This is a genomic window from Polyangium sp. 15x6 (genome assembly GCF_029960785.1).
Lineage (GTDB): Bacteria > Myxococcota_A > Polyangia > Polyangiales > Polyangiaceae > Polyangium.
Genome location: NZ_JASBQE010000036.1, coordinates 57672 through 110563, shown reverse-complemented (window position 1 = coordinate 110563; position 52892 = coordinate 57672). Strand labels below are relative to the sequence as shown.

The window sequence follows — 52892 nt, the reverse complement described above, 5'->3', positions numbered from 1 at the left end:
CGGCGTTCGTCCTGGCGCGCTCGGGCCGGCCGGACGAGGCGGCCGAGCGGGCGAGCGCGCTGCGCGAGCGGCTCGGGCCTTCGCCGACGCCGGCGGAAGGCGCGCTCGCGGCGATCGCGGCGTGCAACGAGGGCGCCGCGCTCGGGCTCGCGGGGCGCTACGACGACGCGCTCGCGGTGCTGGGCGCGCTCTCCGAGCGGCTCACGGGGACATGGCAGAGCCCGTTCCACGAGGTCGCGGCGGCGGCGGCCTACAACGAGGTGGCGGTGCTCGCGCGCGCGGGCAAGCCCGAAGCGGCGCTCGAACGGCTCGGGCGGGTGCGGGCCTCGCTCGGCGGGCTCGGCGCGATCGTGCACCGCGTGCGCTTCTCGGCCGCGCTGCTCGAAGGGCACCTGCTCTCCACGCTCGGCCGGAAGGACGAGGCGATCGCGCGGCTCGAAGCGCTGCAGGACACGCTGCGCTGGGTGGACGTTTGTCTCGATCACCCGGGCGAGGTGTACATGCGCGAGCGCCGCGCCGACGTCGCCTGGTACCTCACGCTGATGCGCGAGCAGACCCGCGGCGTGGACGAGCTGCCGGGGCTGCTCCAGGCGAGCGAGGAGGAGGGCGACGCGCGGCACGGGCGCGTGCACCTGCGCGCGGCCTTCGAGCTCGTGCGGCACGGGCGCAGGCTCGACGATCTCGGCGCCCACCGCGCGGCCGTCGCTTGCTACGAGGAGGCGATGTCGCGGCTCGAGCGCGCGGGCTCGCGTCCGCCGGGCGACGCGGCGATGCTCGCCTGCGCGGGCCTCGTGGCCCTGTCGCGCGGCGCGGCGCAGCGCGGCATCCCGCTCCTGCGCAAGGCCGCCGAGCAAGGCGGGACGGCCGCGCTGCAATGGTCCGTCGAGCGCATGCAGGGCGAAGGCCTCGACGTCGAGGCGCTGGTGTCGGCCGTGCGCGAGGCCTTCGACTGGGTCCCGCGCGACCGAACGGACGCGCTGCGCGCCGCCGATCCGCTCGGCGTGACGTTGATCCGCGCGCTCGTCTACCCGGGCCGCCCGCCCGAGCCGCTCCTGCCTCCCCTGCCCTTCCCGCCCGTGGCCGCGCGCTTCGCGGCCTCGGCCACGCCCGCGCTCGCGCAAGGCGCGCCGGGCTTGCCGCAGACGGCCGCGCTCACGCACGTGGGTCGGCTGCTCCTGCTCGATCCTCCCGACGGCACGGAGAACGACCTCGCCACGTTTGGCCCGCACTCGACCGAGCCCGTGAGCTCGACGCGGATCTCGCCGGTCTCGCTCGCGTCGCCGCTCACCTGGCCCGAGCGCGCCTCCGCGCCCGCGGGCGAGGAGCTCGGCAGCGCGCTCGACGCGATTTACCCGCGCTCTTCGCCCGTCGCGGCGCTCATCAAGAGCCAGGCGACGGGGCCTGACGGCGCGGTCGTCACGGCGCCGCCGGTCGCCGTCGAGGTGGAGGCGCGGGACGGCGCGACCTTCCGCCTCGCGGTGCTGAGCGACGTACACGGCCACGATCGGCTGATCTACGACGGCGTCACCTCCATCCAGTTCCGCGACGGCCAGGGCCCGTCGGCGCCGCGCCGCGTGGCCACGCCCTTGCTCGCCTTGTGGCGTGCGCTCGCGATGGGCCCGCAGGGCACGTTTTCGCTCTCGGTCGCGCAGGGATCGTCGTCGCCCACGACCGTCGTGCTCACGGGCGGGCCGCGCGAGCCCGGCACGGGGATCCTGCGCGTCGAGCTCCACGTCGATCGTGTGCTCGTGACGCGGGGCGATCCCGCGGCGCTCCGGCACGTCGTCGCCGAGGACGTCGACGGCGTCGTGTATCGGTTCGAGGTCGAAGCGACGGTCGGCAAGATCGAGCCTTCGCTCTTCGGAACCATCCCGGGCCTGTAGGCCGTGACAGCGCGGGAAGGGCGCGGCGCAGGTCGCGCCGATCCTGCGCAACCTGCGCAGCCCCCCCGAGAACACGCGACGTAAAACCACGCGTCAAAGCCGTGGCACGTGAGGTGCAAAGGACTCATCCGTCCGCATCACGTTTTCCTGCTCCGGCTGCACCATGAACCACGTCGCCCTGCAACCGATTCACGTCGCCGAGCGGCCCCGATGGGAGCTCGAAGCGTTTCATCGATCGCCGAGCTATCGGATGGACCTCGTGGCGCTCTTCACGATGCTCGAAGAATTGCCGTTCCGCTCGATGCTCGATGTCGGCAGCGGGACGGGGCTCGTGGTGCGCGAGGCGCGGGGGCGGCATCCTGGAAGGCGCATCGACGGGGTCGAGCGATTCGATTTCGGCGCGGCCGCGGCCAAGCGACGGCTGCGGAAGCGATACGACGTGATGACGGCGGTCCACGCGCTGAACCACGTGCCCCACCTGGATCGGGCCGCGGCGACCATGGCCGAGCATCTGACGGCGGGCGGGCACGTGGTGGTCGTCAATCCGAACCCGGCGTTCACGTGGATCGGCGTCGAATACCTGGACCCCCGGATCCTCGATCGCGTGATGGCGCCGCACGGGCTCCGGCGAATGCGGAGGCTCGAATACGGAAACGAGCTCCTGGTCTACCGGAAAAACTGAGCGTCAGCCCTCGCGGATGGCGGTCACCTCGAAGAGCCCGTGCTCGCCGGTTTTTCCTTTGACGGGCACACGCGCGGTTTTACCGATCACGACGCGCCCGGAGATCTCACGATGAATGGCCTCCGAGACGAGGAGGCGGGCGCCGACGTCCTTCGTCGCGGATTCGATGCGGCTCGCGAAATTCACGGAGTCGCCGATCGCGGTGATCGCCTTCCGATCGCTCGAGCCGACCGGGCCCACGACGGCCTCGCCGTAATGGATCCCGATCCCGATGTCGAAGGCGTGCCCGTACGTCGCGAGGAGGTACGGCGTCATTTTCGACTTCATCGCCGAGAGCATGCCGAGCGCGGCGCGCACCGCGCGCATCGGGGCGTCGGGTTTGCCGTCGACCCCGAAGAGCGCCATGAAGCCGTCGCCCATGTAATTGTTGATGAACCCGCCCTCGGTCGCGACGGCGCTGCCCATCGCCTCGAAATGGCGGTTCAGGACGTGGATCACGTCGTACGGCAAGAGGGCCTCGGTGAACGGGGTGAAGCCGCGGATGTCGGAGAAGAGGATGGCGACGCGGATCTCCTCGCCGACCGGGGTGAGGTCGACCTTCGATTTGCGCATGCGGTCGACGAGCGCGACGTCGTCGTCGTCGAGCACGAGCCTGCGCACGCGCACCGACCCGCGCACCGTGGCCTGGCAAGCGATGCGGACCTCGCGCGGCAAGCCGAGGCGCTCGGCGAGCGCGCGCTCGACCTCGTTCGGCGGCTCGATGTTGTCGAGCCCTTCGACCACGATCACGCGGCACGTCGAGCAACGCGCGTGACCGCCGCAAACGTGGGTGTGAGGGATGCCGGCGGAGAGCGCGGCATTCAAGAGGGTCTGTCTCTCCTCGACGTCGATGCGGATCTGATCGGGCGCGTAGAAGATGCTCGGCATCGCCGGGCATCGTAGGGCGCGGAGGCCCACGAAATCCACCCCGAAGGCTCAGGTCGCGAGGCGTGAGAGGCAGCGCTCGATCGCGGCGAGGATCGCGCCTTCGTCCTTCGCCTCCGCCCCGAGCGCCTCGAACGAAGCCGCGTCGATTTCCGCGGGGAGATGCGCCGCGGGCTCTGCGCGCATCTGCTCGTGAATCACTTGCGCCGCGTGCCCCGTGGCCGCGATCGGCAGAACCACGAGGCCCTGCGTTTTCGCGATCTCGAACTCCTCGAGCACCCCGGGCGCGGGCACGCCGCGCCGCAATCCTCCGATCACGATCATCACGCCCGCCTGCGCGATCAGGTCCTCGCGTGATTTTCGCTTCCACGCCTCCAGCGACGCGCCGGGCGGGACCACCTCGCGAACCGGGCGCACCACGAGCCGCCTCGAAATGGCCGCGGCCGTCCGACCGTCGAGCGCCTCGACGAGCCCCGTGACCGCGGCGCTGCCCACGACGCGCCCGAGCCCCGTCACGAGCCTGAGGCTTTTCGAACCCACGATGCGCCCCACGCCACGCGCGATCGTCGTGACGAACGCGCGCTCCTTTTCGTCGCCGTCCTCGGGAAAACTGCCCGACACGAACACGCTGCGCTGCGCCCGCCGCCGCTCCAGCTTGTGCAGGACGTCCGTGATCTCGGCATAGTCATTCACGACGAGCGCACGAATGCCATACCGGTTCAGATCCATGACGTGGAGATCGAACCGCTGCGCGTCGTACGGATCCGAGGGGCGCTTCAGGATCGCGTAATGCCGGCGCGCGCCGTCCTCGAACGATCGGCGCAGCACGGAAAGGACGTGTCCGAGGTTCGGATCCGTGAAGCTCAATCCGAGGAACAAGAAAGTGCGCGTCGTGAGGTCGGTCCCGAGGAGCTCCAAAAATCCCGGGCGCGCGCGGGGATACCGCTCGTAATCGTCTTTCGTCAGGACGATCTCGGACGGTTGCGAGGCCGTGCCGTGCATCTTGAAGAGCACGGCGTCGGCCTCGGGGTCCGAGGTCGTCAGGTCCCCGCTGCGGGATTTCACGTCGAAAGACTTGCCCGCCTGCCGCCACGCGCCTTCGAGGATCGTATCGTAATTCGTGGTCCAGACATGGCCGATGGGGAGCCTTGCCAGGATGCGATGGTTGTCCGGGATCCCCACCTCCCGATCGAACGTGCGTCGGACGAGGGATTCGAGGTAGGAACGGCTGCCGGCCTGGCGATTGACGTAAAACTGGGCGAGGAGGACGAGGTCGTGCTCTTTGCCCACGTCGAGCCCGAGCTCCCGCGCCATGCCGTCGAGCAGCTTGCCCCAGCCGGGCAAGCCCGCAGCCATCGACAAACCCGCGCCGACGAAGAGAGCCGCGCTCCCGCGTTCGAGGGCATCGATGTAATCTCGCAGGAAATCGGTGAGGCCCTGATCCATGCTCCGGCTCCTCCGCGCGCGGGTCCGCGCCGCGCGTTTGCTGAAGCGTACACCCGAGGCGCCGCGCCTGGTAGACTCCGCCTTCATGAGTGACGCCGCAGAGGGGCAGGAGATGTGGGTGCAGGTCGCGGGCACGGGTTCGCGAAAAGCGCCGTTGCCCAGGACGGAGGAGCTCACGGCGCAGGCGATCGGGCGAGCGCTGGCGCAGAGCGGCGCCGGGCTCGTGACGTGCGGCTGGAACGGCGTGGACAAGGCCGCGACGATGGCCTTCGCGGGTGAGCTGCAAGCCCTCGGGCTCCCGCTCTCCACGCGCCTCAAGCAAATCGTCCCGCGCCCCGACGAGCCCTCCTTTTTCGGCGGCGACGTGGTTTACGTGGAGAAAGGTGTCCCCGAATGGGTCGAGAGCGTGCGGCGCGCGCAAGCCGTGATCCTCATCGGCGGCATCAGCGGTACGTACAAGACCTACCAAACCGCGCGTAATGAGCAGGTGCCCGTCTTTCCGCTGCCGTCCACGGGCGGCGACGCGAAGAAGGCATTCGACGAGATCATGGCCGATTTCGAGGGCTCGGGCCTCTACCGGCGCGTGACGCGGGCGCAGCTCGCCGCGCTCGATACGCCCATCGCCACGCGCGAGGCGGCCGACGACGTCGCCGAGCGGCTGCTCGATCTCGTCACGGAGGAGCTCTCGGGCCGGAGGCCCGTCACCGCCACGGATCGGCCGAAGGGGCCGCGGGAGCGCAAGAGCGCGTCGAAAACGAAGCCCGAGCGGATCGATTTTTTGCTGGTGACGGCGCTGCCCGAGGAGCGCGACGCGCTCTTGCGACGCCTGCCCGGCTTCGAGCGGGTCGTGCCGCGCAAGGACGACGTGCACGTCTATTTCCGCGCTGCGTTGCCCGTCGCGGACGGCTCGGGCAGCTATCGAATCGTGGTGCTGCCGCTGCTCGGAATGGGCCGCGTGAATGCGGCGACGGCGACGAGCGAGGCGATCAAGCGCTGGCGGCCGCGGCACGTGGTGCTCGTGGGGATCGCGGGGGGCGTCGCGGCGAGGAGCGTCTCGCTCGGGGATCTTTTGATCTCGGAGCAGGTCGTCGATTACGAGCTGCAAAAGCTCACGGAGCAGGGGATCGAGGTGCGATGGTCGGTGCACAAAGCATCGCGGCGGCTCTACGCGGCGGCGCTGAACGTGCTCGGCGACGCGTGGACGACGAGCCTCACGGTGCCACGTCCGGGCGAGGGCGCGCCGCGGATCCACCTCGGGCCGATCGCGTCGGGCGACAAGGTCGTCGCGGTCGAGCGGGTGCTCACGGAGTATCGAAGCGTGTGGCCGACCATGATCGGCGTGGAGATGGAGGCCGCGGGCGTGGCGAGCGCGTGCTTCGCGGCGGCGCGCCAGCCGGAGTTCTTCATGGTGCGCGGCGTGTCGGACCTCGCCGACGAGCACAAGAACACGCCGCGCGTGCAAGAGTTTCGAGCGTATGCGTGTGACGTGGCCGCGAGTTACACGGTGGAGCTCTTGAAGAGCCACCCGATTCCGTTCTTGAAGAGCAAATAGCGCGGCCGAATCACTTCGGCTCGAGCTTCACGCCGTGCAGGACGTTGCGCTTCTTGTCGACCTCCTCCAGAAGATCGGAGTCGATGAGCAGGTGCGCCTGCATGCTGTCTTCTTCGCTGTTCCAGAGCTTGCCCGCGAACGAGATACGGCCCGCGCTGTCCGTGTCGAGCCAGTAATTGCCGCTCGCGTCATCGCTGGCCACCGCCCCGGAGCCGGCGAGCTCCGGATTGCCATCATTGCCCGGGAACGGGTTCGGGGGCTGCGCGAACTGCTGGCCGAGCAGGTTCGTCACGTTTCGCTCGAACGGCGACGCGGGCGAAGGATCGAGCGCGAGCGGGCGCAGGAAATTGCGATCATCCATTGCCAAGCGCGAGCCCTTCACGGTGAACACGAGCGAGGTGCCCGGCTCGAAGCTCACGGCGAGCGCGCGCGGGCCGACCTTCACGGCGACGCCCGGGGTCTTCGCCGGAATCACGACCTCCTCGATCTGCTTGCCCGAGATCAGGAGAAGCTTGTGCCCCGGCGTGATCTTGCGGCCGCCCGACTCGATCTCGCGGCGCAGCGTGATGCCGTGCGAGCTGTAGAACTGGAGGTTCTTGACCTCGTCGTCGGTGAGCCCGTGCTCGGTGCGGATCTCGTGGGTGAACGGGACGAGGCTCGCGCAGCCAGTGAGGCCCGCGAGGGCGACGGTAGCGAGGGACGCGAGGAGAGCAGGACGGGCGAGCATCGGGATCCTCCGAGGAGAGCGCAGCGAGGGGCGGCTTTCAAGGGCCGGCATGCCCCAAGAACGTCGAGAGTCCGGCAAGACTTACAGGCGCCCCGAAGGTGTTCGTTGACGGGGTGAAGGTCGGACGATATTCCGTGGACGTCCTCGCTACAAAGGTCGGGGAACGACGGCGGAGTAGCCTTGGAACACGACGCGCCGCGCATTTTCCGCATCGGCTCGGCCCATCGCGTGACCTTCGAGCCGCCCGACCTCGTCGTGGTGTCGTGGGACGGCCCGATCGAGGCGGACGACATGGTGGCGGTCTTCGACGTGCTCGAAGAGGTCTCCGGTGGACGGCAAGTCCTGCTCTTGTGCGACGTGTCGCGCACGCCCGGCCCGACCGTGCAGGCGCGGCATCTCGCCGCGAACGACCGGCGCATGATGCTGATGGGCCCCCTGGCGATGGTCGGGACGAACTTCCAGGTCCGTGTCGTCGTGTCCATGCTGGAGACGGCCGCGCGGCTCGTCCAGGGCAAGACGTCGCCCACGGCGTTCTTCGACGACGAGGCCTCCGCACGCGCCTGGCTCGCTGCGCAGCGCGCGTAGGTTGCGCTCGGTCTAGGCCGCTTCCCAGCCGAGGCGCGCGACCACGCCGCGGCGCTTCTCCATCCACTCGACGATGCGCTCGCGCGTCGTGCGGTAGGCGTACTCGAGGATGGCGCGGCGCGCGGCGAGGTTCGAAGGGTTGTGCAGGAAGAGCAGGACGTCCGTCGGCTCGGGTTCGAGCACGAGGACGTGCATGCCGGTCTTCTGCTGGATCTGCTCGACGTTCTGCGCGAGCCGCGCGTGCGTGCCGATGCGCATGGCCTGGTTCATCACCCAGAACAGGCCCTTGTCGCGCACGCTCTGCCGCACGCCGTGCCCCGTGGGGACGGCGCGATGCGCGACGGAGACGGGCACCATGGGGTTCACGACGACCGCGAACTCGACGCCCGCCTCGGCCGCGACGTCGAGGTGCGCGACGTCGCCGAGCCCGCCGTCGATGTAGTGCCGATCCCCGATGCGGATCGGCGAAAAGAAGGGCGGGAGAGCGAGCGTCGCGGCGCACGCGAGCGAGACCGGGATGTCCTCGTGCCCCTCGGCGCCGAAGAGGATGCGGTCGCCGCAGTCGACGTCGTACGTGGGGATGCGCAAGGGGCGCGGCATCGCGCGGAACGCGTTCGGGATGCCGCGGCGGAGGAAAAACTCGGCGAGAAAACGCTCGTAGCGATCGAGCGTGAAGAAGCCCGCGGGGAGGGAGTCGGCGAGGCGATCGATCTGCTCCCACAGGTAGAGGTGGCTCGGCGCGGTGGGCGAGACGGCGTCGCGGCGCGACGAGAGGCGCGCGACGGCGTGGCGAATCGCGACCCACGAGGTGGAGAGCGCGCGGCGCCACTCGTCGATGTCCATGCGGAAGACGTGGCTGCGTTCGAGCGGGAAGAAGTTGTCGACCGGATCGAGCAGCGCGCGGTAGAGGCGATCGACCGGGATGCCGCCGGCGAGCGCGGCCGCGACGCTCGCGCCGCTCGATTGTCCGAGGTAGAGGGAAAAACTCTGTCCGTCGACGCCTCGCACGCCGTCGGCGAGCGCGGCGAGCGCGCCGATCTGGTAGAGCGCGCCGGTGAGGCCTCCGCCGGGCAAGCAGAGGGCCGTCTTCGGAGGTTCGTGGGAGGATCTCGACGCGTCGCTCACGCTTCGTCCTTTCCTCGGGCCTCGCGCGCCACCTCGGACTTCTTTCCGAGGAGGTGGACGAGGAACAACAAGACGATGGTGACGGCGGATCCGCCGATCGTCACGGGGAGCGGGATCGGCGCGGAATCCGCGATTTCCGTGGGGGATCGCGAGTAGACGGATCCGAGGGTGATGCCGTTGAAGAGTCCGTGCATGACGAAGCTCGGCAAGAGCGAGCCACTCGCGCTGCGGAGCAAGCCGAGCGAGAAGCCGACGAGCCCGATGGGCAGGACGAGCTGCCACTCGAGGTGCGCGAACGCGAAGTACGTGCTCGTCGCGAGGACCGTGCCGAGGGCGTCGTAGCGGCGTCGCAACGGACGGAAGAGCGCGCCGCGGAAGAAGACTTCTTCGAGCAGCGGGCCGGCGAGCACGAGGATGACGAAGAAGAGGATGCGCTTCGGCACGCCGCCCGCGAGCTCCTCCTGCAGCATCTCCTCGCGCGGCTGCCCCGTGGGCCATCGCTTGACGATGAGGTCGTAGAGCGCGTTCGCCGGGATCTGCACGGCCACGCCGAGCATCGCCGCGAGCGGGAAGAAGCCGCGGTGCGTGGCGCGCACGCCGAGGAAGTCGCGGATCGATTTGTCCGGCGCGTGGAGCTGCAGGATCAGGAAGAGCGCGCTCAGCGTGGCGACGAGCTGGCAGCCGAAGCTCGTGACGAGGTCGGTGCGACCCTCGCCGCCGCGGATCGAACCGATGAACGCGAGGAAGAAGATGTAGACGAACGTCGTGCCGACCGCGAAGCCCGCGGCGGCGAGGTAACTCATCGGCCGCTCGCCGCCCTCGGGGCGCGGCAGGAGCGGGCTGCTCGGGCGTTCGTCGTCGTCCGGATCCATCAACGACCTCGAAGATGGGGCACGACGCCCCGCTTGACCACGATGTCCGCGGCGAACCTCTCGTTCGTCTGCGGATAATCGATCGTCGCGTGCAGACCGCGGCTCTCGTGGCGCGCGGCCGCGCAGCCGACGATGAGCTCGGCGACGGTGGCGATGTTGCGGAGCTCGAGGAGATCGCGCGTCACGAGGTGCCGCCAGTAATACTCGCGGATCTCGTCCTGCAAGAGGGCGATGCGGCGGGCGGCGCGGCGCAGGCGCGCGTTCGAGCGGACGATGCCGACGTAGTTCCACATGGTGCGGCGCAGCTCGTCCCAGTTGTGCGTCACGACGACCTCCTCGTCGCTCGGGACGGCGTCGCCGATCTGCCACTCGGGGACCTCGGGGAACGGGCTCTCTCCGAGCTCGCCGATCGTGCTCGCGAGGCGCACGGCGGCACGATGGCCGAAGACGAGGCCTTCGAGGAGCGAGTTCGAGGCGAGGCGGTTGGCGCCATGCAGGCCCGTGCACGCGCACTCGCCGACGGCCCAGAGGCCGGGGATCGTGGTTCGTCCGTGCAGGTCCGTGCTGATGCCGCCGCAGAGGTAGTGCGCCGCGGGGACGACGGGGATCGGCTGCGAGGTGATGTCGATCCCGAAGCGCAGGCACTCGGCGTAGATCGTGGGGAAGTGGTCGCAGACGAAGCTCGCGGGCTTGTGCGTGATGTCGAGCAGGACGAACTCGCTGCCCGTGCGCTTCATCTCGAAGTCGATGGCGCGGGCGACGATGTCGCGCGGGGCGAGCTCCTTGCGCGGATCGTGGTTCGCCATGAACGGCGTGCCGTCGGGCAAGCGCAGGATCGCGCCCTCGCCGCGCAGCGCCTCCGTGATGAGGAAGCTCTTCGCCTGGGGGTGATACAGGCAGGTCGGGTGGAACTGGTAGAACTCCATGTTCGCGATCTCGGCGCCCGCCCGGTACGCCATCGCGATGCCGTCGCCCGTCGCGACGTCGGGGTTCGAGGTGTAGAGGTAGACCTTGCCCGCCCCGCCCGAGGCGAGGATCGTGGCGCGCGCGAGGTACGTTTCGACGTGGTGGCTCTTCGCGTCGTCCTCGCCGTCCGAGCGCGTGGCCGTGTTGAGCACGTACGCGCCGACGCAGACGTCGGGGCCGCCGAAGCGCGACATGACGATGAGATCGATCGCCATGTGGTGCTCGAGGATGCGGATGTTCGGATGCGCGCGGCAGCGCTCGAGCAGGGCGCGCTCGACCTCGAATCCGGTCGCGTCCGCCACGTGCAGGACGCGGCGCGCGCTGTGCCCGCCCTCGCGGGCGAGGGCGATCGAGCCGTCTTTTTCGCGGTCGAAGCGCGCGCCGCGGTCCATGAGCTCGCGGATCCGATCGGGCCCCTCGCGCACGCAGATGTCGACGACGACCTCGTGGCAAAGGCCGGCGCCGGCGACGAGCGTGTCCTTGATGTGCGCCTCGAAGGTGTCCTCGGGCGAGATGACGGCGGCGATGCCGCCCTGCGCCCAGCGGGTATTCGACTCCTCGCTGCTGCGTTTGGTGACGACCACGACTTCACCGTGCTCGGCGATGTCGAGTGCGAAGGTCAGGCCAGCGATCCCGCTGCCGATGACGAGAAAATCGGTCGTGACGGCCACGGACGGCAGGGTAGCAGGCTCCTTGACGCACAACGACAACGCTGTCATGAGGCACGCGCCTGACGGGCGCGCGCGTCCTGTTGGGCCCGACCCTTGGCCGCCGAAAGGAGCCTCCCGAACCGTGAAGATCCTCGTTGCTCTCAAGCGCGTCGCCGACCCGGACAACGCCAACAAGGTGAAGATCCCTGCCTCGGGAGAGAAGATCGACACCACCGGGCTCGAGTGGAAGCCGAACCCATTCGACGAGTACGCCCTCGAGGCCGCCCTACGGCTCACGGAAAACGGCACGCAGCCGAAGGTGCGCGCCGGTGAGGTCGTCGTGGTGACGTTCGGCCCGAAGGAGACGGAGACGACGCTGCGCGCCGCACTGGCGACGGGCGCCGACAAGGCGATCCGCGTGGACGCGGCCGACGACAAACTCGACGGTGATCTCGTGGCGCGCGCGCTGAAGGCGCTCGTCGAGAAGGAGAAGCCGGACGTCGTGCTGATGGGCAAGCAGGCGGTCGACGGCGATTCGAACCAGGTGGGGCAGATCCTCGCGGAGCTGCTCGACTGGCCGATGGCGACGTTCGCCGCGACGATCCGCGAAGAGGCGGGCGCGCTGCTCGTCGGTCGCGAGGTCGACGGCGGCGTGTCGACGCTGCGCGTGAAGCTGCCGGCCGTGGTGACGGTCGACCTGCGCATCGTGGCGCCGACGAGCGTGTACTCGACGAAGACGCCGCAGACCCACAAGTACAACGACGGCGTGCGCTTCGCGGCGCTGCCGGCGATCATGGCGGCGAAGAAGAAGCCGCTCGTCGAGGTGAAGCTCGCGGACCTCGCGCCGGAGCAGGCGATGAAGGTTTCGTACCACGGCTTCGCGGCGCCCCCGGCGCGCAAGGCCGGCATCAAGGTCAAGGACGTGAGCGAGCTCGTCTCGAAGCTGAAGAACGAGGCGAAGGTCCTCTGAGGACTTCCCTAGGCACAAGACAAACCCCCATTTCGGAGAAGAGGAATCAGAATGGCTGACGTTCTCGTTGTGGCGGAGGTTGCCGAGGGCAAGCTCAAGAAGACCACGCACTCGGCGATCACGTTCGCGCAGAAGGCGGCGGCGACGATCGGCGGGACGTTCTCGATCCTGGTGATCGGCGACGGCGCCGGGAAGGCGGCGGCCGAGGCGCAGGGCTTTGGCGCGGCGAAGATCCTCGTGGTCGAGGACGCGTCGCTGAAGAACTACCTCGCCGAGCGCTACGCGCCGACGGTGGCGGCGATCGGCAAGAACTACGGCGTCGTCGTCGGCACGGCGAGCGCGTACGGCAAGGACCTCTTGCCGCGCGTCGCGGCGCGGCTCGGCGCGGGCTACGCGAGCGACATCACGGAGGTCACGCCGGAGAACGGCAACCTCCGGTACAAGCGGCCGATGTTCGCGGGCAACGCGTTCGGGATCTGCTCGATCTCGACGCCGATCCAGGTGGTGAGCGTGCGTCAGAGCGCGTTCGCCGCGGCCGAGCCCACGGGCGGTCAGTCGCCGGTGGAGACGGTCGCGTACGCGGGCCCGAGCAAGGCGGCCGAGCGCGTGGAGTTCGTCTCGTTCGACCAGGTGAAGAGCGCGCGTCCGGAGCTGACGGAGGCGCGTGTGGTCGTGTCGGGCGGCCGCGCGCTGAAGGAGAAGTTCAACCAGGTGCTCGACCCGCTCGCGGACGTGCTCGGCGCAGCCGTGGGCGCGAGCCGCGCGGCCTGCGACGCGGGCTACGCGCCGAGCGATCTGCAAGTCGGCCAGACGGGCAAGATCGTGGCGCCGCAGCTCTACTTCGCGATCGGCATCTCGGGCGCGATCCAGCACCTCGCGGGCATGAAGGGCTCGAAGGTGATCGTGGCGATCAACAAGGACGCCGACGCGCCGATCTTCCAGGTGGCGGACTACGGCCTCGTCGCGGACCTGTTCGCGACGGTGCCGGAGCTCGTGAAGGGGATCCAGGCGGCGAAAGGCTGAGCCGACCCGGAAGAACGCGCTTTCGAGCGTGAAACGCGGGCCCTCTCCTGCTCTGGCGGGAGGGGGCCTTCGTCTTTTGTGCAGAAGGCCGCACCGTCCGAACAAGCTCATCGACCGAATTTTTCGACAGGGGAAGAGCCCTCCGAGCGCTGTCTGGCCGGACGGTCGGGCCACTCGAAACGAAACGGAGCTCATCGATGACCCAGAATGACGATAGGAAAGTCCGGCCGAATGCAAGCGTGGAGGTGTGGGATACGCATCTGCGCACCGAGTTCGCGGAGAAGGACCCGGAGGCCACGCTGAGGACCATGACGGCGACGCCGCGCGTGAACTTGGTGCCGCTCATGGTGGGCGCCTCGAATCTCGACGAGATGAGAACGTTTTATTCGCGGCATTTCCTCAATCAGCTCCCCCCGGACCTCGAATCGATCCCGGTCTCGCGCACGGTCGGAGAGGACCGGGTGGTCGACGAGATGGTCCTCCGATTCACCCACTCCATTCAAATGGACTGGCTCCTGCCCGGGGTGCCGCCGACACATCGACGGATCGAGGTGCCGCTGGTGGCCATCATCCAGTTCGAGGACGGAAAGATCGCGCAGGAGACGATTTACTTCGACACGGGGACGGTGATGTTGCAGGTGGGGCTCATCGACGGCTCGTTGCCCGTGCGCGGCGCCGAGTGCGCCCGCCAGGTGCTCGACCCCGTCCAGCCCATGAACGAGCTGATCCGGCGCGCGCAGCGCTAGACGATCCCGCTCTCACAATCGCCTGAGCACGTCCCCCGCGTCGGCGCTGGGTTCCCCGCACAACCGGCTTGCAGGCTCGACGCGATGCCGCGGGAGGCCACGCATCATGCTCTCGTGGAACGAGGCCCTCTCTCGCGATGGCGGGAGGGGGCCTTCGTGTATCATCGGCCGGGACATGCCGACGGAACGAAGCGCGAACGAGATCGCCCGTGATGCGTTGATGCAGATCTTGCAGGCCGAGGCGCCCGCGGAGATACGCATCAACGGGCAGACGGTGCGCGTTTCGGCCGAGCCCACGGCGGGCCAGCGGCGCGTGGTTCAGTGCGATTGGCGGACGGGGCGGACGACGTTGCGGCTCTCGGTGAAGGACGGCGACGCCGCCGCGCTGAACGTCGATGCGGGCCGTGGTCAGGCGATTTACTCCAATTTCACCGCGTCCCTCGAGTGGGCGCTGAAGACGAAGCAGCCGCCTCGGCTCGTCGCTTACAATACATACCGGCGCAGCACGCAGAACGACGAGAACGCACGCGAATACAGCCGGCGCTCGATCTCGATCGCCGCGCGGAGTGGATTGCCGAACACCGCCTCCGTGGATCTGGGCACGTTCGATATCGGCAAGCTGACCTGGGGCGACCCAGAGGAGGCGCTGCGACGCACCCTCTGCCTCGCGATCATCAAGGCCCATTTCCTCGATCGGGGCAGCGGCGTGATGATCCACGACGCACCGCTCTTCTCGATCGAGCAGAACATCGAGCCGCCCGCGGGCGCGACCGAGCCCGGGGCCACGACCATCAAGCCCGAAGAGCGGCTCGCCGGCCTGAACAACGTACCGGGCGGCCCCGCCAAGCTCCTCGACAACCTCCGTGAATGGATCGATCACGCCGTCGAGGCCCAGCCCGCCGAGGCCACATTCGTCTCGTGGCTCTCGGCGCGACATAGCGTCGGTAGCATCCGCGCCGGTCAGATGTTGCGCCATTGCAAGAACCTCGACCTCCTCACCGTCCGGGGAGGGGTCGTCGCGCCGACGGATCTCGGCGCGGAGTTCCTCTCGCGGCCCGATCCCGTGCCTGTCTACCGAAAGCTCGTCGAGCGATATACGGCCTTCGAAGAGACGCTCGCGTTTTTCGCCAGGAATCCTGGTGCCGGCGTGGGCGCGCTCCGAAAACACCTGAATCAGGTGGCCGTCACGAAATGGGACACGGACGCGCAGCCGGGCACGCGCACGGGCTGGCTCACCGGCCTCGGGTTTCTCGCGAATGACGGCGGTCATTACACGGTCACGGATGCAGGCCGCGCGCTGCTGCCTGACGGGGCATCGAGCGCGCAGGTACCGGGCACGATCACGGATGTCGGTCCGGACGACGAGACCGTCGAAGCCCAGCCGTTCCGCGATATCGAGCGCATCAAGCTCGACCCCGCCGCCGTGAAGCTCGGCGACCTCGTCCTGCCCGACGGCCTCGTCGAGCGCTGCTGCGCCGCGCTGAACGCGGGCAAGCACCTCCTCCTCATTGGCCCGCCCGGCACCGCGAAGAGCACCCTCGCCAAGTGCATCGCCGATCACGCAAGCGAGGTCGACGGGCTCGCCGAGCCACTCATGGCCACGGCCTCCGCCGACTGGACCACGTACGACACGATCGGCGGCTGGGCGCAAAAACGCGAAGGCGGGCTCTTCTTCCGCGAAGGCGTCGTCACGCGCGCCCTGCGCGAGGGCCGCTGGCTCATCCTCGACGAGGTCAATCGCGCGGACGTGGACAAATGCTTCGGCGAGCTCTTCACGGTCCTCGCCGGAGGAACCGCGACCACGGCCTACACGAATGACCGCGACGAGCCCGTCGAGATCGGCCCCGACGCCGACGATTACCCTTTCGGCCCCTGGTTCCGCCTCATCGCCACGATGAACGTGCGCGACAAGGCGAGCCTCTTTCGCCTGTCGTATGCGTTCCTGCGCCGCTTCGCCGTCATCACCGTCCCTGCCCTCGAGGACGATTTGCTCCAGAAACTGTGCGAAGCCGAGGGCCGAGAGCGTTGCCCCGACGCCGAAAAGCGCGAGCTCGCGCTCCGCGTCTTCTCGAAGAAGAACGGCCTCGGTCGGTTCGTCGACCTCGGCCCCTCGATGCTCCTCGACGTGCTCGCTTATGCGAACGAACGGACGGCGAGCGCCGCGCGCGCCGTCGGCGAGGGGATCGAAATGCTGGTCTTCCCGCAGCTCGAAGGGCTCGGCGAGGGGGACGCGCGCGAGGCCGAGCAGCGGATCGGGTCGCTCTTCGCCGACGATCCGCCGTTCGCCCGCTCCCTGCAGAAGAGCTTCCGCGTGAGCTTCTCCCACGTGCCCTGGGCCGATGACTGAGCCTGCCTGGGAGAGCTTCCTCCGGGAGCGATTCCCTCGTTATCTTCTTCGTGACGCGGACGGCGAAGAGCGCGAGCTCCACGCCGTGGAAACGGCGCTCGCGCGCCTCACGGAGAGCCCGGGCGCGCTCACGCGGCTCGCGGAGCTCGGCTTCTTGCTGGATCCGAAGGCTGAAACGGCCACGTTCCTCCTGGAGACCTTGCCTGCATTCCTGCGCAGCATCTTCCCCACGACGCGGCGTGAAATCGTCGAACGTCGCGGCGGTGCCCGTGGGCGTATCGATTGGGCGCGCACGTTCGCGGCGCAGAGTCGAGCCCAGGACCCGACGCTATTCGTCAGCACGACGCCGCGGCGCACGTTCGAGCGGCCCGAGTTGATCCTCGTGCGGTGGCTCTTGGACCGCGTCCTCGCGGCCATCGACGACCTCCATCCGGCTCGTCTACCCGCGGACAATGGCTGGACGCGCAAGCTGCCCGAGTTCTACCGCGCCGCATCGGTCGCGGCCTCCCACGCGGCCCTGCGGGACCTGCCCGTCCGCCGACCTGCCGAACATGAACGCGCCTCGGCGGCGGCGAGCCCCCTGCATGCCATCAAGCAGGCCGTGCGGGTCCTCGATGGCCATGACGCTCTCCTGCACAAGCCCTCGGTTTCCAGGATCGCCCGAGCCGTGTCCCATTTCGCGCTCGTGCCGCTCACGGCCGATCGGAGGTTCGAGCTCTTCGTCTTGCTCGCGCTCGTCGAGCGAATCGACGAGCTCTACGCAGATGCGAAGCGCAAAGATGCCTTGATCGCGTCCGATCGGGAGCACGCATTCGAATGGTCCCGCGGGGACGACGCGCTGCACCTTTACTTCGACCAGAGCGCCGGCCACGGCCACCACGACGACGTGATGACCCATTACTTCGGGCGAAGCGCCAGCATTCGCCCCGACCTTCGTCTCGTCCACCGGACGCGCGGGACGAGCCGGACCCTCTACCTCGACGCCAAGAATAGCGAGGAGCTCAGCTACCTCGCCGCCTCCCACCTCAAAATGCACGGCTACATCGCGCACCGCCCGGACGCCTTCGCCGAGCGCGGCGCGCGCGTGGTGATCGTCTGCCCCGGCCGCGTCGCCGGGGCCGTCCGCGATATCGACCCCGTCGTCTTCGTCGGCGCGGATGGATGCATGAAGGCCGGCGGACTCGAGCAGGTCCTGCGCGCCTTCCTTTCCTGATTGCTCATTCACCCCCTGGCCGACTAGGATCGGCCCGATGCGCGGCGCAATCCTGGGCGTTTTGGGTATTTTGCTCGTCGGCTGCGGCGGGTCGCCGCTGCCTGGGGGCAGTGACGACGCTTGTCCCACGGACGAGCTCGGCGAGGCGGGGGCGCGGGTCTTCGTCCTGCAGCCGCGGGTCGATCCGGCGCATTTCGAGAGCTACGATAGCTACCGCGCCCACCTCGTCGGCCTCGTCCAGGCGCACGTCTCGCCGTGCCTCGCGATGGATCGGCCGAACGTCGTCGTTTTCCCCGAGAACACGGGCCTCTCAGCCGGATTCGTGGGCAGCCGCGGGGAGACGGCGCGCGTGTCGAGCGGCGCGCTCCCAGCGTTCCTCACGCTCGGCGGGCAATACAAGAAGCCGATCGATTTCTACAAATCGAAATGGCCGGAGGTGCCGCTGCCCACGCAGATCCTGCTCGGGCTCACGGATACGGCGTGGCGCGCATTTCACGAGACGAACCAGGCGATCGTGGAGGAGACGGGCGCGTGGCTGGTCTCGTCGACGAACGTGAGCGGCCTCGTCGAGCGGAGCGCGGATCCGGCGGAGATCGAGGCGCTCGCGGATCCCGATTTGCAGGACGTGTCGTACGTGTACGTGGCGCGCGACCCGGCCGTCTACAATGCGGCGTTCGTGTACGGGCCGGACGGGGAGATCGTCGCGAGCCGGAAAAAGCCTTATCCGATCCTCATGGAGGAGGTCGATCTCGCGCTCACGCCGGGGCCGCTCCGCGAGGTCATGCCGATGGACATAGGTCCGCTCGGCGTCGGCATCGTGACGAGCAAGGATGCGTGGATGCCGGACATGGTGGACCGGCTCTCGGCGCTCGGGGCCGATGTTTTCTTCCAGCCCGAGGCGTTCTCCGGCTGGACCATTCCCGAGAGCCCGGACGAGCCGAACGCGTGGGCGCCGGACATCCTGGGCCAGAGCACGATGGCCGCGGTGCAAAAGCACGGCGCGGTTCGTTATGGCGTCGTCCCGCATCTCACGGGCAACCTGTTCGATTTGCCGTTCGACGGACAATCGATCATCGTGGGCGACATGGTGCCCGGCGAGGCGCGGCGAGCATATGTCGGGCAAAACGAGATGGGCGGGGTGATCGAGGTCGCGCCGTGGGTGGTGCCGGATCCCGTGGAGAATGATTCTGCGGCGACGCTGGAATCACGCCGGACCTCGCTCCGCGTCGTGGGAGAGGAGCTGCTTCCGGCGGGCGTCCGGAAAAACCAATACGTGGAGACGGTGATCGCCGCGGACCTGGATCCGGCGCTCCCCTTCCCCTTGGCGTCCGCGGGCCCGCCGGGCGCGCTCGGTCCGAGCCAGGCATTGCAAGGCATGGGGGACGCGGAGCAGAGCCATCCGGCGCTCGCATGGAGCGGCGGAGGGCCGCTCGTGCTCGCGTTTCAGGAGGGCTCTCGCGGGGCGACGCGCGTGCTCGTGGCGACGTCGGAGGACGAAGGAAAAACGTTTGGCGTGCCGCACGCCGCGGCGTCGGGAGGAGAGGCGCAGATCACGCCGGCCGTGCTCGCGACGGGGGATCACGTGTACGTCGCGTACCAGGAGCGCAGCGCGGGAGGGGCGCGCGTGGCTTGCGTGCTGTCGACCGACCGCGGAAAGACGTTCGGCGCGCCGGTGTTCTTGCCGTCCGAAGGCACGACGCCGGATGCCTGGCTCCCGGCGCTCGCGAGCGCCAAGGGCCGGGTGTTCCTGGCCTATGTCGATGGTTCGTCGGGGAACGAGCGTGTCATGCTGGCACGTGCGCCGGAAGGGACGGTCGATTTCGAGGTCCAGCCGATCGAGGGCACGAAAAAGCATCCCGGATCGGACATCCGGAACAACCAGTGGGCGCCGGCGGTCGCGGCGCTCGGCGACGAGGTCGCGGTCTCCTGGGTCGATTTCCGCGGCTATAACTGGGACGTCTTCCTCGCGCGTTCGGTCGACGGCGGCATGAGCTTCGGGGCGCCCGTGCGTGTCGACGACGGGATGGACGCGCCCGAGCGCCTGCACGACGATCCCTCGCTGCTCTTCGTGCCCGGCGGGGGCGCCGTGACGGTCGCGCTCGGCTGGAGCGATATGCGGAAACGCGAGCCGAATGCGACGGCGCGTGTCTCGCTGGTCTCCGGCAACGTGATCGGTCAAGGCCGAAAGCTCGGCGAGGGGCCCGCCGAGGGGAGCGCCTTCCGGCCGAGGCTCGTGGCGCTCGGCGCCGGGAGCGTCGCGGCAGTTTGGCAGGACGATCGGACGGGTGGGAAAGACGTGTACCTGGCGACGAGCACCGACGGAGGCGCGAGCTTCGGGGCGGAGAAGCGGATCGACGACGGCGGGGACGGGCCGAGTTATCAGACCGGGCCGGCAGCCGCGGCGAACGGGATCGGGGGGATGGTGGCGGCGTGGGAGGATACGCGGTCGGGGCGGAGGCGGATCCGGTGGGTGGCGGGCAAGCCGTAGCGGGATAGGATTGCCGCGCCAAACGCGAGGGGCGTGGGCGCGGGTTCGTCCGGGAACGAGCGATTCCTTGACGTGTGTGGTTCCTCCTGGCACGGTGGGTCGCGTGCACAACCGGTACGATCAGGCCTGCAAGCAGATCCTCTGCGCCGCGCTCGAGCCGTCGGGCGTGTTCGGGCCCGAGATCGAGGTCAGCCCCGATCCGCAGCGTGTCGACGGGTTTTACGTGCCCGACCCCGCGCGTCCCTCTCCGATCGCGTCGACGCTGCTCGGCCGTATGGGTCGCTCGGCCTGCACGTTCGAGGTGTTCTCGGAGACGCCGGACGATGGCGAGCTCATCGCGTGCGTGCGCAAGCACCTCAACCTGCGGCACATCCTTCTGGGAAAGGACCCGCCCGTTCCGCTGCCGCGGCAATGGATTCTCTCGTCGGGTCGACCGCAGAGGGGGCTACGAGCGCTCGGCGCGCGACGCGAACGGGCGTGGCCGAGCGGCGTGTACGCCAGCCCGTCCGGCTTTGCCACGTCGGTCGTGGCGGCGAACGAGCTGCCCGAGGAGCGGTCGACCTTGCTCTTGCGGCTCATGGGCCGTGGACGAACGCTGCGGCGGGCCATCGCGGAGCTCCGGACGCTCGGCGACGACGACTTCGAGCGGTGCACGGCCCTGCCGATCCTGGTACGCTTCCGGATCGAGGCGGCGGCCGGTCCTGTCACACCTTCGGATGAGGAATTTCTGATGAGTACGCAGGATGTCCTGGAGATGTGGGAACGACGAGCCGAGGAGCGTGGTGCCCTGCGGGGACGGAAGGAGGGCCTCAAGGAGGGCCTCAAGGAAGGCCAGCGTTCGCTCCTGCTCCAGCTCCTCCGCCGCCGCTTCGGGGAGCTGCCCGCGGCCGTCGTGGCGCGCGTCGAGGCAGCCGATACGCAGGAGCTCGAGGCTTTCGCCGCGCGGCTCCTCGTCGCGAAGAGCGCGGACGAGGTCGTCGCGGACGAGTAAACGGTCTCGTCGAGGTCAAGGCCCCTCGAGCACCACGCCCGACGTGCGCGGGCGGGCCACGCAGGCCAGCACGTACCCCGATTGCTCCTCGTCGGGGCTCAACCCCTCGACGCACGATTGCTCGACCTCTCCTGAGAGGCATCGAAGCTTGCAGGTGCCGCAATCCCCCACGCGGCACGAGGTCTCGATGGATATGCCCGCCGCGGTCGCGGCTTCGAGGATCGTCGCGCCCGCCGAGACGGGCACCGAATGCTCCTTGCCGTCGAGCCGCAAGGTGACGAGCTGCGCCTGCGTGTCGCCCGTCGCGTCGGGACGAGCGAAAAACTCCTGGAAGATGCGCTCGGGGGATACGGAGAGCGCTCGCAGCGCCTCGCCCACGACCGCCATCAGGCCCTCGGGGCCGCATACGTAGAATTCGGCAGGTGTTCCCTGGGCGAGCTCGCCGAGCAATCGGGTCGCTCGCGCGACGTCGAGACGCCCCGGGAGCCCGCCCATGTCCGCGGCGCCTTGCTCCAGAACGTGTACGACGTCCAATCGCCCGCCGCTTTGCTCGATGAGGCGATCGAGCTCGGCGCGCAGGAGGATCTCCTCCGGCGCGACATTGCAATACAAGAGCGACACCGTGGTGTCCGGCTCGCCATGCAAGAGCTCGCGCGTCATGGCGTGAATCGGCGTGATCCCGCTGCCCCCGGCGACCAGGATCGCGTGTCGCCCCCCGGCGCGCGGCTCGACACAGAAACGTCCCTGCGGCCCGGAGACGGCCAACGTCGAGCCCGGTGCCGCGTGCGCGTACAGGTGATTGGACACGACGCCGCCGTGGACCCGCTTGACGATGATGGAGAGCGGGTCCGCGCGACCGGGGCTCCCCACGAGCGAATAAGCGCGCGGGTGAACGCGCCCGTCGACGGGGACGTGGAACGTCAGGTACTGGCCGGCGCGATAATGGACGGGCGCGGGCGGTGGGGCGAAGACGAGCTCGACCGACGAGGGCGTCGGCCTTCGCACGGATTCGACCGTCAGGTGGAATCGTTCGAGGTTCATGGTCTTCAGATCCGAACGGGGAGCTCGAGGCAGCCATGAATGAGGGGCGACGGGGTCGGCACCGCCGCGCGCTCCGGATCGACGCGGAGTTCGGGGAAACGACGATAAAGCGCGGGGACGGCGATCTTCGCTTCGAGGCGCGCCAGGGGCTCGCCGAGGCATTTGTGAATGCCACGGCCGAAGGAGAGGATGTTTTTGGGGTTGCGATCGGGGATGAAGCGCTCCGGATCGTCGAAGACGCGCGGGTCGCGGTTCGCGGAGAGGCTGAGAGGCCAGACGCGGCTGCCAGCGAGAATGGTCACGCCGTGGAGCTCGATGTCGCGGCGCGCGATACGCGGGGCGCCGGTGGCAGGGGCACGGCACCGCAGGACCTCCTCGAGGATCATCGGGGCACGGCCGAGATCGGCGAGGAGGAACGCCCTGGCCTCCGGGTTCTCGCTGAGGCAACGCACCGTATTGTTGAGCAGGTTCGTCGTGGTCTCGTGCCCGGCGAACAGGAAGAGTGGGCCCATGGCGACGAGCTCGCGATCGGAGAAATTCGCGCCGGCGCCCTGGCTGCGAAGGAAGTCGCTGGTCAGGTCATTGCCGAGGGCGCCCGTGCGCCGCTTTTCGGCCACGAGGACGGCATAATACTCGGCGAGCTCCCGGCTGGCCCGCTGCGCCTGCTCTTGCTTTCCCTTGGTGCCGATGTGGACGACATCGTCCGCGATGCGCTGGAACGTCCTGAAATCGGAGCGCGGGACGCCGAGGAGTTCGGCGATCACCATGGCCGGCAAGGGGCCCGTGAATGCGCGGACGAGATCGAAGGCCCCGCCCTTGTCCGCCATCTCGCTGAGCAGCTCGTCGCAGAGCTCCTTGATCCGCTGCTCGAGCATGGCCACACGCCGGGGCGTGAAGGCAGGCTGCGCGAATGCGCGGAGGCGCGCGTGGTTCGGGTCGTCCTGGAAGACCATGGACGCCGTCGAAAATGCATCGGGCGGCACCTTCAGCGGGTTTTCCGACGAGAATGCATCGGCGTCCTCCATTGCGCGCTTGACGTCCTCGTATCGGAACAAGAGCCAGGAATCCATGACCTCCGCCCAGAGGACGGGGGCCTTTTCCCGGAATTCTCGGTACATCGGGAAAGGGTCGAGCAAGATCTGGGTGTCGAGGAGCATGCGCCCATTGATGAATCGGCCGCCTCCGTGCGGCAATGACGGGATCCGGGCAAGAGATGACCAATCTCGGTCACACGCGTCCGCCGCTCGTGTATGTTCGCGGGCGATGCTCGATCTCGACGCCGTCGTCATGATCATGGCCATTGCGCGGGACGGATCCCTCGCGCACGCAAGCCGGACGCTCGGGCTTCCGCGCACGACGCTCACCCGTCGCGTGGCCCTGCTGGAGGAGGCGCTCGGCGTGCGGCTCGTCGAGCGAAGTCAGCGGCATCTTCGTCTCACCGAGGCGGGAAGGCTCCTCATCGAGCAAGGTGCTCCGCTCGTGGACGCCGCGCGGCAAGTCGAAGCCACGCTCCAGGCGAGCACGCACTTCCGCCTGCGCACCGCAGTGCCGCCCGGCGTGGGCATGGATCTGCTCGAGCCCCTTCTGAAGCCCGACGACGAGGCGCTCGCCGGTCTCGGGCTGGAAATCATCTACACGGACCGGGACATGCACCCCATTCGAGACGATTTCGATCTGGTGGTCGGCCTGGTGCCGCCCACCGACGGCACCCTCTACTGTCGCTCCTTCCTGCGATTTTCGTGGCGATGCTACGCGGCGCCGGCCTATCTCGCCGCGCGAGGCACGCCCACGCGCGCCGCGGACCTCGCCGCGCATTCCTGCATCGCGTTACGCATTCCCGGCGGCGTCTCTCCTTTTTTCTGGCCGTTCCGGGCCGGCAGGGGCTTGCGGGTGAGTCCGTGGTTCGTGTCCAACAGTATGCACGCCGCGCTCCAGATGGTGGTCGCGGGCAGGGGCATCGGGCTCTTGCCGGACATACCTTCCACGGCCACGAGCGAGTTCGTCCCGGTGCTGCAAGACGAGATCGGCGCCGAAGGGGAGTTCTTTTTGTCGATGGGGCAACGCCTCAACGATTCGAAGCGCGGACGTCGAATACGGGTCCTCATCGAAAAAGCGCTGCGCCACCTGCGCCAGGCCGGCGGCGCGCGAACCAGGTAATCGCGGGGCCGCTCAGCGCTCGGAGAGCACCTCGACCACGATCTCGCACATATCATCGCCCCGCAGCGGCGAGCGCGTCTCCTCCACGTGGAAGCGCACGCCCCCTCCGCCGAAGAGCGCCGCGTACGACGCCGCGCTGATCGGGTTCGGCGCCGCGAAATCCACCCGGTGGAGGAGCTGCATCACGGAAAGGACCGCGCCCTGCTGGAAGAAGAGGCGGTTTCGCACGGACGCACCATAACGCGTCCCGTAATAGATGCTCTCCTGCGTGGTCGGGCTGCGCACGACCAGCGATTGGCCCGGGAAAAACTCGACCGAATACCACCGGCCCCAGCCGAGCACGCGGGCGATCGACAAGAACTTTTCCAGCCGGTGCTCGACCGGCCCCGTCGCCTTCGAGGAGATCGCCCAGTCCGGCGACGAGAGCACCCCGCCGAGCAGATGAAAGGCCCCCGCCTGCGCTGCCTCGCGCACGAGCGCCGCAAACACGGGCACGAGCTCCGGCGTGCGGCTCTCCAGAAGGTGCATGGTGTCGAACGTGATCTGATTGACGTACCCGACTGGCACGATCGCGAGGCGCACGCCGAACGCCCGCACGACGCCCTCCTCGGTCGCCGCGAGGTTCCGGATGACCCGCATCGCCGAGGGAATCGCGTGCGGATACTGCGAGGCGGGCGCGTCGAGCGGCGGCGCCTTGAGCGGGAGGCTCGCGACGACCTGCCGCGTGACCGCCACGCCGAGCCGGGGCCGCTCCGGGCGGCGCGACAGCGTGAAGGCGCAGCCACCGTCGCCCCGACCCACGCACGAGACCTCCTCGGCCTCGAAATGCCCCCAGTCCGAGGGGAACGCGAGGCTCGCCGCCGCCGCCGAGAAGCCCGCCGCGAACGAGTCGACCGGCTGCTTGTGCCGGATGACCTTGCCGTACTTCTCGGCGAAGCTCGACCCGTAGAAGAGCGCCTCGCCGCGCACCATGCCGCCCTCGGCCGTGACGTCGAAGACGAGCTTGCCGTGGCCCATCGACGAGAAGAGCGCGGACGCCGCTTCGAGCCGATCCTTCGCGCCCTCGACGCTCTGCGCCTTGAAGACCGCTTCGAGCAGCGCATGCGAGCTCTCGAAGGCCGATTGCTTGCGCACGGCCCAGCCCTCGCCGCCGAGCGCGTCGGAGACCGTCTGGTCGAGGAAGATCCCGTGGTGGTGGCTCTGGACGTAGACGAGCTGGTCGTTCAGCGTGAGGAGCGAGTGCGGCTGCAGGTCGCGGACGAGCTCGCCGAGCGATTTCATATCTTGCTCCGGAGCTCGGCGCGGTCGATGCCGAGGATGTCCTCCGCCGCCGTCTCGAGCAGGACCATCGCGTCGGCGCCGAGCGACTCGGGGTGGTCGAGCGCGAGGGGCTTGATCCCCGCGCGCAGCGATACGCGGAGCCGCACGACGTGCGGATCGGGCGCGTGGGCGTCGAGGTACGCGAGGAGCTTCGTCGCTCGATCGATCTCCGCCTTCGTGCCCCGCGGCGGCGGGCGCGACGAACGCACGACGACCGCGCCGCCCGCCGGGAACGCAAGCGTGCGCGCCGGCTCCTCGTGATCGGCTTCGTCCGGCGCGGGCTTCGAGACGACGTTCACCGTCGGCGGCGGCGCCGAGACCGCAGGTACACCCGAGGGCGGCGTGATCGACTCCTGCGGCAGCTCCGGCCGGAGCGTCATGGCGATCCGCGCCGCGTGGTAGCGGACGAAGCCGAGCGGCACCGTGCCGTCGAAGGAGACCGCCACGACGTGGCCGTGCACGCGCCGGATCACGATCACGCGGCCCGGCATCTCCAGCGTGATCAGCGGATCGGAGAGGTCGGCCGAGCCCTGATCGAGCGTCGGCGTGGGCGAGAGGAAATCGAGCCTTCGCGCGTGGACCTGGCTCGTCTTGTAGACCTCGCGCAGGCTCTGCGTGACGGCGCCCGCCGTGTAGCCGGATCCCGGGCGGATCCAGGCTGCGTGAATCTTCCCGTCGGCGATGTGGAACGCGACGATCGCCTCGACGCCGTCGGCGCTCCGGGCGAGCTGCTCGACGAGGGACGCGCCGACGGGAGGAGCTCCTTTCGGCCGAGCAGGCCTCGCCGTCATGGTCCTCCGGTGCGCAGCGTGTCGCCGAGGGCGTGCCGGCAAGCCAGACGAATGCCATGCGCCTGCGTGGGCGTGAGCGGGCGCGTGCGGTTCAGGCCGACGAAGAAGAGCATCGCGCCGACCTGGAAGCCGACGAGCTGGAAGCACGGCCCCTCGCCGATGTGCATCTCGAACGTCGCGCCGAGGTTGCCAGGCACGGCGGACGCGAGCGAGGCGATCGACGAGGCGACGAGGCCCGAGCCCGCGAGCTTCGCCTCGGTGTCACTCACGGCGCCCGCGAGCGGCAAACCTGCGGCGTCGGCGAGGAACACGTCGATCGCGCCCGTGACTTCGCCGATCCACTGCACGATCTTCTCGCAGCGCTGCACGGGGCTCGTGATGCCCGAGAGGTCCGGCAGCTTCGGCAGGTTCCGCGGCGAATCGCCCGAGTTCGCTTCCGCGTCGTGTGCGGCGGAGGCCGAGCCGTGCCCGCCGCGCGGCGACGCCTCTGGGAGGGGCGGCGGCGAGGCCTCGGTCGCCGGCGCGGTCGCTCCGGGATCGAAGGAGACGAGGTCGGGCGGCAGCGGCTCGACGGCCGGCGCCTTCTTCTTGCCCTTCTCTTCCCCCGAGAGCGAGGTCGCGGCCGCGATCGCGTTCGTGAGGTCAAACGAGGAGCGGGATCGGGCCATCGTCCTCCTCCGTGGCGGCGCCGCCCTGGGCGTCGAGGCGATCGAGCACGTCGTTCGCGAGCTGATCGAAGACGCGCGCGAGGGGCGGCGGTCGCTTTTGCATGAGCAAGAGCGGCGAGCCGCGCAGCGATGCTTCGAGGAACACCTCGTCGCGGGGGATCACGCTGTCGAGGATGATGCCGCCCGGGAAACGCGTCCACAGCGTCTCGGCGACCTCGAGCGAGGCCGGCGTTTGCCGATCGAACATCGACAGCACGATGCCGATCAGGGTGAGGCGTGGGTTCTTCTCGGCGCGGATGCGGTCGACGAGCGCGAGGAGCTGGCCGACCGAGCGGAGCGCGAGCGGCTCGGCCTGGAGCGGGGAGAGCACGTGCGTCGCGGCCTCGAGCGCGCGGCTCGTCACCTTGCCGAGGCCCGCGGGGCAGTCGAGGAGCACGATGTCGAACTCGCTCTCGAGCTTGCTGAGCATGCCGGTGAGCATGCCGGTGCGCGTGAGGGCCTCTTCGAAACCTGCGACGGTCGTGGGATCGACACGACCCACGCTGAGGACGTGGAGCTGCGGATCACGCGTCCGGAGCAGGACGTTGCCGATGTGCTCGGCGCCCGTGAGCACCTCCGCGATGCCTGGCCGCGCGCGGTCGGGGAGCCCGAGCGACAGGCAGAGGCTGCCTTGCGCGTCGAGCTCCATGAGCAGCGTGCGGTTGCCGGCCCGGGCGAGGGCGAGACCCAGATTGAGAGAGATCGTGGTCTTACCGACGCCTCCCTTTTGGCTGGCCACGCAGATGACGTGCATGCTTCTCGCGCCATCGTAGCAGGACCCCACGCGAAAAGGTGGCCCTGCGCGGCGACGAACTAGATCAGGCTGATCCGCTTCATCAGCGAACCGCAGAGATCCGACTGCGGATTTCTTTGACGCTCGATATTGAGCCCGGCCCGGAAGACCGCGCTCGCGCTCTCGATGTTGCCGAGCACGACGTGACACATGCCGAGCATCTCGTGATCTGCCGGATCGCCGTGCGTCGTCACGAGGTTCGTGAGGGGTTCCACAGCGGCTCGATGCGCCTCGACCATCGCGTCCGTGGGCCGCTCGGGGTTCGGCGCGCCCTTCGCCATGATCATGAGCTTGAACGCGCTCCTCTGATCCTCCGGCCGATGCTCCGCGAAGTCAGGCCTCGAGAAGAGGTCGCGGTAGCCCGCGTATGCCTCGTCGAGCTGGCCGTCCCGCCAGTGCTTCACGATGACCTTGACCGTCTGGACCAGTTCCTCCTTGTTCGCCATTCTGAGAACCATACACAAGTGCACGCGCGGAGGGGAGCCGCGAGCGCATGCCAGGCGAGAGCGGCGTCCGGAACGGGGGGCGGAGGACGCGGAAGAGGCTAAGCTCTGCCCAGGATGTTCCTCGATTTCCTGTACGAGCTCAGGGGCAGGCAGGTGCCGGTCGGCACGCAAGAGGCCGTGGCGCTCGGCCGCGCCCTCGCCGCTGGTCTGCACGACTCGTCGCTGGAAGGTTTTTACCACGTGGCGCGGGCCCTGTGCGTGCACTCCGAGGCCCACCTCGACGACTTCGACCTCGCCTTCGCCAAGCACTTTCGCGGCGTGCACGTGGAGGCGAAGAAGATCGCCGAGGAGCTCCAGGCGTGGCTCCAGGATCCGAAGCAGCTCCGACAGCTCAGCGAGGAAGAGAAGGCGATGATCGAGGCGCTCGACCTCGAAGAAGTGCTGCGTCAATTCGAGGAGCGGCTGCGCGAGCAGAAGGAGCGCCACGACGGGGGGAACAGGTGGATCGGGACGGGCGGGACCTCGCCGTTCGGTCGCGCGGGCTTCCATCCGTCGGGGATCAGCGTGGGCGGGGGCTCGGGGGGGAAAAGCGCGATCCATACGGCGGACGCGCGCAAGTACCGCTCGTACCGCAGCGACATCACGCTCGACGTGCGCACGATCGAGGTCGCGTTGCGCAAGCTCCGCGGCTTCGAGCGCGAGGGCGCCCACGAGGAGCTCGACGTCGAGGGGACGATCGACGCGACGGCGCGGAACGCGGGCGAGCTCGAGGTCGTGACGCGGCCGCCGCGCCGGCCGAACACGCGCGTCCTCCTGCTGATGGACGTCGGCGGCTCGATGGATCCGTACGCGCACGCCGTGTCGCAGCTCTTCAGCGCGGCCAAACGCGCGACGCACTGGAAGGAGCTACGCACGTATTACTTCCACAACTGCGTCTACGGGAAGGTCTACAAGACCGAGGGGTTTCAGGACCCCGTGAACGTGCGGGACCTCATCCACGAGTGCGGCAAGCACTACAAGCTGGTGATGGTCGGCGACGCGTCGATGGCGCCCTACGAGCTGCTCGGCGCGGCGGGCTGGGGCGACGACGCGGGCACGCCGGGCGTCGCGTGGCTCGCGATGCTGCGCGAGCACTTCGAACGGTCCGTCTGGCTGAACCCGGATCCGCCGAGCGGCTGGTCGCACGGCACGGTGCAGATCGTCAGGGACGTGTTCCCGATGTACCAGCTCACGCTCGAAGGGCTCGGCGAGGCCGTGGCGCAGCTCGTCCGCGGCGGGAAAACGCGGCGCTAGGAGTCCGCCTTCGCGGGCAACGTGAGCCGGAAGAGCGCGCCTCCCGAGGGCGCGGCGAGCGCCTCGATCGTGCCGCCGTGCGCACGCGCGATGGTGCGGCACAAGGCAAGGCCGAGCCCCGTGCCCGTCGGCTTGCTGGTCACGGCGGGTTCGAAGATGCAAGGCGCGAGCGCCGGATCGACGCCCGGCCCGTCGTCCTCGACCTCCAGCACGACGGCCTCGTCGGCCGCGCATGCTCGCACGACGATCCTCCCCGACGCGCGGCCTTCGAACGCGTCACGCGCGTTCAGGAGCAGGTTCACGATCACCCGCTCGATCAGGATCCGATCACACGCGACCTCGAGATCCGGCGGCGTCACGCGCACCTCGAGCGTCGCGTTCAGGTCGAAGAGCTCTCGCTCCGCGGACGCCACGATCTCCGCGACGGACGCAGTCTCCACGTCGAGCGGTTCGCCGCGCGCGAGACCGAGCACGCGGTCGATCACCTCTTGCCCCTTGCGCACCTCGTTCTCCGCGCGGGCGAGGTGCTCCCCGAGGCGCGTGCGATCCTCTGCGTGGCGCTTGGCGAGGTAGAGCGCCGATTCGATCGCGGCGAGCGTGTTCCGGAGCTCGTGCGCCACGCCTGCGCCGAGGGCGCCAGCGATCGCGAGCGCCGCCGCGCGCGCGTCTCGATCGTCCGGATCGGATGACGTCGTCACGGCGCGCGAGTCTAGCGCGAAGGCGCGTGAAGCAAGGTCCCCCGGCGACGGCGTGGTCCTCGTCGACTCGCTGCCATCGCACGCCGACGCCGGGGAACCGATCCAAGCGAAGCAAAGGAAAGAGCGCTCGCGCGCTGCGACGAGGACATCGAGCAAGAGCCGGGCCGCGCCCGCCCGGCCGGGATTCCAGCGTCCTCCGAGGGCGTGCGAAGGCGCCTGCTCTGACAACGCTGTCGCATCGGTGGGTCCTGCCGTGCGCAGGGCTCCCCCGCCGCGCGAACGCCCCGAGCGGAGAAATTCAGGCGCCTGCGAGGATCTGGTAGGCGAGCCGCGCCGCGAGCGCGAGCGAGACGAGCAGGACGACCGATCGAATGAGCTGCTCGCCGCCCTTCACGGCCGCGCGCGCGCCGAGGACGCCGCCCACCGCTTGCGCCACGGCCATCGGCAACGCGAGGTGGAAGTCGATCCGTCCGGCGAGCGCGAAGCTCACCATCGCGGCGAGGTTCGAGGCGAAGTTCGCGACCTTCGCGTTGGCCGTCGCGCGCGTGAGGTCGTCGCCGAACACCGTGGTGTAGAGCAGGATCAAGAACGTCCCCGTGCCCGGCCCGAAGAAGCCGTCGTACGCGCCGATCACGAGCGCGATGACCACGGCCGTCGCGAGCGGACGACGCTCGGCGATCGCCCACGGCTTCGGCGCGGGCGGCGGGGCATCGGGCTTCGGTGGCTCCTTCGGCCGTCGCCTTCCGCGTGATGCGAAGAAGATCGCGACGCCGATCAGGAGCACGAGCACGATCGGGCGCAGCACCTCGGGGCGCGCCGCGAGCAGCGCGCGCGCGCCCGCCGCGGAGCCGAGGCCGGCAGCGAGGAAGGTCGGCCAGAAGCGCTTCTTGTCGACGCGGCCCGCGCGCACGAACGAGAGCAGCGACGCGCCCGAGCCGAAGACGGCCTGCCCCTTGTTCGTGCCGAGCGCGAGGCGCGGATCGGCGATCGCCACGAGCAACGCGGGCACCGTGAGCAGACCGCCGCCGCCGGCGATCGCATCGATCAGGCCGGCGGCGAGGGCGACCGCGCAGAGGAGCGGGAGGACGAGCACGAACGCTCGGCGTTCCTATCCAAAAGCGACCGCGCTGTCACTCGGCGTCGGCCGACGCGAGCACGGGCGCGGGAGCGGCAGAGGCGGCCGCACGTTCCCGCCCGAGCGCGCTCTTCACCGCGGCGAGATCGAGCGGCGAGAAGCGCGCGTTCGCGGAGCCGCCGAAGAGCTCCAGCCGGATCGCGCGATGCGCCGGAGCGACGCCGCCTTCGCCCGAGATCACGGCAGCGATCTCCGACGACTTCGCCGCGCCCGAGCCCGTGATCTCCACGAAGACGTCGAGCGTCACGAGGTCGCCCAGGAGCCCTGCACGCTCGAGCGCCGCGCGCGCCTCCGCGCCGCCCACCTCGGCCGAGAGCAGGTACTTGCGCACGTCGACCACCTTGCCGATCCCCTCGATCTCACGCCGGATAGGCAGCGACGGCGCGGCCATCGCCGCGCGGCACGCGGAAGCGAGCATCTCCTCGGCGGTTTGCCCCGGCGGCACCACGAGCGCCGAGCGCGCGAACGCGAGCACGTACCGCGCGCCGCGGATCACGCGCGAGATCGCCGCGTCCTCGGGCCCGAGCAGCGCGGCTCCGCGGAATCGAAGTCCCGAGGGGCTCGCCGTGTTCATCCGCTCGACGAGCGACGCGACCTCCGCGGGTTCGAGCGCGCGTTCGAGCCGCACGTCCGCGTACTCGTCGAGGCTCGCCACGCCGAGCGAGAGCGCCGGCGAGAAGACCATGTCGGGCTTCGGATGGAAGCCCTTCGTGTAGACCATCCGCTCGCCGACGCGCCGGAACACGCGCGGCAGCTCGCGCACCACGTCGAGGTGCCCGAGCAGCGCCATCGCGCCCGTCTTCTCGAACCGGATGCGATACAAGAAGCCGCCGCGCCCCTTCATCGGCGGCGCCTTCTTCACCGGCGCGGGCGCTTGCTCGATCGCCTCGTCGGCCTCGCCGTCCACGGGCGCCTCGACGGCCGGCGCCGCCATCGGCGCATCCGTGATCAGCGGCAGCCGCTTGTTCGCGCCGAGCCTGCGGAGGAAGTCGACTCGCTCGCTCCGCATCTGCGTCATGTCGCAGGCGACGCCGCAGTCGTAACAGACGAGCCTGCGTTGATCGGCGACCGCGTCCTCCACGTTCGTGTGGTGCACGAACGTCCCCGCGACCTTCCCGCACGGCGGGCTCAACCGATTCTGCAGCGCCTTCCTGTATTCGCGCGCCAAAAATCCTTCTTCGAGGCCGACGTCGATGTGGTCCCAGGGCAGGCGCGCGGTCACGGGGATCGTGTTCAGGAAGCGCGATCGATCCGTCCCGAAGTGCGCGAACGCCTCCTCCCACACGTCGAGCCGCAGCCGATCGTCCCACGAGTCGAAGCGCGCGCCGTTCCGGTACGCACGCTCCAGCACGTCGCACAGACTTCGGTCTCCGCGCGCAAAAATTCCTTCGAGCACGCTCGCCTCGGCGCCGTGCGTCTTGAGCTTCACGTTGCGGTAGTTCCGCACCGTCTGCCGCAGGAGGTCCTGCTTGCGCGCGACCTCGCCGAGCGTGTTCATCGCAGCCCACTGGAACGGCGTGTGGGGCTTCGGCACGTGCGTCGACACGCTCACCGTCACCTCCACGTTCTTCTTGCCGATCTTGCGACCCACGCCGGCCGTGCGCGCGCCCATCTCCACGATGCCGGCGACGTCCGCGTCCTCCTCGGTCGGCAGGCCGATCATCGAGTAGAGCTTCATCCGGTCCCAGCCGCGCGAGAAGATGCGCTCGGCCGTCTCGAGCAGCTGCTCCTCGGTGACGTTCTTGTTCACCACGTCGCGCATCCGCTGCGTGCCCGCCTCCGGCGCGAACGTCAGGCCCGTCGCGCGCACGCGCTTGAGCTCGTCGAGCAGATCGGGCTCGAGGCCGTAGGCGCGCAGCGACGAGACGCTCATGCTCACGCGCTCCTTCGCGAGTTTGTCCGCGACCTTCTTGATGAGCGGCGAGATGCACGAGACGTCCGCCGTGCTGAGCGCCGTCAGCGACACCTCGTCGTTGCCCGACGCGCGCACCGCTTCGAGCACCGTGTTCACCACCTGCTCGGGGTCACGCTCGCGCACGGGCCTGTAGATCATGCCCGCCTGGCAGAAGCGGCACCCTTCCGTGCAGCCGCGCGCGATCTCGATCGACACACGATCGAAGATCGCCTCCGGCCCGCCCGTCGGGCTCACCGCGGGGAATGGGTACTTGTCGAGGTCGACGAGCGCGCGCTCGATCGGCAAGGGCAACCCCTTCTCGATCGGCGCCTTCACGAGCTGGAAACCCGTCTCCGGATCGACCTCCGTTCGGTAGAGCGAGGGCACGTAGACCGCGCCGAGCTTCGCGAGCGTTGCGAGCCGCTCGCGCCGCGGCACGCCGGCCTTCTTCAGCCGCGTCCACGTCAGCGCCACCTCGGTCGCCTTCTCCTCGCCGTCGCCGATCACCACTGCGTCGATGAACGCGCTCACCGGCTCCGGGTGCGTCGCCACCGGCCCGCCGGCGATGACCAGCGGATCGTCTTCCCCGCGATCGGACGAGCGCAGCGGCACGCCGCCGAGGTCGAGCATGAGCAGGATGTTCGTGTAGGTCAGCTCGAACTGGAGCGAGAAGCCGACCACGTCGAAGTCCCGCAACTTTCGTTTGCTTTCCAAGGAAACGAGCGGAATGTTCCGTTCTCGAAGCTCTGCCTCGACGTCCTTCCACGGCGCGTAGCAGCGCTCGGCGAGCGTGCGTGGATCGTCGTTCAGGAGCTTGTAGAGAATCTTGAATCCGAGGTGACTCATCCCGATGTCGTAGACGTCGGGGAACGCGAGGCAGACCGTCGCCTCCACGCTTCCCCAGTCTTTGACGACCGAGCCAACCTCGCCGCCCGTATAGCGCGCGGGCTTCTCCACCCGGTCGAGAAAAGCGGCGTACGGGTGGCCATCGAGAACTGCGGGGGCTTCTGCCATGGGAAAACCTCGGGCGAAGTTCTTCGGGTAGCACGCGAAAACCGTAGGGAGAAGGTTCGCGTGCACCGAACGCACGCATGGGCGCGCTGGGTTGCGCAGGCTCCACTTGGCGACTAGGTTGCCCGCCCTCGTGTCAAGGCGTTTCGAGCTCGTCTCAGACTTCACCCCGCGTGGCGACCAACCTCGTGCGATCGAGGAAATCAGCGGGGCCTTCGGCCGATCCGAGACCTTCCAGTGCCTGCTCGGCGTCACGGGCAGCGGCAAGACGTTCACGGCGGCCAAGGTCATCGAGCACCTCCAGCGCCCGACGCTCGTCCTCGCGCCCAACAAGACGCTGGCGGCCCAGCTCTACGGCGAGATGCGCGAGCTCTTCCCGAACAACGCCGTCCACTACTTCGTCAGCTACTACGACTACTACCAGCCCGAGGCGTACGTCCCTGCGAGCGACACCTTCATCGAGAAGGACGCGATCATCAACGACGCCATCGACCGGATGCGCCACGCCGCCACGCACGCGCTCCTGTCCCGGCCGGACGTGCTCATCGTCGCCTCCGTGAGCTGCATCTACGGCATCGGCTCGGCCGAGAGCTACCACGGCCTGCTCATCAAGATGGAGCGCGGTGAGGAGCTGCGCCGCGACGAGCTCCTCCGCCGCCTCGTCGACATCCAGTACGACAGAAACGACATCGACTTCCACCGCGGCACCTTCCGCGTGCGCGGCGACGTCGTGGAGATCTTCCCGGCGTACGAGGAGAACATCGCGATCCGCGTCGAGTTCTTCGGTGACGAGATCGAGGCCATCAAGGAGGTCGATCCCGTCCGCGGCAAGGTGCTCGGCACGCTCGACCGCATCGCGATCTACCCCGGCTCGCACTACGTCACCGAGCAGCAGCAGCTCCGCAACGCCATCGCCTCGATCCGCGAGGAGCTGCGCGACCGGCTCGACTTCTACGACAAGGCCGGCCGCTTCTTGGAGAAGCAGCGCATCGAGCAGCGCACGATGTACGACCTCGAGATGCTCGAGCAGATGGGCTTCTGCAACGGCATCGAGAACTACTCGCGCCACCTCTCGGGCCGCAAGCCCGGCGAGCCGCCGCCCACGCTCATCGACTACTTCCCCAAGGATTTTCTCCTCATCATCGACGAGTCGCACCAGACGATCCCGCAGGTCGCGGCGATGTACCGCGGCGACCGCGCGCGCAAGGAGACCCTCGTCGAGTACGGCTTCCGCTTGCCGAGCGCGCTCGACAACCGGCCCCTCAAGTTCGAGGAGTTCGAGTCGCACTACGACCGCGTCCTGCTCGTCAGCGCCACGCCCGGCGACTACGAGATCGAGAAGACCGGCGGCGTCGTCGTCGAGCAGATCATCCGCCCGACGGGCCTCACCGATCCCCAGATCGTCGTCCGCCCCGTCGCCGGTCAGGTCGACGATCTGCTCGAGCGCATCCGCGAGCGCGTCTCGCAGAACGAGCGTGTCCTCGTCACCACCTTGACCAAGCGCATGGCCGAGGATCTGACCGAGTACTACACGGAGCTCGGCGTCCGTGTCCGCTACCTGCACTCGGACATCGACACGCTCGAACGCGTGGAGATCCTCCGCGATCTCAGGCGCGGCGAGTTCGACGTCCTCGTCGGCATCAACCTCCTGCGCGAGGGCCTCGATCTGCCCGAGGTCTCGCTCGTGGCGATCCTCGACGCCGACAAGGAAGGCTTCCTCCGCAGCCCGCGCTCGCTCATCCAGACGATCGGCCGCGCCGCGCGCAACGTCCGCGGCCAGGTCATCATGTACGGGGATCGCGAGACGGACGCGATGCGGTACGCGATCCAGGAGACGAACCGCCGCCGCGAGCTGCAGACCGCGTACAACGTCGCGCACAACATCACGCCCGCGACGGTCACGAAGGCGATCCTCGACCTCTCGCCGACCTCCGGCGCGCGCGACTACTACGCCGTCCCCAAGGGCGGCGGACGCGGCGCTGCGCCTTCTGGCAAGGAAGCCGCGCCGACGGGCGCCGATCTCGCCGAGCGCATCGAGGCGCTGCGCCTCGAGATGTTCGCCGCCGCGGAGAACCTCGAGTTCGAGAAGGCGGCGCGCCTGCGTGATCAGCTCCGCGCGCTCAAGGGGGAGCTCGAAGATTCGGGCGCGGAGGTCCCGCCTCCGGCGACCAAGGCCAAGCCTCGCGCGAAGGCCAAGGCGAGCGGCGCGCAGCCGTCGGGCGGCGCGAAGAAGTCGAGCTCGCGCGGCGGCGGGGGCGGCAGCACGAGCCGGGGCCGCTACCGCTGAGCGGCGGCGGCCTCGCGGGCTCGATTCGACCTCACGCGCTGCGGCGGATCGCGGGGATGTAGCGGGCCTCGATCGGCCCCTCGGCGCCCGTCGCTTCGAGCGCCTCGATGTCGGCGTGCACGCGCGACACCTCGTCGACGACGGCCTTCACGTCGAGGCCCGACGTCCCTTCGGGCGCGTCGCGCAGTTTGTCGAGGGCGAGCTCCAGGAGTTGCGCTGCGCCGCTCGGGCTCTTGGCGCGATGCAGTTTGTGCATCGCCGTCGCCACGAGGATCAGCCCCTTGACGAACTCGCGCGACGGATCCGATTCCGGCCGCGTGCGCCGGTAGTCCTCCCAGATCTCGTGCGCGTCGTAGAACCGCTCTGCGGCGTATGCGTCGAGGCCGTTCTGGAAGAGCGTCTCCGGATCCTTCGAAGGCGGAGAAACGCGCGGCTCCAGCACGGGGCCCGAGCCCACGCTCTTCAGCGGCGGAATGAACGAGTCTTCCAGGTTCTTCTGCGCGACGGACAAGAGGCGCTTGATCTCGGCCAGACAGATGCGCGTCGCATCGCGGAACGTGGCGAGATCGATGCCGCCGTGGACGTCGGGCAGCGCGTCGAGCTTGAGCAGCGCGCGTTCGAGCAGGTGCACCGATCCGCGCAGCTCGGCGTTGTGACGAACCTTGTGCATCGCGTTCGTCACTTGAATGATCGCCTGCAAAAACCGGCGATTCGTCTCGTTTTGCTCGTCCTGGTAGACCTGCGTCCAGATGTCGTAGGCATCGAAATGGCAACCGGCGCGGTACGCCTCGAGGCCTCGATTGAATGCAGCTTCACGATCTTGGTTCGCGTCGTCGGCCATGGCGGCGTGGGAGACGATACACGACCAGGTAGGGGTTTGAAAGGGCGCGCGCGTCCTCCTTGTCGATCCTCGCATCGACCGGACGGGCTCGTGGCCGCGCCCATGCGCCAACCGATCGACACCTCGGGTCTGTCCGGGGACGTGTGCAGCGCCTAGCCGATCCATCTCACAGTTTGAAGGCACAAAACCGACGCGCGGATCCTCTCGATCTGCGCCGTCGCTTTTACCGCTCGCCTTTCGCCCGTGTCCCGCATCGTGGATCCATCCGCCCTCCGACGCTCTCGCGGGCGCCTCCGGATCGGACGACAACAATCTTCGGGAGACCTTCATGATCGGAACGACACGAACGAGCCTGGTCCTTCTCCTTTCGGCTGCGGCGCTCCTGGGCGCGGCCGGCTGCAGCGACGCAGATCCGCTCTCGTTCGGCACCTCGAGCTCGAGCGGCAGCGGTGGAATGGGCGGGGCCGGCGGCACGGGCGGCACGGGCGGCTCCGGTGGAACGGGCGGCTCCGGCGGCTCCGGCGGCGCGGGCGGATCCGGCGGCTTCGGCGGCGCGGGCGGCATGTCGGACGTCTGCGGCGACGGCGTGGTCCAGGAAGAGGCCTGCGATGACGGCAATACGATGGCGGGTGACGGCTGCGACACCACGTGCGCCATCGAAAGCGGCTTCGAATGCACCGGCGCGCCCTCCGTGTGCACGACCCTCTGCGGCGATGGCCTGGTGAAGGGCGCCGAGCTCTGCGACGACGGCAACACGATGCCCGGCGACGGCTGTGACGCGGCCTGCGTGACCGAGGCTGGCTACCAGTGTACCGGCGAGCCGAGCGCCTGCTGCGCTCCGCAGGCCGAGGTTTGCGACGGAATGGACAACGATTGCAATGGCGTCCCGGACGAGGGCTGCGATTGCATCGACGGCGCCACGCAGGCCTGTTACATGGGCCCGCCGGGCACCCAAAACGTAGGCATCTGCGTGGGCGGCACCCAGACCTGCGCGGGCGGGCAATGGGGCCCCTGCGTCGGCGAGGTCGTCCCCACGATGGAGATCTGCGACGGCATCGACCAGGATTGCGACGGCACGCCGGACGACAGCGTCGGCTGCATCTGCATGCCCGGCGCCACGCAGACCTGCTACACGGGCCCCATGAACACGCAGGGCGTCGGCCAATGCGTGGCCGGCCTCGAGACCTGCGCGGCCGACGGCAAATCGTACGGCCCCTGCGTCGGCCAGGTCCTCCCCTCGCCGGAGAACTGCGCCACCCCGGTCGACGATGATTGCAATGGCATGGCGCCCGCTTGCACCGGGGCGCACGTGGTCAGCAAATCCTATGGCGACGTCTCGGCCCAGCAGGGCCTCGCGATCGCCATCGATTCCATGGGCAACGTCCTCGTCGCGGGCAATTTCACCGGCACGATCGATTTCGGCGGCGGCGCGCTCACGAGCGCGGGCGGCGTCGACGTGTTCGTCGCGAAATTCACTCCGCAGGGCAACCACGTCTGGTCCAAGGCCTACGGCGGCACCGGCGATCAGAGCGCCACGGGCCTCGCCGTCGATGCCCAGGGCAATACGTTCGTCACCGGCAACTTCTCCACGACCATCACGATCGGCGCCACCACCCTCACGAGCGGAGGCGGCGACGATTTCTTCGTGGCGAAACTCGACGCCGCGGGGACCGAGGTCTTCGCCAAGGGATTCGGCGCCAACTTCACGCAAACCTCGTCGGGCGTCGCCGTCGATGGCGCGGGTAACGTCCTCGTCACCGGCGCGTTCTCCGGCACGTTCTCCTGGGGCATGACGATGCTCACGGGCGCCGGCAACCTCGACGTCTACGTGGCGAAGATGGACAACGCGGGGAGCGCGCTCTGGGCCAAGGGATTCGGCTCCGCGCAGAATCAGCAAGGGTTCGACGTCGCGGCCGACGCCGCCGGCAACGTCATCATCGTCGGCGGCATGGAGAACGTCGCTGATTTCGGCGGCGGCCCGTTCGTGGCCACGGGCGGCGAGGACGTCTTCATCGCGAAATTCGGCCCCACGGGCAATCACCTCTTCAGCAAGCGCTTCGGCGACGCCTCGGATCAACGCGCCCTCGCGGTCGCCGCGGATCCGAGCGGCAACATCGCCGTCACGGGCCAGTATGCGGGCACGATCGATTTCGGCGGCGGCGCGACCACCAGCGTCGGCGGCGACGACGGGTTCGTCTTGAAGCTCGATCCGAACGGCAATCACGCCTGGAGCAAGAGCTTCGGCGCCGTGAGCGCGCAGCGCGGCAAGGACATCACGACCGACGCCTTCGGCAACATCCTCCTCACGGGCGAATTCTTCAGCGTCGTCGGGCTCGGCGGCAATACGATTCCCTCGATCGGCATGGCCGACATCTTCGTCGCCAAGCTGAGCCCCACGGGCACCCAGGTCTGGCTCCGCGGCTTCGGCAGCCCGCAAAACGACCGCGGCGAGGCTCTCGCCGTCGACGCCGCGGGCGCCCCCTGGTTCACCGGCTCGTTCGTCGGAAACGTCGATTTCGGCGGCGGCACCCTCGCGGGCGGCGCGGCCGACAACGTCTTCCTCCTCGGCCTCGCGCCGTGAACCGGGCCCACCCTCGCTGCGCGTGAACCCGCTGCGGGGGCGAGCGAAACGGCGCGCTCGCCCTCGCGGCGCCCGCGATGTGTGTGGACCCGCGAGCCTTTCGGGGCTACACCTCCCAGGTGACGAAGGATCAAGGGAAACGCGGGGGGCGGGGTCGTAAAAAGGGCAAGGGGGCACCCGCGAAGGGATCGTGGGGCAGCCTCGCCGCGGCGTTCGGCGCCGTCGCGATGCTCGGCGCCCTGCTCTACGGCTCCTTCAAGGCGGAAGATCCCACGGCCGCGGTGAGCCCCGAGCCCGCTTCCGCCGTCACGACCACGCCGCCCGCCGTCACGACGGCGCCTGCCCCCGCGCCTCCGCCTGGAAAATCGGCGAATGGCGAGAACTGGAACGACGCGCAGATCGCGTGGCAGGGCTACGAGGCCGGCATGGCCCGCGCGAAGGCCGAGAACAAGCCGGTTTGTCTCGTCTTCTACACCGCCTGGTGCCCCCATTGCCGCAATTACGCGAACGTCTTTCAGGATCCGCGCATCGTCACGCGCGCGAAGGATTTCGTGATGATTCGCGTGAACCCGGATGACGAGGCCGCGATCGGCGACCGCTACGCCCCCGACGGCTCGTACGTCCCGCGCACGTTCTTCCTCGCCCCGGACGGAGCGCTCATGGCCGACGTCCACGCGCCGCGCCCCAAGTTCCAGCATTTCTACGACGAGAGCAACCCGGCCTCGCTGCTCGGCGGCATGGACGCGGCCCTGCGCAAGCTCGCGCGGCCGATGTGAGCCTATGGCTCCGGATCCAGATCCGGACGGCGCTCCCCCATTCCGATCCCCCACCCCATCGAATACCGCGCGTTGATCTCGCAGCGCGGATTGAACTGCAAATTCCCCGTCTCGTCCCGCCAGCGGAACGCGTCCACCCCGAACGGCCCGAAATAACCCGCGGACGCGAGCGCGGCGCCCGCTTGCTCGGCGGCCCGCGCGAAGAGCTCCGTCTCCTCTCGGCCGAGATCGAAGGGCTTCGCGGGCCGCGTCGCGAGCCACGTCCCGTCCGGCGCCGTCTCCTGCCACGTCGGATCGCCGAGTAAAATGAGCCCCTCGCGCGACACGAACCCGTGCCACCCGAAATCGGCCACGCGATCGACCCACGGCTCGACCACGAGCGCGCCGAACGAACGCAAGGACGCCTCAATCCAGCTCCGCGCCGCGCCGAGCACCTCGTCTTCCCGCGCCCGGCGCCGCCCGCGCCCCGCGAATCCGTGCGGCCTACGCAAAAGCCAGTTTCCCCCCGGCGACGGCGCCGCGAGCGCCTCGCGCACCTCGTCCAGCGTCGTCACGGTCCGCTGTCCCGGCAGCGTCGCCCCGAGTGCGAGCGAGAATCGCCGATCGTTCGCCCGGCGCAGCACCTCGTAGGCGGGCGCTGCGGGCACGCGCGCGCCCGCGTGCGCGAGCGCCTCGAGCGCGCGCGGCGTCGGGAGCCACGCCTTTCCCACCGCCCCTTCAGCGCGCCTCGCCTCGTCCGGTGCACCAAATAACAATATATCGGTCGGACGCACCAATGCCCCGAGCCGCCCCGCGAGCTCCGGCAGCCGCGCCCGCGCCTCCGCCCCGAGCGTCCGTCGCGCATCTTCCAGCTCGACTTCAGCGCCGAGGTTCAGGAGCCACGCGGTTCGGGGGTTTGGGGGCGTAGCTCGGCTCGTCCGAGCGGAGCCCCCAAGCGTCAACGAGGCGCCCATTTGTCGAGCTCCTGCAGGAATTCCTCGGGAAAACCTGCCCGGATCCGATCCTCTCGATTGAGCGGCGATCCTCGCATCACCATCGGCGAAAGCGGCTCCGGCAGATGCGCGCGCCACGCCTCGAAATCGAGCCCCTCGGTAAAACGCCGAAACCAGTGCACCCCGAAGCGCACGTGCGGCACCTCCTCGGCGCAGACGACCTCCTGGATGCGCGCCCCTTCCTCGTCCCCGATCGCGCGAAATCGCCCTGCGAACCGCGCCGTATGGTCGAGGTTCCCCCCTTCGAGCCCCATGCCCATCACGGCCGCGAAATGCGCCGGCGACTTCGAGCGCGGCACCCGCTCCCAGAACCAATCCCGCACCGGAAACTCTCCGAATGCGTGACCGAGCCCCTCCATGTACCGCGCGTACATCGCCATGTGACGGATCTCGTCCCCGGCGATCTGCAAGAGCCCCTTCTTGAACGCCCTCGGCGCCTCCGGAAACGCGAGCAGCGCCCAGGCCATCAGCTCGGCGGCCTGCAATTCGTGATGCAGGAACGTGTGCACGAGCTGCGCCCGCCGCGCCGGATCCCGGATCGCATCCGGCCCCGGCGACTTGTGCGCGCGTTTCGCGATCTCGAGCGTGCTCGGCCTCCCAGGCCGCTCGATCCGCCGCGCGGGCGCATCCTCTTCCCACCCCGCGGGCACGGGCGGCGGGGCGAGCTTGTGCTCGAGCTCCTCGCTCGTCACGTAATCGTATGCCCAGCGCTCCGCCGTCCCTTCCGGCGGGATCGGGATCTCCATCACGACCTTGCTCGTCAGTTCTTCGGCTCGTTCTTCAGCTCGACGCCGCGCCCGGGCGGGAGCGGATCCCATCGTAACGAATCTCCGACGAGTGTCGAGATCCGCTTCGGCCGCCCGCCGTCGAGCCGCATCACGTAGAGCCCTGGCCCCTCGCCCGACGTCCGCGTCGAGAAAAACGCCACGAGTCGCCCGTCGGGGCTGCACGCAGGATATCCATTGCGCCCTTGCCCCTGCGTCAGCCGCACCATTCCGCGCCCGCGTTCGTCCGTCGACACGAGGTCCGTATCTTTGCCGACCCCCACCGCGAACACCGCCCGCACCCCATCCGGGTGATTGCAGAACGTCGGCGCCGACGCGAAGAGGCCATCCGGCGAAATCGGTTTGTCCTCCACATAGATTCGTTGCCCGAACCGCCCCTCGCCGGAATACGCGAGCTTTCCGCTCGGCGTGAACGTCGGCCGGAGGGCCATGCCCACCTCGCTCGCGGGCGAAAGGCTCGCGAAATCCGGGCCCGCGAACATCTTGATCGTACCCCCGTCCGCGATCGAGACGGCGACGCGCGATTTGTCGCGCGAGAACGCGAGACCGTACACCGAGCCCTTGACGGACAGATCCACCGCCCGCCCGTTCGCCGTCCGGATCCGGTATTCTCCGTTTTGCGCGCTGGCCGCCCAGTAGAGCTCATCGCCTTTCCCGAACGCCGGCGCGACCGCGATCTCCTCCGTCGGTGAAACCGGCTTCGGATCGTGCCCATCCGCATCCACCGTGAACACGCGCCGGAGCTTGCCCACGCCCGCGACGAACGTCATCCGGCTGGCGAACCCGCCATTTTGCCCCGTCAGCGCTCCGATCACGAGATCCGAGATCCGGTGCGCCTCCTCCCGCAGATCCGACGCCGGAATCAAAAACCGTTTGTCGAGAACAGCCGCCGCCCCGTTGCGCACGAAATACACCCGGGCCCGCAGTTCCACCTTGTCCTGCCCCGGCACGGGCCGCGCGCGCGCCTCCACGAGCGCCTCGACCTTCTTTTTCGCCCAGATCGAGACATCGAGCGTCTCCGCGCCCCACGCCTCCTCCGGCGCGTCGTCGTCCGTGAGCACCTCGAATTCGCCCGAGAGCTCGAGATCACGCCGCGCCACGCTCCGCATGATCACGTCCTCCTCGTCCCAGCTCGACGAGGGCAGGACCGCGATCCGCGGCAGAGGCCGCGTCGCCCCGGCGACGACAACGATATTGCCGAGCAGATCCTCCGGCGACGGCGGCGTGTCCGCGGGCTCCTCCGCGAACGCGGCGACCGAGACGGACGAGACGGCGGCGAGGGCGAGCAGGGTCTTCTTCAATCGCATCGCTCCGGCGTGCAGGTGAAGGTGAGCGAAATCTGGCTCTGGACGATGTCCGGGTAATTCTCGGGCGGCGGCGGCAATTCTTCGCCCTTGGCGCCCTCCAGCGCGGCGCGCGCCGCCGCATCGAACGCGGCCTGGCCGCTCGATACGATCGCGAAGCTCGCGACCGATCGACCGCCCGAAAGCGTCACCGTCGCGGCCACGCGGAACTTCGTGATCTCCTCGGGCGACAAACCCGACCCCGAGACGCGGAACCTGCGGCTGAACCAGCTCCGGATCTTCTCCCGGTAGATGTCCACCGCGCGCGCCTTCAAGGGATCCATCTCGGTCCCGCCCTTCACGCCGTCCTCGTGGCCTTTTTCGTCCACGTTCGGCGGGGGCTCGGCTTTCGCGGGCTCCTCGATCGGCGTCTCGACCACCTTCGCGACTTCGGCCTCGGGCGGCGGCACCGGCGTCTTCGCCTCGGCCACCTCGATCTCTTTCGGCGGAATGGCCTCCTCGGTCTTCTCCGCCTTCGTCGAGACGAACGCTTTTTCCTCGACGCGGCGCTTCGCCCGTGGCTTCAGCCATCGATCCGGCAGCTTCGCTGGATCCCGCTTTCCGCCGAGCTTCAAGGCCGGCGCCGCGTCGAGATCGAGCACGGGCACCACCTTCACGGGCACGCTCGGCCCCTTGTCGATCTCCGGCGCCATGGCCGGCCGATCGAGATTCGCCGCGCGCAGGAGCAATAACGCCCCGCCCTGGAGCCCGACCGCGCAGATCACGGCCAGCGCGATCTCGTGGACTCGAAAATCGCTTTTCGTGGACGGCGCCGCGTCCGCGCTCACCGGACCGCCTCCCGCGCCTCGTCGGGCTCCGGCTCGACCAGCAAATTGAGCCCCAGCACGCCCGCCGAGCGCGCCGCCGCGACCACGCGCGCGACCGCCGCATACCGCGCGTCCTTGTCCGCGCGGATGTACAGCTCTTTCTCTTTTTGCACCCGCGGGTTCGTCGCGAGCACATCCTCGACGCTCGTCGTCACGTCATCTTCCCCGAAGAGGATTTTTTCCTCCTTGGTCACCGTCACGACGAGCTTCGTGTCCTTGACGGGCGCCTCCGTCGCCTCGACCTGCGGCAATTCGACCCGCAGGCCCGACGCGAGCAGCGGCGCCGTCACCATGAACACCACGAGCAGGACCAGCATCACGTCGACGAGCGGCGTGACGTTGATATCGCCGAACCCTTTTCCCCTGCCCCGCCTCGATCCGCCGGTCGACATGCCCATGGCGCGTCCTTTTCCTCAGGAGCCCTGCGTGCTCGGCAACGGCCGCGTCGCCGGCACCTCGGAGACGAGCGCCACCCAGCCCTCGCTCGCCGCCTCGATCGCCGACAAAAGCGCGTCGATCCGCTTGTTCAGCGCGTTGTAGGCCACGACCGCCGGAATGGCCGCCGCGAGCCCGATCGCCGTCGCGATCAGCGCCTCGCCGATCGCAGGCGCCACGACCGGCAGGCTCGCGCTCTTCGCCTGCCCGATCCGCAAGAACGCGTCCATGATCCCGTACACCGTGCCAAACAGCCCGACGAACGGCGCGGCCGCGGCAATCGTGGACAGCGAGGCCATGAGCGACCCGGCTCGCTGCTCCTGATCGACGAGCGCGCGCTTGGCCACGGAATCGAGCAATTTCGGGCTCCCCGCGCGTTTTCCGAGCTCGAGCACGACCACGGCGCCCGGGGCGTCCGCATACCGGCTCGCCGCGGCGAACAGCGCGTCGGCCGAAAGCGCATGCTTCGCCTCTTGCTCGAAGCGCCGCTCCGCCCGGCTCAGTCGGCCGAGCTGGAGCGCCTTCAAGAGGGCGATGACCCAGACCATCACCGCCGCGGCCACGAGCAGCCAGACCACGACGAACACGGGCCCGGACGAATGCAAGACGAGCGACACCGGATCCAGACGGATCGGCGCCGCGGCAGAGTCGATCGGCGTATCGATCATGGCTTTTCGTCCTCAGTCGGCGAGATACACGTCGACCTTGCGATCGTGGGCCCAGCCTTCCTCGTCCACCCCGGTTGCCTCGATTTCCCCGCGCGACGACGTTTCCACGCGCGACTTCTCGAGCCCCTTCTTCCCCAGGAAGTCCGCCACGTTGCCGGCGCGCTTCTGGCCCAGGCCGAAGTTGTATTCGGTCTCTCCGCGTGAATCGGCGTGTCCGACGAGCTTCATTCCCTTGCCGGCGAGCGGACCCGTCGTGAAGCAGCGGGCGAGCGCTTCGAGCGCCTTCGTCGCCTCCGGCTCGATGTCGGACGAGTCGAACGCGAAGCGCGCGCGCGGAATGTCACCGCACGCCTTCACGATGCGATCCTCGATGTGCACCGAGCCGGCGGTCGGGGTGGTCTTGTCCTTCCTCACGGGCGCGGCGAGCGTGTTCGCGACCTCGGGCGCTTTCGCGGCTGCGGGGTTCGGCGCGGCCGCCGCGGCGGCCGTGCTCGGCGCGGCCACGGGATCCGAACCACAACCGATCGAGAGCGCGGCGAGCGTGGTGCTGAGGAGGGTGATGACCTTGAGACGCGACATGATTCCTCCGGCGGGACGCCCCCCGGCGTCCATCGAGTCGCGCTTACCACGTCGCTCGTGTTCGGGCACAAATTTGGCGAAACCCGAGCACTTGGTATAGAGGCCATGATCGCAGCCCTCTTGACGTGAGGCGCCTCTAGGGCCTACGACGTTTGGACGCTTCCCCGGAGGACCCCGACCATGCCGATTCCCAAGAGCCTCGAAGGCCGCCTCACGCTCCCCGTGATCGGCGCGCCCATGTTCATCGTCTCGGGCCCCGAGCTCGTCATTGCCCAGTGCAAGGCGGGCGTGGTCGGGTCCTTCCCGGCGCTCAACGCGCGCCCGAAGGAGCAGCTAGAGGTCTGGATCACGCGGATCAAGACCGAGCTCGATGAATACCGCGCGCAAAACCCCGGCGCGCGCGTGGCGCCGTTCGCGGTCAATCAGATCGCGCACCGCTCGAATGATCGGCTCGAGCACGACATGGAGGTCTGCGTCCGGCATCAGGTGCCCATCATCATCACGAGCCTGCGCCCGCCGGCCGAGGTGGTGAAGGCCGTGCATTCGTACGGCGGCATCGTGCTCCACGACGTCATCAACGTGCGGCACGCCGAGAAAGCGATCGAGGAGGGCGTCGACGGCCTCATCCTCGTCTGCGCGGGCGCGGGCGGCCACGCTGGCACGCTCTCGCCGTTCGCGCTCGTCGCCGAGGTCCGCAAGTTCTATCAGGGCACGGTTTGCCTCGCCGGCGCGATCTCCACGGGCCGCGACGTCCTCAGCGCGCAATCGATCGGCGCCGACCTCGCCTATGTCGGCACGCGCTTCATCGCCACCGAGGAGGCGAACGCGATGCCCGCCTACAAGCAAATGCTCGTCGACACGACGGCGAAGGACATCGTCTATTCGTCCCTCTTCACGGGCGTTCACGGCAATTACCTCAAGCCCGCCATCGCGGCGGCCGGATTCGACCCGGACAACCTCCCCTCGGCCGACAAATCCACCATGAACTTCGGCTCCGGCGGCAACACCGCCGCGAAGGCGTGGCGCGACATCTGGAGCGCGGGACAGGGCGTCGGCAGCATCACGGACGCGCCCAGCGTGGAGACGCTCGTCCGCCGCATGCGCGCCGAATACGACGCGGCGTGCGGGGACCTCCTCAACCGTTCGAGCACCTTCCGCGGATAGGTTTTTCTCGAAAACCTCTCAGGCGCGCCGCTTCGCCACGACCGCGCGCTCGCCCTTCGCCAGGCCCTCGCGCGGGATCCCGAGCCGCTCACGCAGATCCCCGAGCGGCATGTCGAGCATCTCCTCGACCTTCATCCCCTGCCGGTAGAGCGCCTTCGCCTGTTTGGCGTCCCTGTACGCTTGCAGCATGCGGCGCGGCGACAGCACGAATCCCAGCGTCGCGGCCGAGGCGTTCAGCAGATACACGATCCACGTCTCGCAGCCGCCCATGAGCTCCCAGAGCGCAATCTCGCCCTCGCCGATCAGGTTGGCGCCATACCCCGTCGCCACGTGATGCAAATCGTGCATTGCGATCGCCCAGCGCCGCGGCGGCGGGTTCGGCAGCGTCACCTTGGCCCGCCCGCCGAAGATCATCAACGAGAACGTCTCGGCCGTATATTCGTCCGTCGTGAAGCCGTTCTCCGCGAGGTACGCGTCCCGCGCCTGGCGCACGGTCAGCGTGGGAGGGAGCGGGCGATCACGCGGGAACAGCGGGGCCTCTGCGACATCGTGAAGCGCGCCTACCGTGGTCGTGGTCATCGTGATCTCCCGGCCAGCGAGCGCCGGCCACGAGGAGACTATGGGGGCGCCCGCTCCCGATTTCCACTCGCATCCGAAACTGAATGATTTCGAAACCTTGAACCTCGACCCCCGACGGCCCCTCAAGATTTCGCGCCGGCCGCGCGCGCCGCGGTCCGGTCGAGGAGCCCGAGGGCCAGGTCGGCCATGTAGTCGAGAAAACTCTCATTTTCGAGCAGCTCGGGGCGCTCGCGGGCCACGGCTTCCAGCGCGCCTCGCACGGCGCCCACGACGATCAGCGCCATCGCGTCGAGGTCCGCCGGGGGCAGAGCCCCCTTGTGAATCTCCAGAAACCGCCGCGTCTCCCGCGCGCTCTCGCGCACGGCCCGCTGCGACGCCGGCAAGAGCCCGAGCTCGGGCAAATACCGGATCATCCACGCATAAAGCCGCGGCCGCTTCATGGGCAGGTCGAGCACACGCGAGAGCACGAGCCGCGCGCCCTCCACGAACGAAAGGGCGCTCGACGCGTCCACGGCCTTTCGAATGGCTTCGAGGTCGTCGTCGATCGCGCGCTCGATGAGCGCGCCGAACAGCGCCTCCTTGCCCGGAAAGTATTGATAGAGCGAACCGATACTCACGCCGGCGAGGTGCGCGATCTGCTGCGTTGTCGCGTTCGCCGGCCCTTCCGCGCCGATGACTCGCGCGCTCGCCTCCAGGATGGCCTCGACCGTCGAGCGCGAGCGCTCCTGCCGAGGCGTCTTCCGGAAACGTTTGTCCTCGCTCATCCCAGGAAAAGCCGCGCCGAGGTGCAGGACCGCGTGTGCGGATCGAATTCGAGCAGCCCCATGCCGCTCCGGCGCGCGCCGTGGGCCGTCAGCGTGCAACGGAATCCCGTGAAAAACCCCGCGGAAATCGGAGCTTCGACCTCGAGCGATGCTCCCGGTCCGAGCGCATCGAACACGCCGCGCGGCGTATACCGCTTGCCCGGATCGATCTCGATCCGCGGCTCGTCATCCGTAAAGAGTCCCCGCAGTCCGGCGAGATCCCGCTCCCGGATCGCGCGGGCGAGCTCCTCGACCGTCTCGTGCCCGCGCTCGAAAATACCCCGCCAGAGGCCTTCGAGGTACGTCGACACGTTGGAAAAACCCTGAATCCGCAACATGCGCGCCGTGAGCCCCGTCATCGCGATCAGGCTCTTCGGCCCGCCCTTCAGCGCCGCCGCGGTCACGCCCCGGAGCTCCCAGAACGCTCGCATGCGGTTGACCCGCAACGCCCCGTCGAACTCTCCGAGCTCGTAAATCAGATACGCCGGCAGCGCCACGCGCGCGTCGTTCGGCGTGCGCGTCGTGATGTTCACGTCCCGCACCACCGTCAGCCCTTGCACCACGTCCGCGAGCACCTCGAAGCGCACGTCGTTCGGCGCGATGTACACGTCGTAAAAGCGCCCGAGCTCGTCGTCGCCGTCGCGTGGATCGGCGCCCTTCCGCGCGGGCGGCCCGCCCACCGGGTCCTCGACGACCGCGCCGTGCGCGAAGAGCCCCACCCAGCCTGCTTTGTCATGCGCGGCGACGCGGTCGGGTGAGCTCTTCACGACCGCGAGCACATCGTCTCGGCTCCATTCCATGCGCCGCGTATAACATGAACCGGCCGGGCATGGGCAGCGGAAGGCGCGCGGCCGCGCACGGCTTCTGCCCTCGGCGAGCGAGGGGCTCGCGCGGCGCCCGTCCTGGCCTTATGCGTCTCGCGGGAGAGGAGGGGGACGCACATGGCGAAAGACGGCAATGGTCAGGGAGCGGCGATGCGAAAGCTGAGGCGGCTCGTGAAGGGCATCCGCGTGGCGATGATGACCACGACCCACGGGGACGGCACCTTGCACAGCCGCCCGATGGCCACGTGCGAGGCCCTCGACGAGGACGGCGCGCTCTGGTTCTTCACGTCCTGCGAGACCGAGAAGGTGCGCGAGATCAACGCCGATCACCACGTGAACATCGCATACTCCGATCCGAACGACGATCGGTACGTCTCCATCGCGGGCATGGCTCGGGTCGTCCGCGATCGGGAAAAAATGCAAAAACTCTGGAACCCGACGCTGCGCCTCTGGTTCCCGCGCGGGCTCGACGAGCCGAACATCGCCCTCTTGCGGGTCGAGGTCGAGCGTGCGGAATACTGGGACCCCTCGGCGGGCCTCTTTTCGGCGATCGTCAGCCGCGTGCGCTCGGCCGTGACGGGCGCCCCGGGATTCCCGGCGCGGCATGGCCGGATCGAGCTCCGGCACGAGGAGGAGCAGCAGCGCGCGGCCTGATCAGGACGGCTTCCAGCGAACGATTCGACCATCCACGAGCGCGGCGAGCACCACGCCGCCCGGCTCGACCGTGAACGCCGACAGGTCCGCGGGCAAACCCACGCCGGCGCGCCACGTTTTTTTTCCGATATCGAGGAGCGCCAGGGCCCTCGCCTTCGTCGCGAGCAAGCACGTCCCGACGAACCGGTCCACCGAAAAACCTTCGGGCAAACGAATGTTCCCGACGGGCAAACCCGCGCCGTCGTAAAGCGCGACGGCGGTGCTCTCGGGCGACGTCACCGCGAACACCTCGCTCTCCCGCCCCACGACGACCATCGCGCCTTCGGGGAGCCCCTCGTGCTCCCGGAGCAGCTTCCATTTCTTCCCGTCCTCCGATCCATGAATGGAGACCGACGCTGCCCTCACCAGCGCGACGCGTGTCCCCCGCGCGAACGGGACGCCGATCCGCGGGTCTTCGTCATCGCATTCGTCGTCCTGGGACGCCGCCCAGACGACGGCCCGAGGTTTTCCCTTCGCTGCATCCCACACGGCGACGGACCCTGCATCGGAGATGAGGAACCCGCCTCCCGGAAACGGAAAGCAGGCCTCCGGCATCCCGTCGAGATCCACGTCCTGCGTGATCTTTTTCTTGCGCACGTCCGCGAACACGATGCCCGTGTCCTGGCCCGATTGCCGCGGCATGGCCAGGTGCTCGCCTCCCTCGTCCGGGACGACGGCGAAATGCTCGTAACTCTCGATGACGCCCTCGCGGCGCCGCCCGGTGGCGAGATCGACGATATCGAGGGGCCCTTCTTCCGCGAGCACGAGCGCTTCCCCGCCGAGGACGAGCACGGCCTCCTGATGCGGCGCGAGCGCCACCGTCCGCTCGATCTCGCCGGTCGATACCGACCAAACGTGCACGTCCGTCCCCGTGGACGCCGCGACGCGCCCACCCAGGGCCTGGAGACGGTTCGCCGGCGCGTCGAGCGTCGCGAGCGGCGGGCCGTCGAGCATCGCGAGCGGCGGGTCTGGCAAGACAACCTCTCCCATCGAGGCGCCTCGCGCGAGCACGAGCGCGGCCTCGTATGCGCGCGCGGCCGCGGCGGTGCGGAGGAGCTTTCGATCCAGCGCTTCGAGCGCCTTCAGGGCCTCCGGCACCGGGACGCTCGCGAAGAGCGGCAGCACGGCGAGCGGCTGCTTTCTCAGGGAAACCGCGAGCTCCTTCGTGATCCGCTCACGCCCCACGCCCTTGCGAAGGAACGAAGCGAGCGCCTCGCGCGCGGCCTGCGCGACGTCCTTGTCCTCCCGGGCGAGATGCGGAAGCACGACCGGGAGCGATCGTTCGTCCGGAAAACCGCCGAGCGCCCGCAAAATCGCCGCGCGCCGCTCGGGGGTGCTCCGCTGGGTTGCGTCCTCCCAGCGCACGATTTCGAGAAACGGGGAAACCAAGCGCTCCCCGAGGATCTCCGCCATGTCCTCGATCCCGTCCGTGGACCAGGGCGCGAGCAGGGCCACCACGAATGCCAATGCCGGATCGCGGGGGAATCGCGCCAGTGCCACGAGGGCGACCTCGGGCCCGCGTGGTTTGTTTCGGAACTCGGGCAGGAGGCGGAGCACGAGGGGAGCGTCGGAATCGACCAGCGTCGGTACCTGCGCGCTGCGGTCCGGCGTATCGGGAATCCGATATGCTGACACGGCTTCGAGCGCGTCCCGGACCCGCGCGACATCCTCTTCCGCGGCCTGGAAAGGCTCGTCGAGCGCGACGACATCCGGGCGAAGCGAGGCCGCGGCGACAGCGTGCAGCGTGGATTCGGTCCGCGCGCCCTCCGAAAGCTCGGCGGCGAGCGTGCGTATCTCGCGGCTCATGACGAGATCCGGACCAATACGCTCGACGAGCGTCCGGACCGACACCTTTTTCTTGCCTACGCGCGCCCGCAACGCCTCCGCGACATCCGCGCCCTGCTGAAGCACGAGCGCCTGTTCCCACGCGGGGCTCTTGTCCTTCAACCACACCTCGACGAGCGCGCGCGCCTCCTCGGGCGAAGGCTGAATTCCGAGCGCGCTGGCGAGCCGGGCCTTCGCTATCTCCGTCGTCGCCTCTCCGAGCCGCGCCGCCGCCTCGCGCGCCCCGAAGATACCCGTCGCACGCAGGAGCGCGCTCTGGTCCACATGGTCGAGAATACGCTCGACGGCCCAGCGCGCCGACGCCACCGAGGGATATTTCTCCGCATACGGGCGGTACACGGAGGGCGTGCGCTGGAAAAATGCCTCGCGATCCTCCGGCGTCATGGCCCCGAGC

The 52892-nt window shown here is 69.0% G+C and carries 45 protein-coding genes and 1 pseudogene (1 of these 46 only partly in view); 18 read left to right on the top strand and 28 right to left on the bottom strand.

Annotated elements, in window-relative coordinates; translation table 11 throughout:
* Both QHF83_RS25775 and QHF83_RS25770 read left to right on the top strand, forming a co-directional pair.
* Positions 1–1883, top strand: a pseudogene (locus tag QHF83_RS25775) (hypothetical protein); the annotation flags it as partial.
* Positions 1884–2046: 163 nt separating this feature from the next.
* Positions 2047–2565 carry a class I SAM-dependent methyltransferase gene (locus QHF83_RS25770; RefSeq protein WP_282420586.1) on the top strand — a complete coding sequence of 173 codons (519 nt, stop codon included), beginning with the start codon at positions 2047–2049 and terminating at the stop codon, positions 2563–2565.
* Between the two features lie 3 nt (positions 2566–2568).
* On the opposite strand, the gene QHF83_RS25765 is transcribed toward QHF83_RS25770, so the two are convergent.
* Together QHF83_RS25765 and QHF83_RS25760 are read right to left on the bottom strand one after the other, a co-directional pair.
* A complete protein-coding gene (locus tag QHF83_RS25765) occupies positions 2569–3492 on the bottom strand; it encodes an adenylate/guanylate cyclase domain-containing protein (protein ID WP_282420585.1) in 924 nt (307 codons plus the stop codon).
* Between the two features lie 48 nt (positions 3493–3540).
* The gene (locus tag QHF83_RS25760) at positions 3541–4935 is read right to left on the bottom strand and encodes an SIR2 family protein (protein WP_282420584.1); all 1395 of its coding nucleotides are present in this window, start codon (positions 4933–4935) and stop codon (positions 3541–3543) included.
* Between the two features lie 85 nt (positions 4936–5020).
* Here QHF83_RS25760 and QHF83_RS25755 point away from each other — a divergent pair, with 85 nt between their 5' ends.
* Entirely contained in the window at positions 5021–6487 is a 1467-nt protein-coding gene (locus QHF83_RS25755; protein ID WP_282420583.1) for a 5'-methylthioadenosine/S-adenosylhomocysteine nucleosidase, read from the top strand.
* Positions 6488–6497: 10 nt separating this feature from the next.
* Here QHF83_RS25755 and QHF83_RS25750 read toward each other — a convergent pair whose 3' ends face one another.
* Complete coding sequence (locus QHF83_RS25750) at positions 6498–7214, bottom strand: DNA-directed RNA polymerase (protein ID WP_282420582.1); 717 nt, start codon at positions 7212–7214, stop codon at positions 6498–6500.
* A 180-nt stretch (positions 7215–7394) separates the two neighbouring features.
* On the opposite strand from QHF83_RS25750, the gene QHF83_RS25745 reads away from it, so the two are divergent.
* Complete coding sequence (locus QHF83_RS25745; RefSeq protein ID WP_282420581.1) at positions 7395–7799, top strand: STAS/SEC14 domain-containing protein; 405 nt, start codon at positions 7395–7397, stop codon at positions 7797–7799.
* Between the two features lie 12 nt (positions 7800–7811).
* Here QHF83_RS25745 and QHF83_RS25740 read toward each other — a convergent pair whose 3' ends face one another.
* From QHF83_RS25740 to nadB, 3 genes are read right to left on the bottom strand one after another with little or no spacing between them, the layout of a single operon-like run.
* Positions 7812–8924, bottom strand: coding sequence for a patatin-like phospholipase family protein (locus tag QHF83_RS25740; protein WP_282420580.1), 1113 nt, complete (start codon positions 8922–8924; stop codon positions 7812–7814).
* Positions 8921–9796, bottom strand: a complete 876-nt coding sequence (locus tag QHF83_RS25735) for a CPBP family intramembrane glutamic endopeptidase (protein ID WP_282420579.1) — start codon at positions 9794–9796, stop codon at positions 8921–8923. The genes QHF83_RS25740 and QHF83_RS25735 overlap by 4 nt, the downstream gene beginning before the upstream one ends.
* Complete coding sequence (gene nadB, locus QHF83_RS25730; RefSeq protein ID WP_282420578.1) at positions 9796–11433, bottom strand: L-aspartate oxidase; 1638 nt, start codon at positions 11431–11433, stop codon at positions 9796–9798. The genes QHF83_RS25735 and nadB overlap by 1 nt, the downstream gene beginning before the upstream one ends.
* Positions 11434–11554: 121 nt before the next feature.
* Here nadB and QHF83_RS25725 point away from each other — a divergent pair, with 121 nt between their 5' ends.
* The 7 genes from QHF83_RS25725 (at position 11555) to QHF83_RS25695 (ending at position 21190) form a co-directional block, all read left to right on the top strand.
* Positions 11555–12382, top strand: a complete 828-nt coding sequence (locus tag QHF83_RS25725) for an electron transfer flavoprotein subunit beta/FixA family protein (protein ID WP_282420577.1) — start codon at positions 11555–11557, stop codon at positions 12380–12382.
* Positions 12383–12433: 51 nt separating this feature from the next.
* Positions 12434–13405: an electron transfer flavoprotein subunit alpha/FixB family protein gene (locus QHF83_RS25720; protein ID WP_282420576.1), complete on the top strand. Its 972-nt coding sequence runs from the start codon at positions 12434–12436 to the stop codon at positions 13403–13405.
* A 197-nt stretch (positions 13406–13602) separates the two neighbouring features.
* A complete protein-coding gene (locus QHF83_RS25715; protein ID WP_282420575.1) occupies positions 13603–14151 on the top strand; it encodes a nuclear transport factor 2 family protein in 549 nt (182 codons plus the stop codon).
* Positions 14152–14326: 175 nt separating this feature from the next.
* On the top strand, positions 14327–16498 hold the full coding sequence (locus QHF83_RS25710; protein WP_282420574.1) for an AAA family ATPase: 2172 nt from the start codon (positions 14327–14329) through the stop codon (positions 16496–16498).
* Positions 16491–17711: a hypothetical protein gene (locus QHF83_RS25705; protein ID WP_282420573.1), complete on the top strand. Its 1221-nt coding sequence runs from the start codon at positions 16491–16493 to the stop codon at positions 17709–17711. Before QHF83_RS25710 ends, QHF83_RS25705 begins: the two co-directional genes overlap by 8 nt.
* Before the next feature lie 37 nt (positions 17712–17748).
* Positions 17749–20199 (top strand): hypothetical protein, encoded by a 2451-nt coding sequence (locus QHF83_RS25700; RefSeq protein WP_282420572.1) that lies wholly within the window; start codon positions 17749–17751, stop codon positions 20197–20199.
* A gap of 94 nt (positions 20200–20293) precedes the next feature.
* A complete protein-coding gene (locus QHF83_RS25695) occupies positions 20294–21190 on the top strand; it encodes a DUF4351 domain-containing protein (RefSeq protein ID WP_282420571.1) in 897 nt (298 codons plus the stop codon).
* A 15-nt stretch (positions 21191–21205) separates the two neighbouring features.
* Here the strand turns inward: QHF83_RS25695 and QHF83_RS25690 are convergent, their stop codons facing one another.
* Positions 21206–22231: a ferredoxin--NADP reductase gene (locus QHF83_RS25690; RefSeq protein WP_282420570.1), complete on the bottom strand. Its 1026-nt coding sequence runs from the start codon at positions 22229–22231 to the stop codon at positions 21206–21208.
* Positions 22232–22236: 5 nt separating this feature from the next.
* Positions 22237–23388 (bottom strand): cytochrome P450, encoded by a 1152-nt coding sequence (locus QHF83_RS25685; RefSeq protein WP_282420569.1) that lies wholly within the window; start codon positions 23386–23388, stop codon positions 22237–22239.
* 106 nt (positions 23389–23494) lie between these two features.
* Between QHF83_RS25685 and QHF83_RS25680 the strand changes: the two genes are divergently transcribed.
* Entirely contained in the window at positions 23495–24388 is an 894-nt protein-coding gene (locus tag QHF83_RS25680) for a LysR family transcriptional regulator (protein WP_282420568.1), read from the top strand.
* A 12-nt stretch (positions 24389–24400) separates the two neighbouring features.
* Here QHF83_RS25680 and QHF83_RS25675 read toward each other — a convergent pair whose 3' ends face one another.
* From QHF83_RS25675 to QHF83_RS25655, 5 genes are read right to left on the bottom strand one after another with little or no spacing between them, the layout of a single operon-like run.
* Positions 24401–25669 carry a hypothetical protein gene (locus QHF83_RS25675; RefSeq protein ID WP_282420567.1) on the bottom strand — a complete coding sequence of 423 codons (1269 nt, stop codon included), beginning with the start codon at positions 25667–25669 and terminating at the stop codon, positions 24401–24403.
* Positions 25666–26499: a hypothetical protein gene (locus tag QHF83_RS25670; protein WP_282420566.1), complete on the bottom strand. Its 834-nt coding sequence runs from the start codon at positions 26497–26499 to the stop codon at positions 25666–25668. Before QHF83_RS25670 ends, QHF83_RS25675 begins: the two co-directional genes overlap by 4 nt.
* Positions 26496–27167, bottom strand: coding sequence for a hypothetical protein (locus tag QHF83_RS25665; RefSeq protein WP_282420565.1), 672 nt, complete (start codon positions 27165–27167; stop codon positions 26496–26498). Before QHF83_RS25665 ends, QHF83_RS25670 begins: the two co-directional genes overlap by 4 nt.
* Positions 27142–27960, bottom strand: a complete 819-nt coding sequence (locus QHF83_RS25660) for a ParA family protein (RefSeq protein ID WP_282420564.1) — start codon at positions 27958–27960, stop codon at positions 27142–27144. The genes QHF83_RS25665 and QHF83_RS25660 overlap by 26 nt, the downstream gene beginning before the upstream one ends.
* A gap of 59 nt (positions 27961–28019) precedes the next feature.
* Positions 28020–28445: a hypothetical protein gene (locus QHF83_RS25655; protein WP_282420563.1), complete on the bottom strand. Its 426-nt coding sequence runs from the start codon at positions 28443–28445 to the stop codon at positions 28020–28022.
* Positions 28446–28559: 114 nt separating this feature from the next.
* On the opposite strand from QHF83_RS25655, the gene QHF83_RS25650 reads away from it, so the two are divergent.
* Positions 28560–29738 (top strand): VWA domain-containing protein, encoded by a 1179-nt coding sequence (locus QHF83_RS25650; protein ID WP_282420562.1) that lies wholly within the window; start codon positions 28560–28562, stop codon positions 29736–29738.
* Here the strand turns inward: QHF83_RS25650 and QHF83_RS25645 are convergent.
* From QHF83_RS25645 to QHF83_RS25635, 3 genes are all read right to left on the bottom strand, one after another.
* Positions 29735–30436 carry a HAMP domain-containing sensor histidine kinase gene (locus tag QHF83_RS25645; RefSeq protein WP_282420561.1) on the bottom strand — a complete coding sequence of 234 codons (702 nt, stop codon included), beginning with the start codon at positions 30434–30436 and terminating at the stop codon, positions 29735–29737. The two genes, QHF83_RS25650 and QHF83_RS25645, sit on opposite strands and share 4 nt — an antisense overlap.
* A gap of 298 nt (positions 30437–30734) precedes the next feature.
* Positions 30735–31529, bottom strand: coding sequence for a TSUP family transporter (locus QHF83_RS25640; RefSeq protein WP_282420560.1), 795 nt, complete (start codon positions 31527–31529; stop codon positions 30735–30737).
* Between the two features lie 37 nt (positions 31530–31566).
* Complete coding sequence (locus QHF83_RS25635; RefSeq protein ID WP_282420559.1) at positions 31567–34479, bottom strand: TIGR03960 family B12-binding radical SAM protein; 2913 nt, start codon at positions 34477–34479, stop codon at positions 31567–31569.
* 130 nt (positions 34480–34609) lie between these two features.
* Between QHF83_RS25635 and uvrB the strand changes: the two genes are divergently transcribed.
* Positions 34610–36763: an excinuclease ABC subunit UvrB gene (gene uvrB / locus QHF83_RS25630; protein WP_282420558.1), complete on the top strand. Its 2154-nt coding sequence runs from the start codon at positions 34610–34612 to the stop codon at positions 36761–36763.
* A 31-nt stretch (positions 36764–36794) separates the two neighbouring features.
* On the opposite strand, the gene QHF83_RS25625 is transcribed toward uvrB, so the two are convergent.
* A complete protein-coding gene (locus tag QHF83_RS25625) occupies positions 36795–37604 on the bottom strand; it encodes a DUF309 domain-containing protein (protein ID WP_282420557.1) in 810 nt (269 codons plus the stop codon).
* Between the two features lie 328 nt (positions 37605–37932).
* Here QHF83_RS25625 and QHF83_RS25620 point away from each other — a divergent pair, with 328 nt between their 5' ends.
* Entirely contained in the window at positions 37933–40185 is a 2253-nt protein-coding gene (locus QHF83_RS25620) for a DUF4215 domain-containing protein (RefSeq protein WP_282420556.1), read from the top strand.
* 119 nt (positions 40186–40304) lie between these two features.
* Positions 40305–40961, top strand: a complete 657-nt coding sequence (locus QHF83_RS25615; protein ID WP_282420555.1) for a thioredoxin family protein — start codon at positions 40305–40307, stop codon at positions 40959–40961.
* Between the two features lie 2 nt (positions 40962–40963).
* Here QHF83_RS25615 and QHF83_RS25610 read toward each other — a convergent pair whose 3' ends face one another.
* From QHF83_RS25610 to QHF83_RS25580, 7 genes are all read right to left on the bottom strand, one after another.
* Positions 40964–41671, bottom strand: coding sequence for a hypothetical protein (locus QHF83_RS25610; RefSeq protein WP_282420554.1), 708 nt, complete (start codon positions 41669–41671; stop codon positions 40964–40966).
* A gap of 227 nt (positions 41672–41898) precedes the next feature.
* Positions 41899–42699, bottom strand: a complete 801-nt coding sequence (locus QHF83_RS25605; protein ID WP_282420589.1) for a DUF455 family protein — start codon at positions 42697–42699, stop codon at positions 41899–41901.
* Between the two features lie 14 nt (positions 42700–42713).
* Positions 42714–44045, bottom strand: coding sequence for a tolB protein (locus QHF83_RS25600; RefSeq protein WP_282420553.1), 1332 nt, complete (start codon positions 44043–44045; stop codon positions 42714–42716).
* Positions 44036–44869, bottom strand: coding sequence for a TonB C-terminal domain-containing protein (locus QHF83_RS25595; RefSeq protein ID WP_282420552.1), 834 nt, complete (start codon positions 44867–44869; stop codon positions 44036–44038). The genes QHF83_RS25600 and QHF83_RS25595 overlap by 10 nt, the downstream gene beginning before the upstream one ends.
* Positions 44866–45306: a biopolymer transporter ExbD gene (locus QHF83_RS25590; protein ID WP_271928148.1), complete on the bottom strand. Its 441-nt coding sequence runs from the start codon at positions 45304–45306 to the stop codon at positions 44866–44868. Before QHF83_RS25590 ends, QHF83_RS25595 begins: the two co-directional genes overlap by 4 nt.
* Positions 45307–45321: 15 nt before the next feature.
* Entirely contained in the window at positions 45322–46011 is a 690-nt protein-coding gene (locus QHF83_RS25585) for a MotA/TolQ/ExbB proton channel family protein (RefSeq protein ID WP_282420551.1), read from the bottom strand.
* Positions 46012–46023: 12 nt separating this feature from the next.
* Entirely contained in the window at positions 46024–46590 is a 567-nt protein-coding gene (locus QHF83_RS25580) for an OmpA family protein (RefSeq protein ID WP_282420550.1), read from the bottom strand.
* A gap of 180 nt (positions 46591–46770) precedes the next feature.
* Between QHF83_RS25580 and QHF83_RS25575 the strand changes: the two genes are divergently transcribed.
* On the top strand, positions 46771–47754 hold the full coding sequence (locus QHF83_RS25575; RefSeq protein WP_282420549.1) for a nitronate monooxygenase family protein: 984 nt from the start codon (positions 46771–46773) through the stop codon (positions 47752–47754).
* 18 nt (positions 47755–47772) lie between these two features.
* Here QHF83_RS25575 and QHF83_RS25570 read toward each other — a convergent pair whose 3' ends face one another.
* The 3 genes from QHF83_RS25570 to QHF83_RS25560 all read right to left on the bottom strand — a co-directional run bounded on the left by QHF83_RS25570 (position 47773) and on the right by QHF83_RS25560 (position 49936).
* Entirely contained in the window at positions 47773–48333 is a 561-nt protein-coding gene (locus QHF83_RS25570) for a hypothetical protein (protein WP_282420548.1), read from the bottom strand.
* Between the two features lie 122 nt (positions 48334–48455).
* On the bottom strand, positions 48456–49097 hold the full coding sequence (locus QHF83_RS25565) for a TetR/AcrR family transcriptional regulator (protein WP_282420547.1): 642 nt from the start codon (positions 49095–49097) through the stop codon (positions 48456–48458).
* On the bottom strand, positions 49094–49936 hold the full coding sequence (locus tag QHF83_RS25560; RefSeq protein ID WP_282420546.1) for a nuclear transport factor 2 family protein: 843 nt from the start codon (positions 49934–49936) through the stop codon (positions 49094–49096). The genes QHF83_RS25565 and QHF83_RS25560 overlap by 4 nt, the downstream gene beginning before the upstream one ends.
* A gap of 141 nt (positions 49937–50077) precedes the next feature.
* Between QHF83_RS25560 and QHF83_RS25555 the strand changes: the two genes are divergently transcribed.
* Positions 50078–50614 (top strand): pyridoxamine 5'-phosphate oxidase family protein, encoded by a 537-nt coding sequence (locus QHF83_RS25555; RefSeq protein WP_282420545.1) that lies wholly within the window; start codon positions 50078–50080, stop codon positions 50612–50614.
* On the opposite strand, the gene QHF83_RS25550 is transcribed toward QHF83_RS25555, so the two are convergent.
* On the bottom strand, positions 50615–52892 hold the 3' portion of the coding sequence (locus QHF83_RS25550) for a hypothetical protein (RefSeq protein ID WP_282420544.1). It continues 1001 nt past the right edge of the window; only the last 2278 of its 3279 coding nucleotides appear in the window; its start codon lies off the right edge, out of view; its stop codon occupies positions 50615–50617. It abuts the gene before it with no gap.

What these genes read in the sequence shown, in the direction of transcription:
- QHF83_RS25635 (WP_282420559.1), bottom strand. Translation starts at nt 34,479, where the DNA reads ATGGCAGAAGCCCCCGCAGTTCTCGATGGCCACCCGTACGCCGCTTTT.
- QHF83_RS25765 (WP_282420585.1), bottom strand. Translation starts at nt 3,492, where the DNA reads ATGCCGAGCATCTTCTACGCGCCCGATCAGATCCGCATCGACGTCGAG.
- QHF83_RS25675 (WP_282420567.1), bottom strand. Translation starts at nt 25,669, where the DNA reads ATGAAATCGCTCGGCGAGCTCGTCCGCGACCTGCAGCCGCACTCGCTC.
- QHF83_RS25665 (WP_282420565.1), bottom strand. Translation starts at nt 27,167, where the DNA reads ATGGCCCGATCCCGCTCCTCGTTTGACCTCACGAACGCGATCGCGGCC.
- QHF83_RS25600 (WP_282420553.1), bottom strand. Translation starts at nt 44,045, where the DNA reads ATGCGATTGAAGAAGACCCTGCTCGCCCTCGCCGCCGTCTCGTCCGTC.
- QHF83_RS25555 (WP_282420545.1), top strand. Translation starts at nt 50,078, where the DNA reads ATGGCGAAAGACGGCAATGGTCAGGGAGCGGCGATGCGAAAGCTGAGG.
- QHF83_RS25625 (WP_282420557.1), bottom strand. Translation starts at nt 37,604, where the DNA reads ATGGCCGACGACGCGAACCAAGATCGTGAAGCTGCATTCAATCGAGGC.
- QHF83_RS25690 (WP_282420570.1), bottom strand. Translation starts at nt 22,231, where the DNA reads ATGAACCTCGAACGATTCCACCTGACGGTCGAATCCGTGCGAAGGCCG.
- QHF83_RS25685 (WP_282420569.1), bottom strand. Translation starts at nt 23,388, where the DNA reads ATGCTCCTCGACACCCAGATCTTGCTCGACCCTTTCCCGATGTACCGA.
- QHF83_RS25575 (WP_282420549.1), top strand. Translation starts at nt 46,771, where the DNA reads ATGCCGATTCCCAAGAGCCTCGAAGGCCGCCTCACGCTCCCCGTGATC.
- QHF83_RS25720 (WP_282420576.1), top strand. Translation starts at nt 12,434, where the DNA reads ATGGCTGACGTTCTCGTTGTGGCGGAGGTTGCCGAGGGCAAGCTCAAG.
- QHF83_RS25710 (WP_282420574.1), top strand. Translation starts at nt 14,327, where the DNA reads ATGCCGACGGAACGAAGCGCGAACGAGATCGCCCGTGATGCGTTGATG.
- QHF83_RS25750 (WP_282420582.1), bottom strand. Translation starts at nt 7,214, where the DNA reads ATGCTCGCCCGTCCTGCTCTCCTCGCGTCCCTCGCTACCGTCGCCCTC.
- QHF83_RS25650 (WP_282420562.1), top strand. Translation starts at nt 28,560, where the DNA reads ATGTTCCTCGATTTCCTGTACGAGCTCAGGGGCAGGCAGGTGCCGGTC.
- QHF83_RS25580 (WP_282420550.1), bottom strand. Translation starts at nt 46,590, where the DNA reads ATGTCGCGTCTCAAGGTCATCACCCTCCTCAGCACCACGCTCGCCGCG.
- QHF83_RS25755 (WP_282420583.1), top strand. Translation starts at nt 5,021, where the DNA reads ATGAGTGACGCCGCAGAGGGGCAGGAGATGTGGGTGCAGGTCGCGGGC.
- QHF83_RS25760 (WP_282420584.1), bottom strand. Translation starts at nt 4,935, where the DNA reads ATGGATCAGGGCCTCACCGATTTCCTGCGAGATTACATCGATGCCCTC.
- QHF83_RS25565 (WP_282420547.1), bottom strand. Translation starts at nt 49,097, where the DNA reads ATGAGCGAGGACAAACGTTTCCGGAAGACGCCTCGGCAGGAGCGCTCG.
- QHF83_RS25605 (WP_282420589.1), bottom strand. Translation starts at nt 42,699, where the DNA reads ATGGAGATCCCGATCCCGCCGGAAGGGACGGCGGAGCGCTGGGCATAC.
- QHF83_RS25770 (WP_282420586.1), top strand. Translation starts at nt 2,047, where the DNA reads ATGAACCACGTCGCCCTGCAACCGATTCACGTCGCCGAGCGGCCCCGA.
- QHF83_RS25660 (WP_282420564.1), bottom strand. Translation starts at nt 27,960, where the DNA reads ATGCACGTCATCTGCGTGGCCAGCCAAAAGGGAGGCGTCGGTAAGACC.
- QHF83_RS25680 (WP_282420568.1), top strand. Translation starts at nt 23,495, where the DNA reads ATGCTCGATCTCGACGCCGTCGTCATGATCATGGCCATTGCGCGGGAC.
- QHF83_RS25590 (WP_271928148.1), bottom strand. Translation starts at nt 45,306, where the DNA reads ATGGGCATGTCGACCGGCGGATCGAGGCGGGGCAGGGGAAAAGGGTTC.
- QHF83_RS25620 (WP_282420556.1), top strand. Translation starts at nt 37,933, where the DNA reads ATGATCGGAACGACACGAACGAGCCTGGTCCTTCTCCTTTCGGCTGCG.
- QHF83_RS25585 (WP_282420551.1), bottom strand. Translation starts at nt 46,011, where the DNA reads ATGATCGATACGCCGATCGACTCTGCCGCGGCGCCGATCCGTCTGGAT.
- QHF83_RS25735 (WP_282420579.1), bottom strand. Translation starts at nt 9,796, where the DNA reads ATGGATCCGGACGACGACGAACGCCCGAGCAGCCCGCTCCTGCCGCGC.
- QHF83_RS25705 (WP_282420573.1), top strand. Translation starts at nt 16,491, where the DNA reads ATGACTGAGCCTGCCTGGGAGAGCTTCCTCCGGGAGCGATTCCCTCGT.
- QHF83_RS25670 (WP_282420566.1), bottom strand. Translation starts at nt 26,499, where the DNA reads ATGACGGCGAGGCCTGCTCGGCCGAAAGGAGCTCCTCCCGTCGGCGCG.
- QHF83_RS25700 (WP_282420572.1), top strand. Translation starts at nt 17,749, where the DNA reads ATGCGCGGCGCAATCCTGGGCGTTTTGGGTATTTTGCTCGTCGGCTGC.
- QHF83_RS25655 (WP_282420563.1), bottom strand. Translation starts at nt 28,445, where the DNA reads ATGGCGAACAAGGAGGAACTGGTCCAGACGGTCAAGGTCATCGTGAAG.
- QHF83_RS25560 (WP_282420546.1), bottom strand. Translation starts at nt 49,936, where the DNA reads ATGGAATGGAGCCGAGACGATGTGCTCGCGGTCGTGAAGAGCTCACCC.
- QHF83_RS25715 (WP_282420575.1), top strand. Translation starts at nt 13,603, where the DNA reads ATGACCCAGAATGACGATAGGAAAGTCCGGCCGAATGCAAGCGTGGAG.
- QHF83_RS25570 (WP_282420548.1), bottom strand. Translation starts at nt 48,333, where the DNA reads ATGACCACGACCACGGTAGGCGCGCTTCACGATGTCGCAGAGGCCCCG.